This window comes from Mycobacterium sherrisii (genome assembly GCF_002102355.1).
Taxonomy (GTDB): Bacteria; Actinomycetota; Actinomycetes; order Mycobacteriales; family Mycobacteriaceae; genus Mycobacterium; species Mycobacterium sherrisii.
Genome location: NZ_LQPT01000002.1, coordinates 1 through 55,036 on the forward strand (window position 1 = coordinate 1; position 55,036 = coordinate 55,036).

The 55,036-nt window shown below is 66.5% G+C and carries 55 protein-coding genes and 1 pseudogene; 28 read left to right on the top strand and 28 right to left on the bottom strand.

Annotation, left to right across the window (positions count from 1 at the left end; translation table 11 throughout):
* Positions 1 to 41: 41 nt before the first annotated feature.
* Positions 42 to 206: a hypothetical protein gene (locus AWC25_RS27185; RefSeq protein WP_232327365.1), complete on the bottom strand. Its 165-nt coding sequence runs from the start codon at positions 204 to 206 to the stop codon at positions 42 to 44.
* Positions 207 to 608: 402 nt separating this feature from the next.
* Between AWC25_RS27185 and AWC25_RS00010 the strand changes: the two genes are divergently transcribed.
* Positions 609 to 2,261 (top strand): L-lactate permease, encoded by a 1,653-nt coding sequence (locus AWC25_RS00010; RefSeq protein ID WP_085166171.1) that lies wholly within the window; start codon positions 609 to 611, stop codon positions 2,259 to 2,261.
* Positions 2,262 to 2,263: 2 nt separating this feature from the next.
* Here the strand turns inward: AWC25_RS00010 and zwf are convergent, their stop codons facing one another.
* Both zwf and AWC25_RS00020 read right to left on the bottom strand, forming a co-directional pair.
* Positions 2,264 to 3,766, bottom strand: a complete 1,503-nt coding sequence (gene zwf, locus AWC25_RS00015) for a glucose-6-phosphate dehydrogenase (protein WP_069402883.1) — start codon at positions 3,764 to 3,766, stop codon at positions 2,264 to 2,266.
* Between the two features lie 54 nt (positions 3,767 to 3,820).
* Positions 3,821 to 4,621: an LLM class F420-dependent oxidoreductase gene (locus AWC25_RS00020; protein ID WP_069402882.1), complete on the bottom strand. Its 801-nt coding sequence runs from the start codon at positions 4,619 to 4,621 to the stop codon at positions 3,821 to 3,823.
* Between the two features lie 172 nt (positions 4,622 to 4,793).
* On the opposite strand from AWC25_RS00020, the gene AWC25_RS00025 reads away from it, so the two are divergent.
* Together AWC25_RS00025 and AWC25_RS00030 are read left to right on the top strand one after the other, a co-directional pair.
* Positions 4,794 to 5,438 (top strand): cutinase family protein, encoded by a 645-nt coding sequence (locus tag AWC25_RS00025; RefSeq protein ID WP_069402881.1) that lies wholly within the window; start codon positions 4,794 to 4,796, stop codon positions 5,436 to 5,438.
* Positions 5,439 to 5,459: 21 nt separating this feature from the next.
* On the top strand, positions 5,460 to 6,638 hold the full coding sequence (locus AWC25_RS00030; RefSeq protein ID WP_069402880.1) for a glycosyltransferase: 1,179 nt from the start codon (positions 5,460 to 5,462) through the stop codon (positions 6,636 to 6,638).
* On the opposite strand, the gene AWC25_RS00035 is transcribed toward AWC25_RS00030, so the two are convergent.
* Positions 6,635 to 7,549 (bottom strand): DMT family transporter, encoded by a 915-nt coding sequence (locus AWC25_RS00035; protein WP_169717094.1) that lies wholly within the window; start codon positions 7,547 to 7,549, stop codon positions 6,635 to 6,637. The genes AWC25_RS00030 and AWC25_RS00035 overlap by 4 nt on opposite strands.
* An 84-nt stretch (positions 7,550 to 7,633) precedes the next feature.
* On the opposite strand from AWC25_RS00035, the gene AWC25_RS00040 reads away from it, so the two are divergent.
* A complete protein-coding gene (locus AWC25_RS00040) occupies positions 7,634 to 8,182 on the top strand; it encodes a thioredoxin family protein (RefSeq protein ID WP_069402879.1) in 549 nt (182 codons plus the stop codon).
* A 123-nt stretch (positions 8,183 to 8,305) separates the two neighbouring features.
* Positions 8,306 to 9,040 (top strand): cutinase family protein, encoded by a 735-nt coding sequence (locus AWC25_RS00045; RefSeq protein WP_069402878.1) that lies wholly within the window; start codon positions 8,306 to 8,308, stop codon positions 9,038 to 9,040.
* A gap of 4 nt (positions 9,041 to 9,044) precedes the next feature.
* Here AWC25_RS00045 and AWC25_RS00050 read toward each other — a convergent pair whose 3' ends face one another.
* Positions 9,045 to 9,863 carry an MOSC domain-containing protein gene (locus tag AWC25_RS00050; RefSeq protein ID WP_069402877.1) on the bottom strand — a complete coding sequence of 273 codons (819 nt, stop codon included), beginning with the start codon at positions 9,861 to 9,863 and terminating at the stop codon, positions 9,045 to 9,047.
* Positions 9,853 to 10,248 carry a PPOX class F420-dependent oxidoreductase gene (locus AWC25_RS00055; RefSeq protein WP_069402876.1) on the bottom strand — a complete coding sequence of 132 codons (396 nt, stop codon included), beginning with the start codon at positions 10,246 to 10,248 and terminating at the stop codon, positions 9,853 to 9,855. Before AWC25_RS00055 ends, AWC25_RS00050 begins: the two co-directional genes overlap by 11 nt.
* Positions 10,249 to 10,297: 49 nt before the next feature.
* Between AWC25_RS00055 and AWC25_RS00060 the strand changes: the two genes are divergently transcribed.
* Both AWC25_RS00060 and AWC25_RS00065 read left to right on the top strand, forming a co-directional pair.
* Positions 10,298 to 11,341, top strand: a complete 1,044-nt coding sequence (locus tag AWC25_RS00060) for a class I SAM-dependent methyltransferase (RefSeq protein ID WP_069402875.1) — start codon at positions 10,298 to 10,300, stop codon at positions 11,339 to 11,341.
* Positions 11,342 to 11,368: 27 nt separating this feature from the next.
* A complete protein-coding gene (locus AWC25_RS00065) occupies positions 11,369 to 11,908 on the top strand; it encodes a cupin domain-containing protein (protein WP_069402874.1) in 540 nt (179 codons plus the stop codon).
* Positions 11,909 to 11,913: 5 nt separating this feature from the next.
* Here the strand turns inward: AWC25_RS00065 and AWC25_RS00070 are convergent, their stop codons facing one another.
* Both AWC25_RS00070 and AWC25_RS00075 read right to left on the bottom strand, forming a co-directional pair.
* Positions 11,914 to 13,425, bottom strand: a complete 1,512-nt coding sequence (locus tag AWC25_RS00070; RefSeq protein WP_085166172.1) for an FAD-dependent oxidoreductase — start codon at positions 13,423 to 13,425, stop codon at positions 11,914 to 11,916.
* 52 nt (positions 13,426 to 13,477) lie between these two features.
* Positions 13,478 to 14,239 (bottom strand): hypothetical protein, encoded by a 762-nt coding sequence (locus AWC25_RS00075; protein WP_085166173.1) that lies wholly within the window; start codon positions 14,237 to 14,239, stop codon positions 13,478 to 13,480.
* Positions 14,240 to 14,324: 85 nt separating this feature from the next.
* Here AWC25_RS00075 and AWC25_RS00080 point away from each other — a divergent pair, with 85 nt between their 5' ends.
* The 4 genes from AWC25_RS00080 (at position 14,325) to AWC25_RS00095 (ending at position 19,436) form a co-directional block, all read left to right on the top strand.
* Positions 14,325 to 15,584: a L,D-transpeptidase gene (locus AWC25_RS00080; RefSeq protein WP_069402871.1), complete on the top strand. Its 1,260-nt coding sequence runs from the start codon at positions 14,325 to 14,327 to the stop codon at positions 15,582 to 15,584.
* Positions 15,585 to 15,657: 73 nt separating this feature from the next.
* Positions 15,658 to 16,110 (top strand): Fur family transcriptional regulator, encoded by a 453-nt coding sequence (locus AWC25_RS00085; RefSeq protein WP_069402870.1) that lies wholly within the window; start codon positions 15,658 to 15,660, stop codon positions 16,108 to 16,110.
* Between the two features lie 36 nt (positions 16,111 to 16,146).
* Positions 16,147 to 18,387: a catalase/peroxidase HPI gene (gene katG / locus AWC25_RS00090; RefSeq protein WP_069402869.1), complete on the top strand. Its 2,241-nt coding sequence runs from the start codon at positions 16,147 to 16,149 to the stop codon at positions 18,385 to 18,387.
* 173 nt (positions 18,388 to 18,560) lie between these two features.
* Positions 18,561 to 19,436, top strand: coding sequence for an alpha/beta fold hydrolase (locus tag AWC25_RS00095; protein WP_085166174.1), 876 nt, complete (start codon positions 18,561 to 18,563; stop codon positions 19,434 to 19,436).
* Between the two features lie 6 nt (positions 19,437 to 19,442).
* On the opposite strand, the gene AWC25_RS00100 is transcribed toward AWC25_RS00095, so the two are convergent.
* Together AWC25_RS00100 and AWC25_RS00105 are read right to left on the bottom strand one after the other, a co-directional pair.
* Complete coding sequence (locus AWC25_RS00100; RefSeq protein WP_142278633.1) at positions 19,443 to 20,228, bottom strand: DUF1906 domain-containing protein; 786 nt, start codon at positions 20,226 to 20,228, stop codon at positions 19,443 to 19,445.
* Positions 20,229 to 20,277: 49 nt separating this feature from the next.
* Positions 20,278 to 21,831, bottom strand: coding sequence for a GMC family oxidoreductase (locus AWC25_RS00105; RefSeq protein WP_085166175.1), 1,554 nt, complete (start codon positions 21,829 to 21,831; stop codon positions 20,278 to 20,280).
* Positions 21,832 to 22,281: 450 nt separating this feature from the next.
* Here AWC25_RS00105 and manT point away from each other — a divergent pair, with 450 nt between their 5' ends.
* Genes manT through mmpH form a run of 3 tightly spaced genes read left to right on the top strand, consistent with a single transcriptional unit; the run spans position 22,282 to position 25,350 of the window.
* Positions 22,282 to 23,535, top strand: coding sequence for an MMP alpha-(1->4)-mannosyltransferase (gene manT, locus AWC25_RS00110; protein WP_069402545.1), 1,254 nt, complete (start codon positions 22,282 to 22,284; stop codon positions 23,533 to 23,535).
* Positions 23,529 to 24,287, top strand: coding sequence for a class I SAM-dependent methyltransferase (locus AWC25_RS00115; protein ID WP_085166176.1), 759 nt, complete (start codon positions 23,529 to 23,531; stop codon positions 24,285 to 24,287). Before manT ends, AWC25_RS00115 begins: the two co-directional genes overlap by 7 nt.
* On the top strand, positions 24,274 to 25,350 hold the full coding sequence (gene mmpH / locus AWC25_RS00120) for an MMP endo-(1,4)-3-O-methyl-alpha-D-mannosidase (protein ID WP_085166177.1): 1,077 nt from the start codon (positions 24,274 to 24,276) through the stop codon (positions 25,348 to 25,350). The genes AWC25_RS00115 and mmpH overlap by 14 nt, the downstream gene beginning before the upstream one ends.
* On the opposite strand, the gene AWC25_RS00125 is transcribed toward mmpH, so the two are convergent.
* The gene (locus tag AWC25_RS00125; protein WP_069402542.1) at positions 25,331 to 26,014 is read right to left on the bottom strand and encodes a class I SAM-dependent methyltransferase; all 684 of its coding nucleotides are present in this window, start codon (positions 26,012 to 26,014) and stop codon (positions 25,331 to 25,333) included. The genes mmpH and AWC25_RS00125 overlap by 20 nt on opposite strands.
* 178 nt (positions 26,015 to 26,192) lie before the next feature.
* Here AWC25_RS00125 and AWC25_RS00130 point away from each other — a divergent pair, with 178 nt between their 5' ends.
* The gene (locus tag AWC25_RS00130; RefSeq protein WP_084229535.1) at positions 26,193 to 26,831 is read left to right on the top strand and encodes a cutinase family protein; all 639 of its coding nucleotides are present in this window, start codon (positions 26,193 to 26,195) and stop codon (positions 26,829 to 26,831) included.
* Here the strand turns inward: AWC25_RS00130 and AWC25_RS27190 are convergent.
* From AWC25_RS27190 to AWC25_RS00150, 4 genes and pseudogenes are all read right to left on the bottom strand, one after another.
* Positions 26,828 to 26,995 (bottom strand): glycerophosphodiester phosphodiesterase family protein, encoded by a 168-nt coding sequence (locus AWC25_RS27190; protein ID WP_232327304.1) that lies wholly within the window; start codon positions 26,993 to 26,995, stop codon positions 26,828 to 26,830. The genes AWC25_RS00130 and AWC25_RS27190 overlap by 4 nt on opposite strands.
* Positions 26,996 to 27,060: 65 nt before the next feature.
* Positions 27,061 to 27,219: pseudogene (locus tag AWC25_RS27195) on the bottom strand (glycerophosphodiester phosphodiesterase family protein); the annotation flags it as partial.
* Positions 27,220 to 27,305: 86 nt separating this feature from the next.
* On the bottom strand, positions 27,306 to 27,533 hold the full coding sequence (locus tag AWC25_RS26745; protein WP_069402540.1) for a hypothetical protein: 228 nt from the start codon (positions 27,531 to 27,533) through the stop codon (positions 27,306 to 27,308).
* 2 nt (positions 27,534 to 27,535) lie between these two features.
* Positions 27,536 to 27,811: a hypothetical protein gene (locus tag AWC25_RS00150; RefSeq protein ID WP_085166178.1), complete on the bottom strand. Its 276-nt coding sequence runs from the start codon at positions 27,809 to 27,811 to the stop codon at positions 27,536 to 27,538.
* Between the two features lie 704 nt (positions 27,812 to 28,515).
* On the opposite strand from AWC25_RS00150, the gene AWC25_RS00160 reads away from it, so the two are divergent.
* The gene (locus AWC25_RS00160; RefSeq protein ID WP_085166179.1) at positions 28,516 to 29,316 is read left to right on the top strand and encodes a glycoside hydrolase family 16 protein; all 801 of its coding nucleotides are present in this window, start codon (positions 28,516 to 28,518) and stop codon (positions 29,314 to 29,316) included.
* Positions 29,317 to 29,320: 4 nt separating this feature from the next.
* Here AWC25_RS00160 and AWC25_RS00165 read toward each other — a convergent pair whose 3' ends face one another.
* Together AWC25_RS00165 and AWC25_RS00170 are read right to left on the bottom strand one after the other, a co-directional pair.
* Positions 29,321 to 30,181, bottom strand: coding sequence for a TIGR03560 family F420-dependent LLM class oxidoreductase (locus tag AWC25_RS00165; RefSeq protein ID WP_085166180.1), 861 nt, complete (start codon positions 30,179 to 30,181; stop codon positions 29,321 to 29,323).
* Between the two features lie 62 nt (positions 30,182 to 30,243).
* Positions 30,244 to 31,083 (bottom strand): class I SAM-dependent methyltransferase, encoded by an 840-nt coding sequence (locus AWC25_RS00170; RefSeq protein WP_085166181.1) that lies wholly within the window; start codon positions 31,081 to 31,083, stop codon positions 30,244 to 30,246.
* Positions 31,084 to 31,131: 48 nt separating this feature from the next.
* Between AWC25_RS00170 and AWC25_RS00175 the strand changes: the two genes are divergently transcribed.
* The 3 genes from AWC25_RS00175 to AWC25_RS00185 all read left to right on the top strand — a co-directional run bounded on the left by AWC25_RS00175 (position 31,132) and on the right by AWC25_RS00185 (position 34,139).
* On the top strand, positions 31,132 to 32,145 hold the full coding sequence (locus AWC25_RS00175) for an NADP-dependent oxidoreductase (RefSeq protein ID WP_069402535.1): 1,014 nt from the start codon (positions 31,132 to 31,134) through the stop codon (positions 32,143 to 32,145).
* 177 nt (positions 32,146 to 32,322) lie between these two features.
* Entirely contained in the window at positions 32,323 to 33,768 is a 1,446-nt protein-coding gene (locus AWC25_RS00180) for an amino acid permease (protein ID WP_069402534.1), read from the top strand.
* Between the two features lie 116 nt (positions 33,769 to 33,884).
* The gene (locus tag AWC25_RS00185; protein ID WP_069402533.1) at positions 33,885 to 34,139 is read left to right on the top strand and encodes a hypothetical protein; all 255 of its coding nucleotides are present in this window, start codon (positions 33,885 to 33,887) and stop codon (positions 34,137 to 34,139) included.
* A 78-nt stretch (positions 34,140 to 34,217) separates the two neighbouring features.
* Here AWC25_RS00185 and AWC25_RS00190 read toward each other — a convergent pair whose 3' ends face one another.
* Positions 34,218 to 35,672, bottom strand: a complete 1,455-nt coding sequence (locus AWC25_RS00190; protein WP_085166182.1) for an aldehyde dehydrogenase family protein — start codon at positions 35,670 to 35,672, stop codon at positions 34,218 to 34,220.
* A 235-nt stretch (positions 35,673 to 35,907) separates the two neighbouring features.
* Here AWC25_RS00190 and AWC25_RS00195 point away from each other — a divergent pair, with 235 nt between their 5' ends.
* Positions 35,908 to 37,215 carry a hydroxyacid-oxoacid transhydrogenase gene (locus AWC25_RS00195; RefSeq protein ID WP_069402531.1) on the top strand — a complete coding sequence of 436 codons (1,308 nt, stop codon included), beginning with the start codon at positions 35,908 to 35,910 and terminating at the stop codon, positions 37,213 to 37,215.
* Between the two features lie 16 nt (positions 37,216 to 37,231).
* On the opposite strand, the gene AWC25_RS00200 is transcribed toward AWC25_RS00195, so the two are convergent.
* From AWC25_RS00200 to AWC25_RS00210, 3 genes are all read right to left on the bottom strand, one after another.
* Entirely contained in the window at positions 37,232 to 38,134 is a 903-nt protein-coding gene (locus AWC25_RS00200) for an NAD-dependent epimerase/dehydratase family protein (RefSeq protein WP_069402530.1), read from the bottom strand.
* Between the two features lie 136 nt (positions 38,135 to 38,270).
* Complete coding sequence (locus AWC25_RS00205; protein ID WP_069402529.1) at positions 38,271 to 39,455, bottom strand: acyl-CoA dehydrogenase family protein; 1,185 nt, start codon at positions 39,453 to 39,455, stop codon at positions 38,271 to 38,273.
* 96 nt (positions 39,456 to 39,551) lie between these two features.
* Positions 39,552 to 40,004, bottom strand: a complete 453-nt coding sequence (locus AWC25_RS00210; RefSeq protein ID WP_069402528.1) for a winged helix-turn-helix transcriptional regulator — start codon at positions 40,002 to 40,004, stop codon at positions 39,552 to 39,554.
* Positions 40,005 to 40,092: 88 nt separating this feature from the next.
* On the opposite strand from AWC25_RS00210, the gene AWC25_RS00215 reads away from it, so the two are divergent.
* From AWC25_RS00215 to AWC25_RS00225, 3 genes are read left to right on the top strand one after another with little or no spacing between them, the layout of a single operon-like run.
* On the top strand, positions 40,093 to 41,007 hold the full coding sequence (locus tag AWC25_RS00215) for an alpha/beta fold hydrolase (protein WP_084229530.1): 915 nt from the start codon (positions 40,093 to 40,095) through the stop codon (positions 41,005 to 41,007).
* Complete coding sequence (locus AWC25_RS00220; RefSeq protein WP_069402547.1) at positions 40,983 to 41,363, top strand: NYN domain-containing protein; 381 nt, start codon at positions 40,983 to 40,985, stop codon at positions 41,361 to 41,363. Before AWC25_RS00215 ends, AWC25_RS00220 begins: the two co-directional genes overlap by 25 nt.
* A complete protein-coding gene (locus AWC25_RS00225; RefSeq protein ID WP_069402526.1) occupies positions 41,360 to 42,319 on the top strand; it encodes an NAD(P)H-dependent flavin oxidoreductase in 960 nt (319 codons plus the stop codon). Before AWC25_RS00220 ends, AWC25_RS00225 begins: the two co-directional genes overlap by 4 nt.
* On the opposite strand, the gene AWC25_RS00230 is transcribed toward AWC25_RS00225, so the two are convergent.
* Complete coding sequence (locus tag AWC25_RS00230) at positions 42,316 to 42,627, bottom strand: DUF4333 domain-containing protein (RefSeq protein WP_069402525.1); 312 nt, start codon at positions 42,625 to 42,627, stop codon at positions 42,316 to 42,318. The genes AWC25_RS00225 and AWC25_RS00230 overlap by 4 nt on opposite strands.
* A 281-nt stretch (positions 42,628 to 42,908) precedes the next feature.
* Between AWC25_RS00230 and AWC25_RS00235 the strand changes: the two genes are divergently transcribed.
* On the top strand, positions 42,909 to 44,558 hold the full coding sequence (locus tag AWC25_RS00235; RefSeq protein WP_069402524.1) for an AMP-binding protein: 1,650 nt from the start codon (positions 42,909 to 42,911) through the stop codon (positions 44,556 to 44,558).
* A 629-nt stretch (positions 44,559 to 45,187) separates the two neighbouring features.
* On the opposite strand, the gene tpx is transcribed toward AWC25_RS00235, so the two are convergent.
* A complete protein-coding gene (tpx, locus tag AWC25_RS00240) occupies positions 45,188 to 45,682 on the bottom strand; it encodes a thiol peroxidase (protein ID WP_069402523.1) in 495 nt (164 codons plus the stop codon).
* 111 nt (positions 45,683 to 45,793) lie between these two features.
* On the opposite strand from tpx, the gene AWC25_RS00245 reads away from it, so the two are divergent.
* Positions 45,794 to 46,744, top strand: a complete 951-nt coding sequence (locus AWC25_RS00245; protein ID WP_069402522.1) for a GlxA family transcriptional regulator — start codon at positions 45,794 to 45,796, stop codon at positions 46,742 to 46,744.
* Between the two features lie 30 nt (positions 46,745 to 46,774).
* Entirely contained in the window at positions 46,775 to 47,518 is a 744-nt protein-coding gene (locus AWC25_RS00250) for a DJ-1/PfpI family protein (protein ID WP_069402521.1), read from the top strand.
* Here the strand turns inward: AWC25_RS00250 and AWC25_RS00255 are convergent.
* Positions 47,515 to 47,994, bottom strand: coding sequence for a nuclear transport factor 2 family protein (locus tag AWC25_RS00255; protein ID WP_069402520.1), 480 nt, complete (start codon positions 47,992 to 47,994; stop codon positions 47,515 to 47,517). The two genes, AWC25_RS00250 and AWC25_RS00255, sit on opposite strands and share 4 nt — an antisense overlap.
* A gap of 58 nt (positions 47,995 to 48,052) precedes the next feature.
* Here AWC25_RS00255 and AWC25_RS00260 point away from each other — a divergent pair, with 58 nt between their 5' ends.
* On the top strand, positions 48,053 to 48,820 hold the full coding sequence (locus AWC25_RS00260; RefSeq protein WP_085166183.1) for an SDR family oxidoreductase: 768 nt from the start codon (positions 48,053 to 48,055) through the stop codon (positions 48,818 to 48,820).
* Here AWC25_RS00260 and AWC25_RS00265 read toward each other — a convergent pair.
* Genes AWC25_RS00265 through AWC25_RS00275 form a run of 3 tightly spaced genes read right to left on the bottom strand, consistent with a single transcriptional unit; the run spans position 48,769 to position 52,109 of the window.
* On the bottom strand, positions 48,769 to 49,575 hold the full coding sequence (locus AWC25_RS00265; RefSeq protein WP_069402518.1) for a YqjF family protein: 807 nt from the start codon (positions 49,573 to 49,575) through the stop codon (positions 48,769 to 48,771). The genes AWC25_RS00260 and AWC25_RS00265 overlap by 52 nt on opposite strands.
* Complete coding sequence (locus AWC25_RS00270; protein ID WP_069402517.1) at positions 49,572 to 50,228, bottom strand: hypothetical protein; 657 nt, start codon at positions 50,226 to 50,228, stop codon at positions 49,572 to 49,574. The genes AWC25_RS00265 and AWC25_RS00270 overlap by 4 nt, the downstream gene beginning before the upstream one ends.
* 39 nt (positions 50,229 to 50,267) lie before the next feature.
* Positions 50,268 to 52,109 (bottom strand): fatty acyl-AMP ligase, encoded by a 1,842-nt coding sequence (locus AWC25_RS00275; protein WP_085166184.1) that lies wholly within the window; start codon positions 52,107 to 52,109, stop codon positions 50,268 to 50,270.
* Between the two features lie 207 nt (positions 52,110 to 52,316).
* Here AWC25_RS00275 and AWC25_RS00280 point away from each other — a divergent pair, with 207 nt between their 5' ends.
* A complete protein-coding gene (locus AWC25_RS00280) occupies positions 52,317 to 53,732 on the top strand; it encodes a TIGR00366 family protein (protein ID WP_264033763.1) in 1,416 nt (471 codons plus the stop codon).
* 66 nt (positions 53,733 to 53,798) lie between these two features.
* Here the strand turns inward: AWC25_RS00280 and AWC25_RS00285 are convergent, their stop codons facing one another.
* Positions 53,799 to 54,887 (bottom strand): serine hydrolase domain-containing protein, encoded by a 1,089-nt coding sequence (locus AWC25_RS00285; protein ID WP_084229529.1) that lies wholly within the window; start codon positions 54,885 to 54,887, stop codon positions 53,799 to 53,801.
* Positions 54,888 to 55,036: the final 149 nt, after the last annotated feature.

Below are 55,036 nucleotides of genomic sequence, written 5' to 3' on the forward strand. Positions count from 1 at the left end.
CTTGTCGAGCCTTCCCGCCCACGTCGTGGGCCGCAAGACTCTCATATGCCGTGGATCAAACAATCGCGGTCAGGGCAATGCACTTCGTACAGCGCCACCACATGAAAGGTGCCCGGAAGCCCACCAAAGGAATTCACGTCCACACGCTCGACGATGACGGTGTCCCCGGTCGACACGACAGTGCGGATCTCGCTGCCCTCGATCATCCCGGTCGACAGGCCGTCGACAGGCCGTCGACGGGCCGTTGTGTTTCTCCAACTCCGCGCCCGCCGCCTCTCGGCCGACCACCACCGGTGAGAGCGGCACATGCAGTTGCCACACAAAGTGATCCGACATCAGTGCGGTCGCCGCGTCGATGTCGATGTGCTGCCCGTAGCAGGCGTGGATGAAGTCGAGCACGAGTTGCTCGTTTGCGTTTGTGGCCGCGTCACCTGGTGCCATCGTGGATCTTCCTTTGCTGATGGCCGGTCTGCCGGAAGCTGCTGGTGACCCTACACCGAGATAAATCGGCCGATTTAATCAATTCCAAAACTTTTTCCGACATTTGTGGTTGTCAGCACAGTGATCCGGCGCACAGCGGCGGTACTCCCTCTTTAAGGTTCCCCACTATGTATCGCCAGATTCTGGACCCAGTCGCGCACTCGCTGGGTTTGAGTTCCCTTGTGGCCGCCATACCTTTGGCGATGCTTTTCGTCCTGCTCGGCGTCGTACGGATGCGGGCCTGGGTGGCTTCGCTGATCTCGGTGGCGGTGGCGCTCGCCATCGCGATCGCGGTGTACGGCATGCCGACCGACCAGGCGCTGCTGGCCGCCAGCGAAGGCGCCGTCTTCGGCTTCTTCCCCATCCTCTGGATCGTCATCAACGCCATCTGGGTCTACCAAATGACCGTTCAGACAGGACATTTCGATGTGCTGCGGCGTAGTTTCGCCGGGATCAGCGACGACCACCGCATTCAGGCGATCATCATCGCGTTCTCCTTCGGCGCCTTGCTCGAAGCCCTCGCCGGCTTCGGCGCGCCGGTGGCGGTCACTTCGGTGATGCTGCTGGCGCTGGGCTTCAAGCCGTTGAAGGCGGCGGTGCTTGCCTTGGTCGCCAACACCGCCCCGGTGGCCTACGGTGCGATGGCGACACCGATCATCACGCTCGGCAAGGTGTCCGGAATGTCCAGCGATGCCCTCGGCGCGATGGTCGGGCGCCAGACGCCGATCCTGGCTATGTTCGTGCCCCTGGCTCTGGTGTTCATCGCCGACGGCCGTCGCGGACTTCGTGAGACCTGGCACGTGGCGCTGACGGCGGGAGTGGTTTTCGGCGTCGGCCAATACGCCACCTCGAACTTCCTGTCGGTGCCGCTCGCCGACGTGGTGGCTTCGCTGCTGTCGTCCGGTGCTGTGGTGCTATTGCTGCGGGTACGGCGTCCGCAGACCGCGCCGCGCGTCGCCGTCGTCGCCGGCGGTGCGTCCGACACCATGTCCCCCGAATTCGAGGCGAACCTGAACCAGTCCGACCTGAACAAATCCGACTCGCGTGGCGAAGTGTTCCGCGCATACTCGCCCTACGCGATTATCATCGCGGTCTTCGTTCTCTGCCAGATTCCCGTCGTGAAGAAGTTCCTGGACCACGCGACCTATTCGGTGCGCTGGCCGGGCCTGCACCTGCAAACCGCCAAGGGCGGCCCGTCGGGCCTGGCGAACTTCACCTTCAATCTGCTGAACACACCGGGAACTCAGATGCTGGCCGCGGGCCTCGTCGCGATGTTCGTGCTGCGCCTGTCGGTGGGCAGCGCGATCAAAGCATACGGCGCGACCCTGCATCAGCTCCGGTGGGCGATCCTCACCGTAATGGCGGTGCTGGCACTGGCTTTCGTGATGAACGCATCCGGGCAAACCATCACCCTGGGCACTTGGATGGCCGGCGCCGGAAGCGCTTTCGCTCTGTTCTCGCCCATCCTGGGCTGGATCGGTGTGGCAGTCACCGGGTCCGACACCTCGTCGAACTCATTGTTCGGCGCGCTGCAGGTGACGGCCGCCACCAAAGCAGGACTATCTCCGCTGCTGATGGTCGCCGGCAACAGCTCCGGCGGGGTGCTCGGCAAGATGATCTCCCCGCAGAACCTCGCCATCGCCGCCGCGGCGGTAAACCTCGACGGCAAGGAAGGCGACATCTTCCGCCGAGTAATGGCCTGGAGCGCGGTGTTCCTGCTGTTCATCTGTCTGCTGTCCGCGCTGCAGGCGTCGTCGATACTGTCCTGGATGGTCGGCTGACCCTACTCGTTGCGGGTCTCACGCCAGCCGCGTTCGAACGGCAACCGCCACGCGTTCGGTGCGATCAGTTGGTGAATAGCGTTGGGACCCCACGTTCCCACCGGGTACACCTTCGCCGGCGGCGGGTCGTCGAGCAGTTCTGCCGAACGCTCCCAAAGTGATTCAATGCCCTCGGCGGTGGTGAACAGCGTGTGGTCACCGCGCATGGCATCGAGGATGAGCCGCTCGTAGGCCTCCAGCGTGTCGGCGACGGTGTCGATCTCCTGGGAGGAGAACTGCATCGACAGCTTGTCCAGCTTCATCCCGGGGCCGGGCCGCTTGCCGTAGAACGACAGCGAAACCCTGGAATTGTCCGCAAGATCGAACGTCAGGTGATCGGGGCCTTGGGTTCCGACGCCCGAACCCGGCGGGAACATACTGCGCGGGGCCTCTTTGAACGCGATCGAGATGATGCGGATACCTTCGGCCATCTTCTTGCCGGTACGCAAGTAGATCGGAACCCCCGCCCAGCGCCAGTTGTCAATGCCGACTTTCAGGGCGATGAACGTCTCGGTGTCGGAATCCCTTGCCACACCTTCCTCTTCGCGATATCCGGCGTACTGGCCGCGCACCACGTCCGACGTCTTCACCGGAAGCATGGAGCGGAACACCTTGTTTTTCTCTTCGCTGATGGCATAGGGCTCCAGAGCCGTCGGTGGTTCCATCACCACGAACGCCATCACCTGAAACAGGTGGGTGACCACCATGTCCTTGTACGCGCCGGTGCTCTCGTAAAAGTTCGCCCGCTGATCCAGTCCCAGCTTCTCGGGGATGTCGATCTGGATGTGGTCGATGAAATTGCGATTCCAGATCGGCTCGAACAAACCGTTGGCGAAACGGAACGCCAGGATGTTCTGCGCCGCCTCCTTGCCCAAGAAATGGTCGATGCGAAAGATCTGGGATTCGTCGAACGTTTCGTGCAGGAAGTCGTTGAGCGCCACCGCGGTGTCCAAGTCGGTGCCGAACGGTTTCTCCATCACCACTCGGGACCGCTCGACGAGGTTCGCCTCGCGCAGCATCGTGATGACGGCGCGAGCCGCCTTCGGCGGGACCGACAAATAATGCAGGCGCCGCACTTTGGGTCCCAGAGCGTTCTCGGCTTCGGCGACCGCGGCGGCCAAGGCGTCGGGCCCGGCCCCCTGCGGGACGTAGCGCACGATCTTCGCGAAGTCAGCCCACTGCTCCGGGGTCAGCTTGTGGGTGCCGTAGGAGTCGATCGCCTTCTTCGCTATTTCCCGGAACTCGTCGTCGCTGAGCTCCTCCAGCGACGTCGCGACGATCTGAATGTCCGGCGCCAGTTCGGATTGATCCAGATACGCCAGACCGGAAATCAGTTTGCGTTTGGCCAGATCCCCCGTCGCGCCGAAGAGCACGATGACGTGCGGGTCGAGCGGATCGTAATCGTGGCGGCGCGGACGGGAGTCGGGCGCCGGATAAGAGATCGTCTGCGGTTTCTTTGCTGCCACTCCCGTGATACTTCCACTGTCATGGCGGCGGCGCAGCCCTGCGCGACGCTTCCATCATTGATCACGCCACGCGAGCATCGTCTTCAACTCGGCGAAGTCGTACCCGTTGACGTCGGGGTGAATTTCAGTGGTGAACAAGGTGACACCCTCGTCGACGAAGGTGTCCGCCGTCTTGGCGTCCGTCCATGCGATGGCGCGTTCGATGACGGCCTCGTCGCGCCCGGCCTCGGTGGCGAGGCGTTTGAGGAGCTCATTCTTGCGGCGGAACGCCTCGATGGGTTCGAAACTGTGCCAGATGTGAGCATGCCGCGCCGCGGCGGGGATGGTGCGACGCTCACCGCCGCCGCCGATGAGGATGGGGATCTGCCGCAGCGGCTTGGGCGTCAGATGTTCCAGCCGGTACTCGATGCGCTGCAGGCCCTCGTCGAACTGGTCCATCCGCGAGCGCACGGTGCCGTATTCGTAGCCGTAGGCGATGAAGTCCTGCGGGTACCACCCGGCGCCCAGGCCAAGGATCAATCGCCCGCCGCTGATGTGATCGACGGTGCGTGCCATGTCGGCGACAAGGTCGGGGTTGCGGTACGGCATACCGCTGACCAGCAGCCCGATCTCGGCTCGACTGGTGATCTCCCCCCACGACGCCAGCGCGGTCCAGGCCTCGAAGTTGTTGACCTCCGGCTGCTCGTCGTGAAGCTGGGGGACGCCGTCGACAAGATCGACGAAAGGTTTGTGGAAATGGTCGTAGCCAAAGATGGCGTCGGCGCCGAGCTCCTCGGCATGCACCACCGCCTGGCGCCACGTCCGGTAGTCCGGTGTCCCGCCCGCCCACAGCTGAACGCCTATCCGTACGGTCACACTTCCTGCCCCTTCGCCGCGTACCTACGGTCAAACTGACCGAACGTGTCCTTCCTTCCCATTACTCCCACCCGGTAGCAACTCTTTTTCATACCTGCCCACTCGGTGGCCGCGGCGCCCGGTATGGCAGCCGCCGCTGTGGCCGGCTGGGAAGGTATGTCAGCATTTGGGGATGAGTGCACGCAGAGTTGTCCGAATCGCCGGCGCCGCGGCAGCGCTGAGCTGGCCGCTGGCCGCCGCGCCGACGATCGCCCCGACCGCAGCGGCCGATCCCTGCTCCGACGTCGAGGTGGTCTTCGCTCGCGGTACCCATCAGGACCCGGGCCTGGGCAACATCGGTCAGGCGTTCACGGACTCGCTGACATCGCAGGTCGCCGGGAAGTCCGTCGGCGTGTACGCGGTCAACTATCCGGCCAACGACGACTACCACAACAGCGCGCCGAGCGGTGCCGACGACGCCAGCAGCCACGTCCAGGGCACCGTCGCCAACTGCCCCAACACGAAAATCGTGCTGGGCGGCTACTCCCAGGGCTCCACGGTGATCGATCTGGCCACTCAGGCGATGCCCGCCCCGGTCGCCGATCATGTCGCCGCGGTCGCCCTGTTCGGCGAGCCGACCAGCCAGTTCTCCAGCATGTTGTGGGGCGGGCAGCCACTACCCACGATCAACCCGATCTACAGCGCCAAGACCATCAGCCTGTGCGCGCCCGACGACCCGATCTGCTCCGGCGGCGGGAACATCATGGCGCACGTGTCCTACATCCAGTCCGGTATGACGGATCAGGCCGCGACGTTTGCGGCCAACCGCCTCCGTTAAGCCCCCGCTGCGGTCTCGCCGATGAAGTGCGTGTTGGTCGGTTACGGAAGCCGTGGAGATGTCGAACCGTTGGCGGCCGCCGGGCGTGAGTTGATGCGCCGCGGGCACGACGTGCAGATGGCCGTCGCGCCGAACATGATGGCTTTCGTCGAATCCGCCGGGCTTTCCGCGGTCGCCTACGGTCGCGATTCGCGGGAGCAAATGGCGTTTGCGGCCGACTTCGTCGGCAAGCCCCAGAACCCCGTCACCATGTGGTCGGATATCACCGAGCATCTCAACCAGGTCAAAGCGGAGAAGACGGCAGCGTTGACTCCGCTGGCCCAGGGAGCCGACCTGCTAGTGGCGGCCTTCAACGAGCAGGGGGTGGCCGCGAATGTCGCGGAGTACTACGACATTCCGCTCGGCGTGCTGCACTACTTCCCGTCACGCATCCTTGAGTCCGGCGCACTCGGTCCGCAGGTGACCAAACAGACCGATGACGCCCAGCGTCGCGCGCTCGGGTTGCCCGAGCTCCCGGCGGACCCGGCCCGCGCGGCGCTGGACATCCAGGCCTACGACGAACTGTGCTTGCCCGGGACCGCGGCCGATTGGCTGGAAGCCGATGCCCCGCAACGGTTCGTCGGCGCACTGACCCTCGGGCTGCCCAGCGCGGCTGACGACGAGGTCAGGGCATGGATTTCCGCCGGCACGGCACCGATCTACTTCGGTTTCGGCAGCACGCCGCTGGGCTCCCCCACGGAGACCGTGGCGGTGATCGCCGAGGCCTGCGCGCGGGTCGGCGAGCGTGCGCTGATTTGCATGGGCCCCAACGACCTTCCGGAAACGGCGGACGCCCACGTCAAGATCGTCGCGGAAGTGAACCACGCGGCGATCTTCCCGCTGTGCCGCGCCGTGGTCCACCACGGCGGCGCCGGCGCGACGGCCGCGGGCCTGCGGGCCGGGATTCCCACCCTGGTGCTGTGGTTCTGGCTCGATCAACCGCTTTGGGCATCCGGGGTCAGGCAGCTCAAGGCCGGCCTGGGGCGGGGATTCATGGAAAGCACCCTGGACTCCGTGGTCGCCGACCTGCGCGCCGTCCTGGCCCCGGAGTGCGCCGAGCGGGCGCGTGAGGTTGCCGCGATGATGACGACACCCGGCGAAAGTACTGCGCGCACTGCCGATCTCCTCGAGGAGATCGCGGTCGAACGCGTCACCCCCTAGGTGCGGATCACGTCGTTTTCGTTAGCAGGTTGAGCGCCAACGACTTTGGCGGTCACACCGCCCGGCGCCTGATCGCGTGCCAGCGCGACGGTGGACGACACCATCGCCACGACGGCGACCAGCAGACCCAGCGCCGCCGACCCCTGCACGGCGAGGTGCTCGCCGAGCACGACGACCCCAAGCAGCACCGCGACCACCGGCTCGCCCACCAGCATGATCGGAAGCGAAGCTTGCAAGGCGCCGGCGTGGAAAGCGGAACTCTGCACCATGGTCACCGCGATTGCCAGAATGACCAGCAGGTACGGAGCGGGCACGGTCATCAGGGCGTGCCAGCCGCCGACGGTGTAGCGGTGCGCGCAGATCTTGGTCAACACGGCGATCATGCCGAGCAACACGGCCACCGTGACCGCCAGCAGCATGGCGCGAGTGCGGCCCGAGGTACGCCGCGCCGCGACGAGGCAGGCGATCGCCAGCGGCGCGGTGAGCGCCAGCGCCAAGCTCCACGACGGTATCGGCGGACGATTGTGGCCCTCGCTGGGATGCCCGACGAGCACGAACGCCGCCAATGCGACGGTCAACACGACCGCCCAGCTCCACTCCGCCCGGGTGATGCGCTGATGACAGAGCCGCGCGCTCATAGGCAGGGCGAACAGCAATGAGGAAACCAGCAGCGGTTGGACCAGCAACAGCGAACCATTTGCCAACGCCACGGCCTGGAACACGTATCCGGCGATGGCGGCGAGAATCCCCGCCCACCACAACGGTTGTCGTATGACGGTGGTGACCACCGTCGCGGCGGCGTCCCCGGTCGGCCGGACATCCTGCGCCGCGCGCTGCCGGACGACGATGCCGACGGCCGCCCAGAATGCGGCGAGCAGGCCGGAGATGATCGCGACGGCGTGTGAAATCACCCCACCATATTTCGGGCTGATCCGCGGGATTGCAAAGCGGCCATGCCGGTCGGGTCGGGGCCAGCGCCCACTAGTGTGTCCGGCATGGCTATCGAGTCGACGATGCTTGCCCTGGGCACGCCCGCGCCCGCGTTCACCCTGCCCAACCCCGCAACCGGTGCGACCGTCAGTCTCGGCGACCTCACCGGGCCGGCGTTGGTCGTGACCTTCATCTGCAACCACTGCCCGTACGTGCAGCATGTCGCGGCCGGATTGGCAGCCCTGGGCCGGGACCTCGCCGATCAAGGCGTCGCCATGGTGGGGATCTCCAGCAACGACGTCGTCAACTACCCGCAGGACGGGCCCGATCAAATGGTCGTCGAGGCTCGCCGCCACGGCTGGACGTTTCCCTATCTCTACGACGAGACGCAGGATGTCGCCCGCGCGTATTCCGCAGCCTGCACGCCGGACACCTTCGTGTTCGACGGCCAGCGCCGCCTGGTCTACCGCGGTCAGCTCGACGACTCCCGCCCCAAGAACGACCGGCCGGTGACGGGTGCCGACGTGCGGGCGGCGGTCGACGCCGTGCTTGCCGGGCGACCGGTCAATCCTGACCAGCGTCCCTCGATAGGCTGCGGCATCAAATGGCGCTGAACCGATGAATTCGGCTGTGGCTGAACATATTTGACGTCCCGCCGGTATGGTGGCCGGTTGCGGCCAAACTCATGTCGAATATGCCCCGTTTGACGGCGCATTGCGACGGGCACATATCTGGACATGATTGCCGGTCACATCGTGCGTTTTGTGGGCCCCGCGACCGCCGTAACCGCGTTCTTGGGTGCCTCGGTCCTCCTGTCCCCCGTGCCGTGGGCGTCGGCGGAACCATGTCCGGACGTTCAGGTGGTCTTTGCCCGCGGTACCGGTGAACCGGAGGGCGTCGGGGCCACCGGCCAAGCGTTCATTGACAACCTGCGTGGTCGCCAGCCCGGCAAGTCGGTCGACGTGTATGCGGTCAACTATCCGGCGAGCAACGAGTGGAACACCGGGCTCGACGGTATCCGGGATGCCGGCGCCCACGTCGTGTCCATGGCGGGCAGCTGCCCCAGGACCAAGATGGTGCTTGGCGGGTTTTCTCAGGGCGCGGCGGTGATGGGTTTCGTGACCTCCGCGCAGGTGCCCGACGGCGTCGATCCGGCCACCGTGCCCAAGCCGCTGGCCCCCGAGGTTGCCGACCACGTCGCCGCGGTGGTGCTGTTCGGTACGCCGAACGTGCGGGCCATGAATTTCCTGGGCGAACCCCCGGTGGTGATCGGCCCGACCTACCAGGCGAAGACCATCAAGGTCTGCGCCACCGACGACCCGGTGTGCTCGGACGGCATGAACTTCGCCGCGCACAACACCTACGCCGATAACGGCGCCATGATCGACAAGGGTGCCGCGTTCGCCGCCAGCCGTCTGGACGGGAGCCCGACCGCGCCGGCGTCGGTGGTTCACTCGATCGAGGGGCGCTAGGGCACTAAGCCCGTACCGTGACGGGGTCCCCGACGTGGATGGTGCCCGCCGTCGTCGTTTTGAAGTAGATGCCCGCACAGGCCGCCACCCCACAACTGCCGGCTTCCAACCGGTTCTCGGCGGCGGGGGTGCGCAGCGCCTGCGGGGCGCGGGGCAGCTGCCCGTGCTCCAGCGTCGGCACCACGCAGCGCGGAGTCGGCTCCAGCCCGCGCAGCCGCACCGTGCCCACGACCAATTCGGCGCCGACCCAATCGTTTTCGATGTAGGGCGGCTGATCGGCGGGCGTCTGGATCACGAGGTTCGGTCGATATCGCAGCGCCTCGACGCCGATGTGGTCCAGCGTCGCCGTGGTGATCGCGTGCAGCGGTGCGTCATCGGTGAACGAGTCGCCCGGTGTGCCCAGGCCGATCTCCAGGATCCGCCCGCCGACGTCGGCGTCTAAGCCCAGTTCGAGCAGCTGCTCGGGGTCCGGACGCTCGACCGTCGCCCCCGCCGGTCGCTTGCTGACCAGCCGGACCGCGCGCCCCAGCAGTTGCGACAGCAAGTCGTTGGCCCGCGGATCGTCGGCGGCGACTTCGGTGCCGTCGGGCAGGTTGATGTTGACCCGCCCGGCGTTCGCGTTGGCCGTACAGGTCAACAGCCCACGCCAGAGCCTGGCCTGTTTGGCGCTGGCCACGTGCTCGGTCGCGGTGTCAACGAGCGCCAGACGGCGGTCTCCTTCGGCGCCGTGTTCGTCGACGAACAAGCTGTCGACGGCCTCCCCGAGCATCGATTTCACCGGATAACGGCGCAAACTGTGGACCCGCACCCTGTCATCTTCCATCAGGTGACAGCGCGATGTGTAGGACGCAGCGCGGTTTACGGCCGCGGGCGGAGATGGCTTCGATCAGCATGACCACCCGAAACTGCCAGCCGTACTTCTTTTTGACCAAAGCCTCCACCCGCGCCACTTCTTCCGCATCGGTGCGGACCTCGGCGGTTCCCTCGAAGACCGGTTGACCCGTGGGAACCTTTCCGGTCCGGCCGCACGCCGTCAGGGTGACGCGCGGGTCGCGGCGCACCCGCTTGACCTTCCACGAGTCGGACGGTGTCCATGCCGCCAGCGCCGTGCCGTCGCGGACGATCCACATCGGGCCGGCGACGGGATCCCCGTTGCGCTTGAACGTCGTCAGCGAGACGAACTTCTCCTCACCCAATGGCGCGGTCATGGTCTGCCCTCATCGTGCGGTCGGTGGCCGGGTCGTGTACAAGAGTCTGATGGAAAACCGGGCCGGCGGGTCCTTCGACCCGGCGACATTGCACGCGGCGATGGTCCGCCGGTTGTATCGGCGATCGATGACCGACGGGCAGATCTACCTGCCGGCCGTGCCGAGCATGCTCGACGACTACGTCTCGATGTGCGAAAACCTCTTTGCCAGCCTGGGCATCCGGCACACCGCCGAAGAAACCGCACAGCTGCGCAAGGTGCTGCAACACGAATTGGCAAAAGCCTTCAACGCCTCGTCGCGGTCCAACATCGTGATCCAGTTCAGCTCGCCGTTCGGCACCACACTGAACTACCGCATCAAACCGCAGTGGGCGACAATCGCCGCCGATTACGACAACTGGGTGGCGACCCGCGAGGGCCCGCTGTTCGGGACCGAACCCGATGCGCGGGTCTGGGCGCTCGCCACCGACGCGACCGATCCGGCGACTTTTCGGGTGCTCGACGTCGGGGCGGGCACGGGACGAAACGCGCTTGCCCTGGCCCGGCGTGGCCATCCGGTCGACGCCGTCGAGCTGTCCGAAAAGTTTGCCGACATCATGCGCGCGGCCGCCCAACGGGAAGCCTTGAGTGTCAACGTCATCCAAAAGGACGTCTTTGTCGCCATGGAAGGGGTCGGCGGCGACTACCAACTGGTCGTCTTCTCCGAAGTGGTGCCCGATTTTCGCACGACGCAGGAACTGCGCGGCATGTTCGAACTCGCCGGACAATGCCTGGCTCCGGGCGGACACCTGGTGTTCAACGCCTTTCTGCCCCACGAGGGCTACACCCCCGACGACGCCGCGCGCGAACTCGGGCAGCAATGCAACACCGCGATCTTCACCCGCGCAGAGGTCACGCAGGCCGCCGCGGAGTTCCCGCTCGAACTCGTCGCCGACGATTCGGCCTACGACTACGAGAAAACGCACCTGCCCGACGGCGCCTGGCCGCCCACCGCGTGGTTCGACGGATGGGCCAGCGGCCTGGACGTGTTCGACGTCGAGCGTGAGGATTCCCCTATCGAGTTGCGCTGGCTCGTCTACCGCAAGGAGGATTGAGGCAGGCGACGATTGGGGAGGCGTCTCGTGAGCGGCGTGGAATCGAACCGGCGATCCTTACTGATGGCGGCACCGCTGTTGCTGGCGGCGATCGCCGCGGGTGACAAACCGGGCGAGATTGGGTTATCGCCGCCGCCTCGAACGGGCCCGGATCCCGGCCAGACCTTTGTTCAGCCGTTCGACCAAATCGCCTTTCGGCCCTGGGGCAATCTGCCGCCGCACAGCGGCGAAATGGCCATGTTGTACGGGGATTTCAACAAACCCGGCCCATATCTGGTCCTGATGAAATGGAACCCGGGGTGGTTCAGCGCTCCCCACACCTATGCGACCGATCGGATTCAAGTCGTGGTATTCGGCACCTGGTTCGTCAATAGCGGCAACGACTTTCAGCCCCAGGATGCGATGCCCGTGGGCCCCGGTGGATTCGTGAAGCGGGCCGCGCGCACCCCCCACTACGACGGTGTTCCGGCAAACCAACCCGACCCGGCGGTGATCGCCGTGTTCGGGGTCGGCCCGGTCGACCAAAAACTGGTCGACCCCTCGCAGCCATCCTGGCGCCAGGTATAGATTCCTCAGCGCGACGCCGTCAGGTCGCGCGTTGCCGGTCCCTCGAGCAAGGTGCCGTCCGGGGCGAAGCGCGACCCGTGCAGCGGGCACTCCCACGCCTTGTCGGCGTCGTTCCAGTTAACGATGCCGCCCAGATGCGGACACACCGGAGAGACTCGGTGCTCGGTGCCGTTGACACGGCTCCGGGCCTGCAGATGCCACGGTGGTCCACTGACGATGCCGCCCTCGTCAGGGCCGGGGCTGCGCCGCCCGATGCGAGACACCGGAGTGATCCAGCCTTTCGCCAGATCGAATCCCACCTCGAGGTTCGCCTGCATCGCCGTCAGCAACCCGGTCAGTTCGTGCGGGCTCCAGCTGTCGAACGCCCGCGACCAATCCATCCGGCCGCCCAGGATGCGGCTGGACAGCGCCAGCGCCGCCGCGGCACCGTTGGTCATCCCCCACTTGTTGAAACCAGTTGCCACGAAGATGGTTTCGCTGTTCGGAAGGATGGGCCCGACATATGGAAGATGGTCGATCGGGGTGTAATCCTGGGCGGACCAGAAATGCGTCTGCGTTGCGCCCGGGAAGTGTTTGGTGGTCCACGACGCAAGCTCCTGCAGGGCCTTGCTCGGGCTTTTCTTGCGGCCCACCGTGTGTCCGGCGCCGCCGACAATCAACACCTCCCCGTCGCGGACCGGGGCGTACCGCACCGATCGGGTCGGCGAGTCCGTGGAGATCATCATGGGTCGGGTGATTTTTCCGGGCACCTTGAATGCCAAGCAGTAGGACCGGCTCGGCTTCAGCCGCGCGAAATAGCCGCCGCGGTCCAGAACCGGGATACCGGTAGCCAGGACCAGCTTTTCGGCCTGTAATTCGATGTCGCGTTGGGCCGCGTCGTTGACGTGCACCGCGAGCTTGCCGCCGCGACTGGACACCCGGCGCACCCGGGTGCGCTCGACGAGTCGGCCACCACGCTCGAGCAGCTCGGCGGCCAGCGAGTCCACAAACTCCATCGGATCGAACTGCGCCTGTTCGGGCAGCCGCACCCCGCCGTGATAGGGGAAGGGTACGTCGGCGTCGTCGGCCCACTCCACCGGCAATCCGACGGCCTGGCAGGCCTTCAATTCCAGCCGCGCGGACGGCACACCCTTGGCGGACTGCGCGTAGGTGTATGCGTCTTCGCGCTGGACCGCGATGCCGTGGGACTGGCAATGCTTGATGATCCAGTCCTGGCCTTCGCGGTTGCCCTCCACGTAGGCGCGCGCCAGGTCTCTGCCGTGCCGCGGCAGCGCCTTTGACAGGTGCGTGCCCTGCAGCAGGCTGATCTTGGCGGTGGTGTTTCCGGTGGCGCAGGCGCCGACGCTGCGGGCCTCCACCACCAGCACGTCCTTGCCGGCGCGGGCCAGTAGGACCGCCGTCATCAGTCCCGTGATGCCGGCGCCCACCACGATGAACTCGGCGGAGCGGGGCCCGTCGCCGAGTGGGCTCGCGGTCCACGCTGGTTTCGTTCGGTCGGCCAACCACAGAGAAGTCATGGCTGGGCTGATACCCGGCGCCGCCAGCCGGAAACGCGGCCGATCCCCGCTGTTAGGTCCGCTCGAGGCGCGCTTTCGCGTTCTGCAACGCCTCCGCGGCCTCGCGACTGACCTGCTGCGCCTTGTCGTAGTGCTGTTGCGCCCGGTCCAACTCACGCTCAGCCTTGCGCAGGTCCGCCAGCAGCCGGTCACGGCGCAGCCGGGCCGCATCGCATTCGTCCTGCCGGCGGGCGAGCATGTCGTCGGCTTCGGCCTTATCGGCCTCGGCCGCGGCGACCGCGGCGGTGAGCTTTGCCGACCGCGGATCGGCTGTCGGCGCCCGCGTCGGTACTGGCGCGGGGGCGCCTTCGGACGCGCCGAACCCGGAGTACCGTTCGGGACGATCCAACCGGCCCAGCCGGTCTCGGGCGCCGGGGTCGGCGATCGCCGCCTGCAACGTGCTGGTGACGTCCTCGCGCACGGCGGCCGATGCCTTGACGCCGGCGGCGTCCGCGCCGGCAAGGGCGGCCCGGGTCAGTTCGTCGATCAGTCGATGTTGCTCGCCGGACAGTTCGCGGATCTGGTGGCCGTCCATCGCGGCGTGGGCGGCGCGCAGCCGGTCACCGAGGTCGGCGAGGCGCTGCTTGACGTCCGTGCGGGAGAGCGCGAGCTGATTGACCACCCAGGCCGCCGTCGTCGGTTTGCGGGCCGCGGCAATCCGTTTGGCGGTCGCCGCATCGCCCCGCTTCTTGGCCGCGGCGGCCAATTTCGTGCGCTGAGCCGTGAAAGCGGCCGGCTGCACCGAATACAGCGTGTCCAGTTTGTCCTCGGCCATGACGCCATGGTTTCAGAAGCCCCGGCCCGGGCTACTCGACGCCCGACAAGTAACGCGGAGAGCGCGAAGGATCCACCGACTCACGATGACATCGACGAAAGTCCCCGGACTCCTGGCACGGCTTCGCCGCCCGCACCGGTTGCTGCTCTGCGTGTTCGTGACCATGGCACTGTGCGCCGCCATCCAGCTGGCCACGACGCCCTGCCGGCACTGTTCGACCTCGCCGAAAAGCAGTGCATCACCAAGCATCTCGTTTATCCCCGGGATCAACGCACGCGACGTAGACCCGGTCTCACCGGTCGAAGTGAAGGCCGATAACGGAACACTTACCGACGTTCGGATGGTCAACGAGGCCGGCAAGGTCATCGAGGGGGTCATGACACCGGACAACACGGTGTGGAAGCCGACCGCACCGCTGGGCTACGGCCGCACCTACACCCTGAACGCCAGCGGCCGCGGAGCGGACGGCGGTGCGCTCAACCAGGTGTCGTCGTTCTCCACGTTGCAGCCGTCGAACCAGACCAAGGTGTCGTTCACCACGACCTCGCAAGCCGCGCTGCGGGACGGCGGCACCTACGGCGTCGGGACGGTGATTGTCGCGCATTTCGACGAGAAGATCTCCGACCGTGCCGCCGCCGAACGGCAGCTGAAGGTGACCACCAACCCGGCCGTCGACGGCTCCTGGTTCTGGGTCGACGGGCAGAATGCCCACTGGCGCCCGCAGCACTACTACGCCCCCGGCACCACCGTCACGGCCGAGTCCAAGATCTACGGAATTGCCCTGGGCGACGGCTTATTCGGGCAGGACGACACCCGGGTGTCTTTTCGCATCGGCGACGCGCACGTGTCGATCGCCGACGACGCCACCAAGATGGTGACGGTCTTCGACAACGGGGCCCCGGTACGCACCATGCCGACCTCGATGGGCATGGGCGGCACCGAGACCGTTGGTGCGCAGACCATCTCGTTGTGGACCCCGTCGGGGGTCTACACGGTGCTCGACAAGGGCAACCCCGTCGTGATGGACTCGTCGACCTTCGGGCTGCCCAAGAACTCTCGGCTCGGCTATCGGGAAACCATCAACTACGCGACCCGAATCAGCATCGACGGCATCTACCTGCATCAGCTGGACGCCACGGTATGGGCCCAGGGCCATACCGACACCTCGCACGGATGCTTGAATCTCAACGGCGACAACGCCAAATGGTTCTACGACTTCTCGGTGCCCGGTGACGTCGTGGAGATTCGCAACAGCGGCGGGCCACCGCTGCAGCTCGCCCAGAACGGTGACTGGACGCTCAACTGGGATCAGTGGCGCCGCGGCAGCGCGCTGAAGCCGGCCTAGCGATGCGCAATTTTTACGGGATGTTGTACCGAGAAACTCTTGACCGATTCCAAATAAGTGCAATATTGGCCTTGTGTCGTCAACGTCGGACTACGCGGAGCGGTTGCGGTTGGCCGACCTGCGTGTGACCCGGCCCAGGATTGCCGTTCTGCAGGCAGTCCACGCTCACCCGCATGCCGACACCGAGACCATTTTTTCCTCCGTGCGGGTCGCGCTACCCGATGTCTCCCGGCAGGCGGTCTACGACGTCCTCAATGCGCTGACGGCCGTCGGCCTGGTTCGGCGAATCCAGCCGTCCGGCTTGGTCGCGCGCTACGAATCCCGGGTCGGCGACAACCACCACCACGTCGTGTGCAGGTCATGCGGCGTCATCGCCGACGTCGACTGCGCGGTCGGTGATGCGCCGTGTCTGACCCCGTCCGACGACAACAACGTGCTCGACGGCTACGTGCTCGACGAAGCCGAAGTCATCTACTGGGGCCTGTGCCCTGACTGTTCCACCGCGGATCCTGATCACAGCCCGTGATCGCAGCCCGATTACCCACCACTGGAAAGGAACGCTGTGTCATCCGATATCTCCCAGAGCCGCCCACCCCACGAGAATGACAAGACGGCAAGCACCAGCGAAAGTGAAAACCCGGCAATCCCTTCACCAAAGCCGAAATCGCATGCGCCGCTGACCAACCGGGACTGGTGGCCTGACCAGATCGATATCTCGACGTTGCACCCGAACAACCCTCAGGCCAGCCCGTTCGGTGAGGACTTCAACTACGCCGAGGAGTTCGCCAAGCTTGACGTCGAGGCGCTCAAGCGCGACCTGTTCTCGTTGATGACCACCTCGCAGGACTGGTGGCCGGCTGACTACGGCCACTACGGCGGCTTGTTCATCCGGATGAGCTGGCACGCCGCGGGCACTTACCGCATCTTCGACGGCCGCGGCGGCGGCGGGCAGGGCCTGCAGCGCTTCGCCCCGCTCAACAGCTGGCCGGACAACGCGAGCCTGGACAAGGCCCGCCGGCTGCTGTGGCCGATCAAAAAGAAGTACGGCAACAAGATCTCCTGGGCCGACTTGCTCGTCTTCGCGGGCAACTGCGCGCTGGAGTCCATGGGATTCAAGACATTTGGCTTCGGCTTCGGCCGCGAAGACGTCTGGGCGCCAGAGGAGATCCTGTGGGGCGAGGAGGACACCTGGCTGGGCACCGACAAGCGCTACTCGGGTAGCCGCGACCTCGCCCAGCCTTACGGTGCGACCACCATGGGCCTGATCTACGTCAACCCCGAAGGTCCCGAGGGCAAGCCGGACCCCGTCGCCGCCGCGATCGACATCCGCGAGACGTTCGGCCGGATGGCGATGAACGACGAGGAGACGGCCGCCCTGATCGTTGGCGGGCACAGCTTCGGCAAGACGCACGGCGCCGGTGATGCCGACCTGGTGGGTCCCGAGCCGGAAGGCGCCCCGATCGAGCAGCAGGGGTTGGGCTGGAAGAGCTCCTACGGCACTGGCAAGGGCAAGGACGCGATCACCAGCGGCCTCGAAGTGGTCTGGACGCCCACCCCGACCACGTGGGACAACAGCTTCCTCGAGACCCTGTACGGCTACGAGTGGGAATTGACCAAGAGCCCGGCCGGCGCCTGGCAGTTCACGGCGAAGGACGGCGCCGGCGCCGGGACCATCCCGGACCCGTTCGGCGGGCCGGGCCGCGCCCCGACCATGCTGGTCACCGACATCGCGTTGCGCGAGTCGCCGATCTACCGGGACATCACGCGGCGCTGGCTGGACCACCCCGAAGAGCTGGAAGACGCCTTCGCCAAGGCCTGGTACAAACTGCTGCATCGCGACATGGGGCCCATCACCCGCTACCTCGGGCCGTGGGCGGCCGAACCGCAGCTGTGGCAGGACCCCGTCCCGCCCGTGGACCACGAGTTGGTCGACGACAACGACGTGGCAGATCTGAAGATGAGGGTGCTCGAGTCGGGCCTGTCGGTACCACAGTTGGTGAAGACGGCATGGTCGGCGGCCTCCAGCTACCGGCGCACCGACAAGCGCGGAGGGGCGAACGGGGCGCGGTTGCGTCTCGAGCCGCAGCGCAGCTGGGAGGTCAACGAGCCGTCCGAGCTGGACAAGGTGTTGCCGGTGCTGGAGAAGATCCAGCAGGACTTCAACGTCTCGGCCGCCGGGGGTAAGAAGATCTCGCTGGCTGACCTGATCGTGCTGGCCGGCTCGGCGGCGGTGGAGAAGGCGGCCAAGGACGCTGGCTACGAGATCTCGGTGCACTTCGCGCCGGGACGCACCGATGCCTCCCAGCAGGACACCGATGTGGAGTCGTTCGCGGTGCTCGAACCGCGCGCCGACGGGTTCCGCAACTACATCCGCCCCGGCGAAAAGGCGCCGCTCGAGCAGTTGCTGCACGAGCGTGCCTACCTGCTGGGGGTGTCGGGCCCGGAGCTGACCGTGCTCGTCGGCGGGCTGCGCGCCCTCGGCGCCAACCACGGCGGCACCAAGCACGGGGTGTTCACCGACAAGCCGGGCGCGTTGACCAACGACTTCTTCGCCAACCTGCTGGACATGGGCACGGAATGGAAGCCGTCGGAGACCCAGGAGAACGTCTACGAGGGCCACGACCGGGCCACCGGGGCCGTCAAGTGGACCGCGACCGCCAACGACCTGGTGTTCGGATCGAACTCGGTACTGCGGGCACTGGCCGAGGTCTACGCGCAAGACGACAGCGCGGGCAAGTTCGTCGAGGACTTCGTCGCGGCGTGGGTCAAGGTCATGAACGCCGATCGGTTCGACCTGGCGTAAGCGACCTGGGCTGACAGCACACGGCACTCCGCGGGCGGTCCGGCTCGCGGAGTGCCGTGGTGTTTGCGCCCGCATGAGGTTGGGCACACTATTACCCGCTAGTAACCTACGAGACCGTAGGTTTGCGTACGCTGGTGACGCGTCCCTCGACTGAAGCTGGGTAAACGGTTGACATGAGCGACTTGAAATACCTCGAACTGCACGGCGACCGGATCGCTTACCGGGAAGCCGGCCAGGGCCAGGTCTTGTTGTTGATTCACGGCATGGCGGGCAGCTCGGCCACCTGGCGGGCCATCATCCCGCAGCTTGCCAAGAAGTACCGGGTGATCGCTCCCGATCTGCTGGGGCACGGCGAGTCCGCCAAGCCGCGGGGCGACTACTCGCTCGGCGCATTCGCGGTCTTCCTGCGCGACCTGCTCGACGAGCTCGGCGTCGCCAGTGCGACCGTGGTTGGCCAGTCGCTGGGCGGCGGTATCGCGATGCAATTCACCCACCAGCACCGCGACTACTGCGAGCGGCTCCCGCTTATCGGCAGCGGCGGTCTTGGCCCGGAACTCAGTCCGGTGTTGCGGCTGCTGTCGGCCCCCGGCGCCGAGCTGGTGTTGCCCGTCATCGCACCGCGACCGGTGCTCAACCTCGGCAACAAGCTGGGCGCCTGGCTGACGTCGGCGGGTATCCAGGCGCCGCGCGCCGGTGAAATGTGGCAGGCCTACTGCTCGCTGTCCGACGCGCGAACCCGGCAGGCGTTTCTGCGCACGCTGCGCTCGGTCGTCGACTACCGCGGCCAGGCCGTCAGCGCCCTGAACAAGCTACACGTCGCGGCCGGGCTGCCCAGCATCCTGATCTGGGGCGATCAGGACCGGATCATCCCGGTCGCCCACGCCTACGCCGCCCATGACGCGCTGGAGGGCAGTCGTCTCGAGGTACTCAAGGGCGTCGGGCACTTCCCCCACGCGGAAGCGCCGATGGCGGTCGCGGAAATCCTGCAGGACTTCATCTCCTCGACGACACCCCAGCAGACCGGAAACTCGGTGTCAGCGCGCGTCTAGCGCAGTTCAGCGGTTGAGATCCCACTGCCCATAGTCGTCGGCGAGCACCTCGTCGACGTCGACGTTGATGCCGCCCAACAGCGGGCCGGGGTTGGACGGGCTGTTGACGATCTCTTGGTACAGCACCGCCCTGGACTCGCGCCGGCCCTGTGACCACGACCTCGTCTGCCACGCCCAGCGGTGCCCCGCGCTTGTGGAGTTGCCGATAACGCCGTCCCGGATCGCCCATCCGCAGGCGTTGTAATGACCGTAGATGCCGGTGCGTGCGATGCCCAGCACCGAGTTGATGCCCCGAAACCATTCGACGGCAAGGGAATTCCACGTATCGAGATCGATGTCGTCGTCGACGCTGAAGAAGATCGGTGCCGAGCTGGGTCCCCCGGCGGCGTTGTGCAGCTGCAACGCCGTCTGCGCGTCGGCCACCCCGCCGTCGTGGCCGCGGGTGAGGTCCGACGGTGTGGCCGGCCACCCGGGTTTGCCGTATTGGAAATTGCTGACGATCTGCAGGCCCGCCGCGCGCAACGCATCCGCGTACTCGCGAGTGATGGGCTTCGCCTCGAAATGCGCTCCCGGCCGCTCCGCCGAGACGTAATTGATCACCCCCGCATACCCGGCCGACTTGATCTCCTCGGGCGCGATCCGCTTCTCCGCGAAGTCGATCAACCTGATGTTGGCGGCCGAGGCCTGGCGGGCGCCGACGGGCAGCGCTGCCACGCCCAGCAGTGCGGGTGACAGGGCGTACTTGAGTAGGTCGCGACGTGAAACAGATCGCGGCACAGCCGAATCGGGCACGGCGCGATGGTAACGGATCGGTCGTGCGGGCCGTCGCGGATTGGCAAGCTCAGAGGCGGTGCTCGGCGATGATGAACTGCGCGGCACGCTCCCCGATCACCACGCAGGGCGCCATGGTGTTGGCGCTGGTGATGCGCGGCATGATCGACGCGTCGGCCACGCGCAGATTCTCGACACCATAGACCTTGAGCTGTCCATCGACGACCGACATCGCGTCGCGCCCCATCTTCGCCGTTCCGGACGGGTGCCAGTACGTGGTCACCGCATCGCGCAGATAGGTTTCCAGCTCGTCGCCTGTTAGGTCGCCGGGCATGACCTCCCGGGTCACGAACGGTCGAAGTTCGGGAGCATTGCCGATTTGACGCAGGGTCTCGATGCAGGCGATGCCCGTCTTGACATCGTGCGGATCCGACAGGGCGTTCGCCTCGATCTGAATGGGGTCTGCGGGATTGGGGCCGGTCAAGCGCAGCTGGCCACGGCTTCGGGGATGGGTTGGCGCGCCGAACAAGATCCAGCCGTTTTGCGGCAGGCCGTATTTCGCGACGTTCTCCGGGGTGGACTTGGTGAATACTCCTAAACAGGCGAACAAGTCCGGCCCGTCGGCGTCGCTCAAACCGGAATCCCAGAACAGCGTTGCCTCCACCTGACCGGTGGTCCGCAGGTCTTCCGGAAATTCCCAGACGCAGTCGAACCCATGGTGGTCTTGCAGGTTGCGGCCGACGCCGGGCAGATGTTCGCGGACCGCGATGCCGTGCTGGCGAAGGTCGTCGGAATCCCCGAAACCGGACTGCATCAACATCTTCGGGGTGTGTATCGCGCCCAGGGACAACACCACTTCGACGCTGGCCGCGGCGTGCACCACCGCGCCATCGACGACAAAGTCGACACCGGTGACCCGATTGCCCTCGAAGGTCAATCGCGTGACCAGCGCATGCGGGACGACGGTCAGGTTCGGGCGGCCCAAATACGGCGCGGTGTACGTACGGAAGACCGACAGGCGTTGCCCGTGGCGCGCGCGCAGGTCGGTCATCGCCGCGCCACGAAGATTTTCCATCAGCCGACCGTTGGGGCTCTGATACGTCGGAATGCCTTGCTTGCGGGCGACATTCACCGTCGCCGCGGTCAGCGGGTGCGGATCGGGCGCCGGTTGCATGAACACCGGGCCTCCCCTGCCGCGATAATCGTGTTCGCCCACACCGCCCCAATCCTCGAGCCGCCGGTACAGCCCTGCGACGGACTCGTAGCTCCACGCCGGTTCACCGGATTCGGCCGCGAAAAGGTCCCAATCGCTGCGGTGTCCCCGCGCCCAGACCATCGCGTTGATGCCGGATCCGCCGCCGAGCACCTTGCCCATCGACACGGCGATCGAGCGCCCGTGCAGTTTCGGGTCGGGTTCCGCGACGAAACCCCAGTCCCGGTCGCTTCCCAGGTTGAGCGGCCATTGGCTCCGATCCGTCACGGCGGCGACGTCGTCGCTTCCCCCGGCCTCTAGGAGCAACACCGTTACATCGGGTTTCTCCGCCAACCGCCGAGCGATGACCGAACCGGACGACCCGGACCCGCACACGATGACGTCGTATCGCTCCCGCAGTTTTGCATCCATTGCTTCTCCTCCAGGCAGCTGAGTATGGCTCGCTATACTCAACTACGATTCGGGGGACGAAACGGTTCGACACCCGGGTGCGTAAGCGGCGTTCACCAGGAGCCGCGAATCGGAAGTTCAGCGTCAGGCAAGGTCGGCAGCCGGTCTGAGAACTCCCTCCAGCAAACATCCCACCATTCGCCCGACGCCGCCGCCGGTGCATTGGACCACAACAAGATCCGCCGATGCGGCCCGACCGCTCGGCCGCGCACAGTTATCTCGCCGACCGGTTCGGCGGCCGCTACGGGCAAAACCTATGATTGGAGGGCGTCGAAGGCGCGTTGCGTCGATTAGCTGATCGAACTATAGTCTGGACACATGTCCAGTTTGCTGTCACGGAGTTCGGGAGCCCGTTGATCGCAATGGATTCGGCGCCCTCCGCGTTCCTTGACCAGCAAAGAAGAGTTGAGTATGCGAATTGCCTTGCTGTCCTACCGTAGTAAGACCCATTGCGGCGGGCAGGGCGTCTACATACGACATCTCAGCCACGGTCTGGTGGAACTCGGTCACGAGGTCGAGGTGTTTTCCGGGCAGCCCTACCCGGAGCTACTCGATCCGCGGGTGCGCTTGACCGAGGTGCCCAGCCTCGACATGTACCGCGAGCCGGACCCGTTCCGGATCCCCCGGCCCAGCGAAATCCGCGACACCATCGACCTGCGGGAACTGCTGACGGTGTGGACCGCCGGCTTCCCCGAGCCGCGGACATTCACGCTGCGTGTCGCGCGGCTGTTGGCCGACCGGGCCGGCGATTTCGACGTCGTCCACGACAACCAAAGTCTGGGCACCGGATTGCTGACCGTCGCCGCCACCGGGATGCCCGTGGTTGCCACGGTGCACCACCCGATCACGCGTGATCGGGTGCTCGACGTCGCCGCCGCGAAATGGTGGCGAAAACCGTTGGTGCGACGGTGGTATGGCTTCCTGGACATGCAGCAGCAGGTGGCCCGTCAAATTCCGGACCTGTTGACGGTGTCGTCGTCGTCGGCCGCCGACATCATCTCCGACTTCTCCGTCTCGCCGGATCAACTGCACGTGGTGCCGCTGGGCGTCAATACCGAACTGTTCAAACCGGGTTCGGGGCCCCGGCAACCCGGCCGCGTGATCGCGATCGCCAGTGCCGATACCCCGTTGAAAGGCGTCAGCACTCTGCTGCACGCCGTCGCCAAAACGCGGATGAACCGCGACGTCGAGCTGCGACTGGTCGCCAAGGTGGAGCCCAACGGTCCCACCCACAAACTCATCGCCGAACTGGGAATCTCCGACATCGTGCACGTCACCAGCGGGCTGTCCGATGCCGAGCTGGCCGCGTTGTTCGCCTCGGCGGAGGTGGCCTGCATTCCCTCGCTTTACGAAGGGTTTTCGCTGCCGGCGGTGGAAGCGATGTCCAGCGGCACCCCGATCGTGGCAAGCCGGGTCGGTGCGCTACCCGAAGTGCTGGGCACCGACGGCGCGTGCGCCGAGCTGGTGCCCCCCGCCGACGTCGACGCGCTGACCCGGGCCCTCGGCGAACTGCTCGACTCACCGGAGAAGCGCCGCAGCCTGGGGAAGGCGGGTCGGGCGCGTGCGGTCGACGTGTTCAGCTGGGAGGCGGTGGCCGCGCAGACGGTACGGGTCTACGAGCGGGCAATCGCACGAAAGGCCGCCGAGAGCGACCGGCAATGCTGACAGTCGATTTCGATCGGCTCGCCATCGGGCCGGGCACCAAGGTCATCGACGTCGGCTGCGGAGCAGGCAGGCACGCGTACGAGGCATACCGGCGCGGTGCCGACGTCATCGCGTTCGACCGCGACGAAGCGGAACTGCGATCGGTGGACACCGTGTTGCAGGCAATGGCCGAAAACGGTGAGGTCCCCGCGGCCGCCTCGGCAAAGACCGTCGTCGGCGATGCGTTGCGGCTGCCGTATGCCGACGAGACATTCGACTGCGTCATCGCGTCGGAAATCCTCGAACACGTCACCCAGGACGACGCCGCGATCGCGGAGCTGATCCGGGTCCTCAGGGGCGGCGGCACCCTGGTGGTCACGGTGCCGCGCTGGCTCCCCGAACAAGTGTGCTGGCTGCTTTCGGACGAATACCACGCCAACCCCGGCGGGCACATCCGCATCTACCGGGCCAGCGAACTGCGGGACAAGATCGCGCGCACCGGCTTGCAGCTGGCGCATGCCCACCATGCGCACGCGTTGCATTCGCCATTTTGGTGGTTGAAATGTGCTGTCGGCGTGGACAATACCGACCATCCGGGGGTGGCCGCCTATCACAAGGTACTGGTGTGGGACCTGATGCGGCGCCCGAAGCTCACCCGGATCGCCGAGTCGGTGCTTAATCCGGTGGTCGGCAAGAGCGTCGCCATGTACTTCACCAAGCCGTCGACGGCATCGGCCGAGGCAACGCAGGGGTATTCCGTTGCGTCGATCTAACGCGCCGGCAGTTGCGGGTGTCCTCAGTCCGGAGCAGTGTCGCCAGACAGCCCTGTCCATCGCCGCCGCCCAAGAATCCTCGGGTGCCCTGCCCTGGTTCGAGGGTGGTCACACCGACCCCTGGGATCACGTCGAATCGGCCATGGCGCTCACCGCCGCGGGATTGCTCGAGCCCGCCCGCGCTGCCTTCGACTGGAGTCGGCGGACCCAGCGGGCCGACGGGTCCTGGCCGCTGCAGCTGCGTTCCGGAAAGATCGAAGACGCCAACAGCGACAGCAACTTCTGCGCGTACATCGCGACCGGGGTGTGGCATTACGCGCTGGTCACCGGCGATCACTCGTTTGCTGAGTCGATGTGGCCGGTCGTGCGCAAAGCGATCGACTTCGTCATCGACCTCCAAGTCGGATATGGCGAAATCTGTTGGGCCCGAAGCGAATCCGGGCCCGTGCCGGAAGCCTTGCGCACCGGGTGTGCCAGCGTGTACCACAGCATTCGGTGCGCCCTGGCGCTTGCGGCGCTGGTGGACGATCCGCAGCCGGAGTGGGAACTCGCGTTGGGGCGCCTGGGCCATGCGCTCGTCGCGCATCCCGAAGCGTTCACCGAAAAAGACCGCTATTCCATGGATTGGTACTACCCCATCCTCGGCAGTGCGCTGCGCGGCCCGGCGGCCGCCGCGCGCATCAAACAACGCTGGAACGACTTCGTCGTCAACGGTCTCGGCATTCGGTGCGTGGACGACCGGCCGTGGGTCACCGGTGCGGAGACCTGTGAGCTGGTCATGGCGCTCGAGGCGATGGGTCAACGGTCCGCCGCGCGAGCGCAGTTCGCGGCGATGCAGCACCTGCGCGAGGGCGACGGATCCTATTGGACCGGTTTGGTGTTCGCCGACGGTAAACGCTGGCCCGAAGAGCGCACCACGTGGACGGGCGCGGCGGTGATTCTGGCCGCCGACGCGCTGTCGGACACCACCGGCGGTGCGGGCATTTTTCGCGGCGAGCAGCTCCCGATTGGTTTGCAGAACGACTTCGACTGCGAGTGCGTCGTTACCAGGCCGGGCCGCTGACCTCGATCGGCTCGCCCACCTGACCGGCGGTGCGCTCGAGCACCCGCAGCGACCCCGTCGCGGAGATCTCCTGGAACTGACCGGATTCCAGGGCCCGGCAATAGATGTGGAACGGCGGTCGGCCACCGTCGGCGGGATCGGGAAAGACGTCGTGGATGACGAGGGCTCCGCCGACAGTCACCCATCTCGCCCATCCGTTGAAGTCTTCGGTGGCCGCGGTCTCGGAGTGGCCACCGTCGATGAACAAGAACTGCAGCGGCGTCCGCCAGCCCCGCGCCACCAGCGGCGACTTGCCCACGATCGCCACCACGTGGTCGTCCAGCCCGGCGGCGTCAAGCGTGCGACGAAACGTCGGCAGCGTGTCGAACAGCCCAGTCACCTCGTCGACCAACGAGGCGTCGTGATACTCCCAGCCGGCCTGGTGTTCCTCGGAGCCGTGGTGATGGTCGACGGTGTAGAGCACGGCCCCGGTCTGTTGCGCCGCCGCGCCGAGCAGCACGGTGGATTTGCCGCAGTAGGTACCGATCTCGACGCCGACCCCGCCGGCGAGGTACCGCTGCGCCGCGTCGTAGAGCGCGCGGCCCTCGCCGTCGGGCATGAACCCCGTTACCCGTTCGGCCAGCGCAAACAGGCGCTCGGATGCGCTCTTGTCGGTGTGACTCATCAGCTGAACCTATCGTCCGGTGCGACCGCCCCGGCACCGTGGTTGAGCTTTGCCGCAATGAGTTCGTCCGACCGGCCCGCAGGGCCAGCGGCCCCGGGCAGGTTCGGCTTAACATCGTCTGGTGCGCGTTCTACTCGTGTGTAAGTCGGTGGGTGCGGGTCTGGCGGCGATCCTGGTCATGGGCACCCTGATGGTGATTCCCGCGGTCCTACCGTACGGAACGCCGGGCGCGGTACCGGCCGCGGCCGCAAGCTGTCCCCAGGTCCAGGTCATCTTTGCCCGCGGCCGAAACGAGTCGCCGGGACCGGGTGTCCTGGGCAACGCTTTCATCAGTAGTTTGCGGTCCAAGGTCGCCAACAAGACGTTCAGCTCCTACGCCGTGCGGTACCCGGCGGACACCGAGGTGGACGTCGGCGCCAACGACATGAGCCACCACATCCAGGACATGGCCAACAGCTGCCCGGACACCCGGTTAGTGCTGGGCGGGTACTCGCTCGGCGCCGCGGTCACCGACGTCGTGCTGGCGGCCCCGATCGGCGCGTTCGGGTTCGACAGCCCGCTGCCGCCGGGCATGGATCAACACATCGCCGCCGTCGCCTTGTTCGGCAACGGCAGCCAATGGGTGGGTCCCATCACCAACTTCAACCCGACCTATAACGACCGGACCATCGAGTTGTGCCACGGTGCCGATCCCGTGTGCAACCCGGCCGACCCGAACACGTGGAAGCAGAACTGGCCGCAACACCTTGCCAGCGCCTACATCGACGCCGGCATGGCCAACCAGGCCGCCGACTTCGCGGCGAGCAAACTCGGTTAACGCGGCGCGCACTCGTTGTGGGCGATCAACACGTCGCGGAGCAGGTCGGCGCCATCGGCGATGATTCCGTCGACGCCGAGATCGAGCCGCGTGTGCATCGCCACCGGGTCGTCGACGGTCCATGGGTGCACCTGACGCCCGCAGGCGTGGACCGTGCGGACCACGGCCGTCGTTCGTCCGGCATCGGAACCGCCTCCCCCGCACCGAGATCCGCCCCGCGCACGTCGCGCCAGGCGAGCCGGTCGATTGGGCCGGACGGCCCGGCCTGGAGCGGAAGGTGACGGTCGTGCAGGATCGTGGCGACCCGGCCGCGGGTTGCCCGCACGTCCGTTTCCAGGTAGCGAAATCCGAGCTTTACCGCCGCCCGAAACGCACCCCTGCTGTGCATCGGAAATCTGAATGCGGTGAGATTGCGCCCGCGGCCCCGCAGAACTTCCACGGTGGCGTCCGGGACGCGCACTCATGGGTCCGGATTCAGGCTTCGTAGGTGACGTCGTACCAGTGCCGGGCGCCGTCGACGCGCCCGGTGTCGATCGCGTTGACGATCCGGACGTCGTCGACATCGATCTCATGCGCCTCGATGTAGCGCTTCAGCTCGTGAAAGAGCGCGCCGCGGGGTTGAGCCGGGTTCGCCGCGGCTTGTGTCCGATGTGGTTGCCGTGCCCCGACGATGATGCCGACGTATTCCTCGATGTGCAGCATTGTTATCGCCCTGTCCCGTAGTCCGATTCGCCGCGTTCGCCTGCCGTCGTGCTCTCCGCGTGCGGTCGATGTTGTCCCAGCACCGGCACCACAGCCACAACCACAGCCACAACCACGAAAATTCCTTGAATCATCCCGCCGACCATCGGGGTGTGCCCGGCTGCGGTCATCGCCCGCCAGCGGTGACCGATACCGTGCACGCTGAACAAGGCGGCAAAAATGATCATTGCCGCGATCATTGTGCGCTGCGCGGGCAGCGGCGCCGAGTTGTGAGGCATGGACCCCTCCCAACCTGGACTACTACGGATGGTAGTAGTTGGGACGCCGAATGTAAATGCTCGATTCCATGCAGCGGAATTGCACTAGCGACCTGTCACAGCAAATGCGGGCCGGGGCCGGCCGAAGCGGCCTGGGGCGAGCGCCGATTTGATACAGCGATCTGGGATGTTCGGCAATTTTCTGCAGCGTCAGTTATCAACCGGTGATGCGCGCCGACGCCGGCCCCGCGTCGACAAATACTAGGCGGGGGTATCCCCGGACGAATAAACCTTGAAAGGGCGGCTACCAGCAGCGAGGGCCCGATCGGGCAGGACGGCGGCGGGGCTTTTCCGGGCGGACGGGTGCCGGCGCATCGATTCGCTGCGCTCGCGTTCACGGCGTTGCGCGGCAATCCACGCGGGATGGGATTGGAGGAAAATCACCGTGGCCCCTGATGTGTTCGCCATGACTGTCAACTCCTCTCAGAGCCCAACTCAGCCGCAAAGCTACCAGCGCGTTATATGTTCGTGTCCAGGATGCCCAGCCCATCCTGAGACCAAACCAGGCGTAAACATGAGAATTGGCCGTGAATTTCCCGCCAAATCTCGGGCCAGGACTGTGCCGCCGGGTGTTTCGGTGTACCGCGGTCAAATGCTAACGACGCGCACCGACAAGAATTTCCGTTTCGACCCGCCGCGACCGGGGCTGCTATCGTCGCTTGCTTATGCCAGACATGGACCGTCGCCGGATGCTGCTGACGACAGGGATCGGCGTGCTGGCGACCGCGCTGCCCATCCCGCAGGCCCGGAGTGCCCCCAGCGGCCAGGCTGGAAGCTACATCTTCGCCGATGAGTTCGACGGCCCGGCCGGTTCGGCGCCGGACCCGTCGAAGTGGGCGGTGGCCAAGGCCCGCGAGACCATAAAGGACCCGACGTATTGGGAGTTGCCCGAGCACATCGGGCAATACCGCGACGACCGCCGCAACGTGTTCGTCGACGGCAACTCCAACCTGGTGCTGCGGGCCGCCAAGGATGGCCCCACCTACTTCAGCGGCAAGATCCAAAGCCTGTGGCGCGGCGGCGTCGGCCATACCTGGGAGGCGCGGATCAAGCTGAACTGCCTGACCGCAGGGGCTTGGCCGGCCTATTGGCTCGGCAACGACGATCAGGGCGAAATCGACGTCATGGAGTGGTACGGCAACGGCAACTGGCCGTCGGCAACCACCGTGCACGCCAAGGCCAATGGTGGCGAGTGGAAAACCCACAACATCGCCGTCGACAGCGGCTGGCACACCTGGCGCTGCCAGTGGGACCAGGCCGGCATCAGGTTCTGGAAGGACTATTCCGACGGTGCCCAGCCCTACTTCGACGTGCCGGCCAGTTCGCTCCCCGACTGGCCGTTCAACGCACCGGGCTACACGGTGTACCCCGTGTTCAACCTCGCGGTCGCCGGCTCCGGCGGAGGCGATCCCGGGCCGGGCAGCTATCCGGCGGACATGCTGGTCGACTGGATAAGGGTCTGGTAGTTCGTCAGCCCGGATCCGGTCTCCGGCAACCGGTCGGCGCCGAATGCAGCGCGAGGCAGCGCTGCAGCATTGCCTCCGTCGGCGGCTGGCGGAATGTGAGCACCATGCGCTGGCAGCCGAGTCGCTCGAAGGCGGGCAGCAAAGCCAACTGCTCCTCTACTTGGCCGGGTTCGGCCGGGCGCAACGACACCTGCGCCGAACGCAACACTTCGTCGGGCGCCCGTCCGGTCTCGGCGCACGCCTCGTCGAGCCTGGTGTTCGCCGCGCCCCAGGCTTCGGGACCGCCGGTGACGGGCATGTTCCAGACGTCGGCGTGGCGGGCGATGACGCGCATCATCTTGGGCTCGCTGCCGCCGACGGCGATGGGCGGATGCGGACGCTGCACGGGTTTGGGTGCGCACAGCGCATCCTCGAGGGTGAAAAAGCGTCCGCGGAATGTGACCGAGTCCTGCGTCCAGAGTTTACGAATCACGGTCAGCGCCTCATCGACCATCGCGACGCGGGTGCCCGGTCCGGGGAAAGCGATCCCGTAGCCACGATGCTCGGGCTCGCGCCAGCCGGCACCGATGCCGAAGTTGAGGCGCCCGCCGGATATGTGGTCCACGGTGACCGCCATATTGGCCAGCACGGCCGGGTTACGAAAGGTCACGCTGGACACCAGGCATCCGATCCGCGCGCGCGTGGTGACGGCGGCCAACGCGGCCAGGGCCGTCCAGCCCTCGAAGGTCGGATCGGTGTCGTCCGTCGGCCCGTAAAAGTGGTCGTAGTCCCAGATTTCGTCGAAACCGAGGCCATCCGCGGTGCGCCACAACCGGTCGAGCTCGGCGTAGGAAAATCCCAAATCGAACTTCACCGAGATGCGCATGCGACAATCCTAGGTTCGCCGGCATCGGGTCGAGACCTGGCAAGAGCAGGCCGAAATCGGGCTCAGTGGGTCAGCAGCGCCACGGCGCTCGTGGGTTTTTTGCCCGGGTTGCGCAGATCCGGTCGCGGGCCCCAGGTAAGCGGGCGCATCCACAGCGGCAGGCGGCGAAAGCGGCGCGCGGCGGCGAGCAACGATTCGGCTTCGAGGGTGCGCCAGCCGAGGTCCTCGAAGAACGCCAGCCCGTTGTCGGGTGCGAATTTGAACGGGGCACTTTCGGCAATCCCGGCGACGTTCTTGTTGATCCGTTCCCGCAGGCCGGGAAATGCGAAATCGAGCATCCACCAAGCGACTTCGGGACGTTTGATCGCCGTCGCGAGCGCGGCGATATCGCGGTCGTCGAGGTACATCGACAGGCCTTCGGTCAACACGAAGGCCTTTGCCGCACCGGCTAGCGCCTCGTCGAAGAAGGCGTCGCGGGCGCCCGGATCGGCCAGGTCGACGGCGACGCGGGTCAACCGGCAGCGCGGGGTCTGGTCGGCCAGCAGCTCCGTCTTCTCCGCGAGCAGTTTGGGCAGATCGGCCTCGACCCAGCTGAGGTCGGCGGGGAGAGCCAAGCGGTAGGGCCGGGTGTCCAGGCCGGCCGCCAAGTTCAGCACGCGGTCGCAGCCGTGCGCGATCGCGTCGGCGAGGGCATCGTCGATGAGCTTGGTGCGCGCCACCAGCCACCAACCGCTGCGGTCGACCCAGCGGATTCCGGCGGCGATCGCGCGGCCGCGTTCGCCGGCGAGGCGTTCGGCGAGTGGGTCGTGGAACAGGGCGTCGGGGCGCGCCGACTCGGTGGCGCGATGCAATGCCGTCCACCGAGCGGTATCAGAGACGTGAGTGATGGTGTGGTCGGCCATAGGTGGGGTTATAGCACCGGCGCTATTTGCCGGAGGTAGCGTTCGCTCATGCCCGATCGAAATCGTCGCTTCCTGTTGCGGGAGCGTCCCAGCGGCCGCATCGGCCCCAACACCTTCGAGCTCAGCGAGGAAGCGGTCCCGGAGATCAAGGACGGTGAGGCGCTCGTCCGGGTCGACTGGATTTCGCTCGATCCGACCAACCGAACCTGGATCAACGACACCCCGACGTACCTGCCGCCGGTGGGGATCGGCGAGGTGATGCGGGCCGCTGGGCTCGGTGAGGTCGTCGCGTCGAAGAACCCCAACTACCCGGTCGGTCAGATCGTGCAGGGGCTGGTGGGCTGGCAGGACTACGTGGTCGCCTCGGACGCGGCGCCGTTGTTCGCCGTCGACGTCGCCGAGGGCGTCTCTCCCAGCGTGTACCTGGGGGCGCTCGGGATGACCGGCCTGACCGCCTGGATCGGGATCCGGGATATCGGCAAGCCGCGGCCGGGTGAGACCGTGGTCGTCTCGGCCGCCGCGGGTGCGGTCGGATCGGTCGCCGGGCAGCTCGCCAAGGCCGACGGCGCGCGCGTCGTCGGCATCGCCGGCGGACCGGACAAATGCCGGCTGCTGACCGAGGAACTCGGCTTCGACGTCGCGGTCGACTATCGCGCCGACGACTGGTCCAAACAACTCCGCGCGGCGGCACCCGACGGCATCGACGTCGACTTCGAGAACGTCGGCGGCGTCATCATGGACGCGGTTTTCGCACGGCTCAACATCGGTGCGCGCGTCGCTTTGTGCGGCTTGATTTCCGGCTACAACGAGGCCGACCCGCCGCCCGGGCCGCGCGCCTTCGGCAATCTGTTGATCCAGCGGGCCACCGTGCAGGGGTTCATCGTGCTGGATCATTTGAGCCGCTCGGCCGAAGCGGCCGGCGAGATCGCCGCGCTGATCACCGCGGGCAAGCTCACGCCGCTGGAGACCGTCGTCGAGGGCTTCGAACAACTGCCGACCGCGATCAACATGCTGTTCGACGGCAAGAACGTCGGCAAGCTCGTCGTGAAGACGTCCGCCTAGCGCACCTTTCGACGCCTCACGTGCACTCAGCGCGATCCGGGGCGACGTCGCAGCCAGTACGCCGTCGGCGCGGGAGGCGGATGTGCGTCCGTTGACAATCGGAGTGGTCGGTCCCGGAGTGCGACTATGAGTACCTGCTCGATTGCCGCGATTCGAAAACCCGCGAGGACGTGACGCATGAGCCAGGTTGGCGCCGAGACCCGTTCGGCGGTCCCGCACCTGCATCGCGGCCTGGCCAACCGGCACATTCAGCTGATCGCGATCGGCGGCGCCATCGGAACCGGCCTGTTCATGGGCGCTGGCCGAACCATCGCCCGTGCCGGTCCGTCGGTCGTGCTGGTCTACGGGATCATCGGCTTCTTCTTGTTCTTCGTGCTCCGCGCGATGGGCGAGCTGCTGTTGTCGAACCTCAACTACAAATCGTTCGTCGACTTCGCCGCCGACCTGCTGGGGCCCGCGGCAGGTTTTTTCGTCGGCTGGTCGTACTGGTTCGCCTGGATCGCCACCGGTATCGCCGAGCTGGTGGCGATCGCGGGCTATCTGCAGTTCTGGTGGCCAGATCTGCCGGCCTGGCTGCCGGCGCTGACCGCGTGCGCGGCGATCCTGCTGTTCAACCTGTTCAGCGTGCGCAACTTCGGTGAGATCGAATTCTGGTTTGCCCTGATCAAGGTCGTCGCGATCATCTGCTTAATCTTCGTCGGAATCTTTTTGGTGGTGACGGATTTCGTTTCGCCGCAAGGAGATCGCGCATCAGTCGAGAACCTCTGGGACGACGGCGGTGTGTTCGCCACGGGCTTCATGGGCATGGTCGGCGGCTTCCAGATCGCGTTCTTCGCCTTCGTCGGCGTTGAACTCGTCGGTGCCGCCGCGGCCGAGACGGCCAACCCGCGCCGCACCCTGCCGCGTGCGATCAACGCCGTGCCGTTGCGGGTCGCGATCTTCTACATCGGCGCGCTGCTGACGGTCCTGATGGTCGTGCCCTGGCGGCGGTTCGCCGGCGACGAGTCGCCGTTCGTGCTGATGTTCTCTCTGGCCGGTGTGGCCGGCGCGGCGTCGATCGTGAACTTCGTCGTGACCACGGCTGCCGCCTCGTCAGCCAATTCCGGTATGTACTCCACCGGTCGCATGCTGTACGGGCTGGCCGACGAGGGCAGCGCGCCCGGGCTTTTCCGTCGGCTCAACCGCGGTGGGGTGCCGGCGCCCGCGCTGTTCGTGACCGCCGCCCTGTTTCTCACCGTGATCCCGCTGCTGCGCGTCGGCGGGTCGGTCATGGGGGCTTTTACGCTCGTCACGACCGTCGCGTCGCTGCTGTTCATGTTCGTTTGGACGATGATCGTGCTGAGCTACCTCGTCTACCGCCGCCGCCATCCCGCCCGCCATGCGGAGTCGAACTTCAAGATGCCCGGCGGCACCCCAATGTGCTGGGGTGTCCTGGCGTTCTTCGCATTCGTGCTGTGGACCCTGTGCACCGAAGACGACACGGCAACCGCGTTGGCGTGGTTTCCCGTGTGGTTCGTGGTGCTCGCGGCCGGTTGGCTGGTCGTTCGTCGCCGTCCCAGCCACGCCGATCGATACCGCCAATTCCAAGCCGCGGTGAATCACCCGGGCGATAACGCCGGCTGATCGGCGCACCGTCCCTGGAGCGCGGACGTTGTTGGGATCGGTAGCCGATCCGCGCGTCTGTACTTGTCGCAACGACGCCGCCACGGAGGTGGCGCCCCAGGAAAGGAAGACAGCAAATGAACATCGTGCCGGCCGGACTCCAGGAGCAGATCAACCGTGTCGACCGTCAGCGCAGCCTGTACATCGGGATCAGCACCGGCCTGGTTGCGGTATGGAGCTTTTACCGGGTGATCTGGATGCTGTACATCGGAATGACGTTCGGCTGGTTCTTCGGCGCGATGGCATTCCAGTTGGTGCTGTGGGGTGTGATCGGCACGGCCGCCGCGGTGGCCTCCATCGGCTTCCTCACCCGCTACCACAAGGGATCTTGACGTCTCTGCCGGCTCTCGAAGAACTACCGGAAGTCCCGGACCCGGTTGGGGTCCGGGACTTTCCGATTCCGTCAGCAGTCAGAGCTGAGCCCACACCGACTTCGTCTTCAGATAGATCTCGAGTCCCTCTTTACCGAACTCGTGGCCCCAGCCGGATTGTTTGTATCCGCCGAACGGCACATCGTGATCGAAGACCAGTTGGCAGTTCACCTGCACGCTGCCGGCCTGCAGGCTCCGCATGATGCGGTGCGCGCGGCCAAGGTTTTCCGTCCACGCGGTGGCCGCCAGGCCGTAGCTGGTGTCATCGGCCAGGGCCACGGCTTCGTCTTCGTCGTCGAACGGCAGGACGGTGACCACCGGGCCGAAGATCTCCTGCTGGTACAGCCGCATGCCGGTGTCGACGTTGGTCAGCACCGTGGGGTGGACGAAGTAGCCCTTGCAGTCCAGGCGGTAACCGCCGGTGACGATGTCGACGCCGTCATTTTTGCCCTCGTCGATGAACCCCATGACGCGGTTCAGCTGCTTTTGGCTGATCAGCGGCCCGCTGACGCAGCCCTCCTCGGTGGGGGCGCCCAGCTTGAACGAATTCGCCATCGCCGCAATGCCTTCCACGACCCGGTCATAAACGGCGCGCTGGGCGAAGATCCGCGACCCGCACACGCAACCCTGGCCGGAATGCACGAAGATGCCCAGCGACGCCATCATGATGGCGTTGTCCAGGTTCGCGTCGTCGAAGATCAACACCGGCGACTTGCCGCCGAGTTCGAGCGTGACCTTTTTCAGGTTGCCGGCCGATGCCCGCACGATCTCCTTGCCCACCTCCGTCGAACCGGTGAACGCCACCTTCTCGACGTCGCGGTGCGCGGTGATCGCCGCGCCCGCGGTGTGGCCATAGCCGGTCAGCAGGTTGACCACGCCCTCGGGCACCCCCGCTTCGTGAATGAGCCGGTCCAACAACACCGCCGACAGCGGTGTCTCCTCGGCGGGCTTGACGAGCAGGCTGGCGCCGGCGGCCAAAGCCGGTGCCAGCTTCGCGCTGGCGTTGAAGATGGGGCCGTTCCACGGGAAGATCAGGCCCACCACGCTGTACGGCTCCTTGAGCGTGTACGCGTGCATATTGACATAGGTGTCGGTCGCGATGCCGTCGGTTTTGACGTCGTAGGCGGTGCCGTTGATTTTCGAACACCAACCGGCGTAATAGCGGAAGAACTCCGAGCAGGTCGACATCTGCAATTGCGCCTGCAGCAACGGCATGCCGGTGTTAAGCGAGTCGAGTTGGGCGAATTCCTCGGCGTGCTCGTCAATCAAATCGCCGATCCGCCACAGGATTTTGGCGCGCTCGCGGCCCGGCAGCTGCGACCAAACGCCCGATTCGAAGGCAGCCTTGGCCCGGGCCGCCGCTTCGTCGACCGCCTCTTGGCCGCAGTCGGTGAATTCGGTGATCTGTTCTTCGGTGGCGGGGTTGATGATCGGAATGACCTCGCCCGAGCCGGGGCGCTTACTGAGCTCGTCCAGTACTGCCTGCAGCGACATCTATTCCTTCTCCGATCAACTCTGATCCGAGCGCGGCGCTCCCGTGCCCATAAATGCTGAGCACCTGCTTAGCATTTGGAATGTCGCGCGGTCAAGGTGTCGCGATCGCGCGCGTCCCGGCAACCCGCTGTGCCAGTGGGGCCGGGTCGCCGCAGCAACTCTCGAATGCCCCACTGGCCGACGGGTTTTCGGTCGCGGAGTTTGTCAGATGACGAACGGGGGCTTTGATAGGGGCATGGTGTGTTGTGAATTCCCGGCCGCGGCGGCCGGCTGTGACGGAGCCTTCACCGTCGACTCGTCCCGGATCACGTTCGGTCGCGGCTGTCTCGCCGAATTGGGCGAGCGTGCCGCCGCCCTGGGCCTGCGCCGGGTCGCTTTGTTCTCCGATGCGCAGGTGGCGACACTCCCGATTTTCGCCACGGCCCGCGACTCGCTGCTGGCGGCCGGCATCGACGTGGTCACCTACACCGAGGTGCGCGTCGAGCCGACAGACGACTCCTTCGCCGCAGCGTCCCGCTTCGCCCGCGACGCCAACCCGGACGGCTATGTCTCCCTGGGCGGCGGCTCGGTGATCGACACCTGTAAGGCCGCCAATCTCTACGCCACCCATCCGGCGGATTTCCTCACCTACGTCAACGCGCCGATCGGCGACGGCAAACCGGTACCCGGACCGCTCAAGCCGCACATCGCGTGCCCTACGACGGCCGGCACCGGCAGCGAGGTGACCGGCATCGCGATCTTCGATCTGCTTTCGCTGACGGTCAAGACGGGCATCGCGTCGCCCGCACTGCGTCCCACCGAAGCGCTCGTCGACCCCGATTGCACCGCCACGCTACCCGGCGGGGTGGTGGCCGCCGCCGGGCTGGACGTGCTCTCGCACGCGCTCGAGTCCTACACCGCCCGCCCGTACGTACATCGGCCCGCTCCCCCGCGGCCCAGCCTGCGGCCGATGAGCCAGGGCGCCAACCCATGGAGCGACCTGGGCTGCCGCGAGGCGCTGCGAGTGCTGGGCCAGAACCTGGAGTCGGCCGTGCGCGACGGGACCGACGACGCTGCGCGCGAACAGATGATGTGGGCCGCGACGCTTGCGGGAATCGCCTTCGGCAACGCCGGTGTGCACGCGCCGCACGGCATGGCCTATGCCGTCGCGGGCCTGGTCCGGGACTTTCACCCCGCGGGATATCCGGCCGGCGAGTCGCTGGTGCCGCACGGCATGTCGGTCATCGTCAACGCGCCCGCAGTGTTTCGGTTCACCGCCTCGGCCAGCCCGCAGCGACACACCGAGGCAGCCCGGCTGCTCGGCGCCGATACCCGCGACGCCGGTCCCGACGACGCGGGCGAAGTGCTTGCGGGCGAACTCATCCGCATCATCCGCGCGGTCGGCATGCCCAACGGCCTGAGCGGCGTGGGTTACACCGACGACGACATCGGGGCTCTGACCGAGGGTGCGTTTCCGCAGCAGCGGCTGCTGCAGAATGCCCCGCGCCAGATGGACAAGCCGGTGCTGGCGGAGCTGTTCGGCCACGCCATGCGGTATTGGTGACCCGCTACCTCACCCGCTAGGCCGTGACCAGCTCGGGGTGGAACTTGGCCGCCATGCGCCGCATGCCGTCGCGCCAGTCGACCTTGGCCGCCCCGACCAGCTCGCGCATTCGGCTCGCATCGGTAGGGTTGCCGCGCAACGCGTTTGAGGTCTCCTCGAATACCGGCTCCTTGCCCACCAGCGACCCGAGGTAGCTGCACCACTCCTGCAAGCTGACGGCCTGCTCGCCGCACCAGTTGAGGGTGGTGGCCGGGACCGACGCGACCTCGAACAGCTTCGGGATGGTGGCGATGAGGTCGTCCTCGTGGATCGGCGAGTACTGGGCCGGGCCGCCGGGCGGGACGGGAATTGGGATGCCGGCCAGCATCATCTCCATGTGATAGAACGGCCACCCGCCGTTGTCGCCATACGGCACGTTGAGCCGGGCGATCGTGGTCGGCACGCCCAGGGCGCGTGCCATGGTCCGGGCGACGACCTCGCCGGCGATCTTGGAGATGGAGTAGGTGGGGAACAACGGTTTGTGGTTGTCCCCCAGCGCGGCGGACTCGGTCCGGACCTCATCGCCGGGCGGGTCGTAGACGGCTCCGGAGGAGCAGTGCAGGAATGCCTTGGCGTCACGGCAGTGGGCCATCAGTAGTCCGACGGATTCGGCGTTGGCCGCCAGATCCGTGTCCCAGTTGCCGCTCTTGGCCACCGCAAGGTTGAGGACGTACTCGAAGTCCGTTGGTAGACCGGCGAAGTCGCCGGCGGCCAAATCAACCGCCGCGCAACGCACGCCTGCCTTTTCGAGGTCCTCCCGGACGGCGGGATTGGTGAATCGGGCGATCCCCCAGACCTCGTTGTCGGCGGCCAGCGCCTTGGCGATCGGGGTGGCAACTTGTCCGGTGGGCCCGGTGATCAGGATCTTGGTGCCGCGCATGCGCTGATGGTAGGCGACGGGTGCGCGCCGTCGATAGGGGCACGGATTGATGCTCGCGGCCGAGCGCCGAGCGCCGAGCGGCTCCTGACCTACCTGAGCTCAAATCCCCGAACCGGGTTGCGCCGGCATCTTCGGTTTACAACCCGGGCTGATCCTCGATGATGCCCAGCCAGATCTGCGCGGCGTCCATTGCCACTTTTTCGCTGATGAAAGCGTGTTGGGTTCCGGTGTACATGTCACGAAAGGCACGTTCGAGGCGGGTGCCCTCGCGGATCGAGCTGGTGCCCGCGACCAGATGCGCCCACTCCGCGCAACGGCGGGCCGTGTCGGTGGCATACACGGCGGCCACCCGCATGTCCGCGCGTAGGGCCGGGGTGAGCTCGTCGCCCGCCGCCACGGCGGCCTCGGCCACGGTGAAAGCATCGAGCACCAGCAGACGCGCGGCGCGCCACTCCGCACGGTGGTGCGCCAGCCCCTTCTGGAAGGTGGGACGGCGCGCCAACGATGCCATGTCGCTCATCCGGAACTTGGTGGCCGCCAACTCTTGCACGTCGTCGAGCATGCTCTTGGCTACTCCCAGCGCCCAGGAGGCATGACCGGCCGCGGTGACCGGCATCAGCCCCATCCGGGTGGCCGGTGAGGTCCCGCGGTGCGGCCGCCGAGCGAACAGTTCGAACGTGCGGCAATGCGGGACGAACACGTCGGCGACGCTGTAGTCGTAGGAGCCGGTTCCCTTGAGCCCCTGCACATGCCATCCGTCGTTGAAGCTGACCTGCTCGCGCGGCAACACCGCCACGTGCATCTGGGGCAGGCCCTCGCCGATCCAGCGCATCTCGCCGTTGTCCAGCGGCAGGAACCCGGCGGCAACGTACTCCGAGTGCCCGATGCCGGAACCGAAACTCCACGATCCGCTCAACTGATAGCCGCCCTCGACGGCTATCCCCTGTCCGTTGGGAAAGAACTGCCCGCCCATGGTCACACGGTTGTCGTGCGCGCTGAACACCTCGGCGAAGCCCTCGTCGGGCAGATAGGCCGCCGCGGCGAATGAAGACGGCAGGTTAGCGATGCCCACCCAACCGAAGGAGCCATCCTGCCAAGCCATTTCGATCCACGTCTCGATCATCTCGGTGAACGATGGCTCGACACCGCCGGCCACCACCGGATTGAACGCGGACATCAGTCCGCTGGCCCACATCTGATCGACGAGCGGAGCGGACAGCGTGCGGATTCGCTCGGATTCCGCGGCCTGCTCCTGGACGAGGTCCCGCATCCCGCGGGCCAGCGCGACAACGCGGTCGTCGGTCTCGGCTAAAGGCGTCATTGGCGCTCTCCTCGTCGAACGTGCCCCCGGTGACCATACCAATCGCGCAAAGTGTCTAGTCCCCGAAACCGGCGGATCGCCGACGGATGTTGCCGTTCAGCCGGGCGGCATGCCGGGTCCGGGAGCCGGCGCGACGTCGCGCGCGGTGACGGGATCGCCGCATGCGTCACAGGTGAGGGTGACGTGTGCTTCGCCGGTGCAGTCGCGGTGGTGGAAGTGCATGGGCGGGCCGTCGGGGGCCATGTAGCGATCGCCCCAGTCGCGCAGCGCCATCAGGATTGGATAGACGTCCTGGCCCTTCTGGGTGAGCCGGTATTCCTCGTAAGTGCCGTCGGCGGACGGCTTCTTGACCAGGATCTCGTGGTCGACCAGCCGGTCGAGCCGGTCCTGCAATCGGCTGCGGGAGATGCCGAGAGCGGACTGGAAGGCATTGAAGCGCCGGACGCCGTTGAACGCCGTTTTGAGCACCAGCAAAGTCCACCGATCCCCGAGCACCACCAACGGCCGAGTGATGGAACAGGGGAAATCGGCCAGGTCCTCGTAGCGCACGAAACCGATCGTACCTCGATGGTTTCAAAACGAGACCACTGCTGCTAACGTTTGGTCTCGAAATGAGACTCGGCGGATCGGAGGGCGGGTGACAAGTCCACTCGAGCGATGGCGCCGTGGCGGTGAGATCGTGCGGCTGACGGTGCGCGGTACGCCCCGGCGGGTGTTCGTGCGTCGGGTAGGTCAAGGTCCGACCCTGCTGCTGTTGCACGGCTTCCCCGCATCGTCGTTCGAATGGGCGGCCATCGAGCCCGAGTTGGCCCGCCAGCACCGGGTGATCAGTTTTGACTTCCTCGGATACGGGGCCAGCGCCAAACCGCCCGGCCACCGCTACAGCGTGTTCGAACAGGCCGACCTGGCCGAGGCGATCATCGCGGCGTATGCGCCATCGAAGCCCACGGTGATCGACTATGGCGCCATCGTCGCCACCGAACTGCTCGCCCGTCAGCCCGAATCTGGTGCGGCCCTGAGTCGCTGCATCTTCCTCAATGCGGGCCTGTTCGCCGATCGGTACCGGCCGCGCATCGCCCAGCGCGCGAGTTTGGTTCCCGTGCTGGGTGCCCTGCTGGCCCGGGTCTTCACCGAGAAGCTGTTCTTCCGGACTTGGGACGCAGTGTTTTCCACCGAACATCCGCTGGACCGCGAACTCGCCGCCTTGCACTACCGCGCCCTGCGGGAAAACGACCCGGGCCGCGACATCCAGCGAAAGCTGTTGCGCTACATCCCCGAACGGGCCGCCAACGGGGGCGCGCTTCGAAGGCGCGCTGCTCGGCACCGCCGTACCCCTCACATTCTTGTGGGGCATGCGAGACCCGGTGTCGGGCGCCGCGATCGCGGCGGAACTGCGCAACCGCATACCCGCGGTCGATCTGGTCGCATACCACGACGTCGGGCACTGCCCACACATCGAGGCCCCGGATCGTGTCGTCGCCGATATCCTGCGACGAAGCCCGAACTAGCCACGCATACTGTGGCATGGTGCGGTGGATGGTCGACGCGATGAACGTCATCGGCAGTCGTCCGGACGGATGGTGGAAAGATCGCGAGGCCGCCATGGCCGCTTTGGTGGCCTCGGTGCAGACCTGGGCTGCAGGACAAGGAGACACGGTGACGCTGGTGTTCGAGCGGCCGCCCAAGGTTGCGATCAGCTCGGCGAAGGTCGAGATCGCATACGCGCCCCGCGCGGCCGCGAACTCCGCCGACGACGAGATCGTCCGGCGGCTGCAGGCCGACACGCTCCCAGAGGAGGTCCGCGTCGTGACATCGGATCGCGCTTTGGCCGATCGAGTGCGGCGCCTGGGTGCATCGGTGTTCGCGGCCGAGCGCTTCCGCGACCTTGTCGATCCGCGGGACAAATGACCGCCGCCGACGGCGCGCCCGCCATCAACCGGGTGTGCGCACTCGCCCACATCGACATCCCGATCATCCAGGCGCCGATGACCTACATCGCCGGCGCCCAGCTCGCCGCCGCGGTGTCGAACGCGGGTGCCCTGGGGATCATCGAGACGACGTCGGATCAGGGCCGCGCCGACGTGCAACGCGTGCGCAGCCTCACCAGCGGTGCGGTGGGCGCCAACATTGCGCTGCTGTTCAATCGCGACCCGGCGGTCGTAGATCTCCTCGTCGCCAACGGAATTCGGTTCGTGACCACCTCGGCCGGCAGTCCGACATTGTTCACCGAGCGGTTGCACGATGCTGGCATCACCGTGTTCCACGTGGTGGGCACCCTGGCCGCGGCGAAGAAGGCCGTCGACGCCGGCGTGGACGGTCTGGTGGTCGAGGGCGTCGAGGGCGGCGGCTTCAAGAACCGGTACGGGGCGTCGACCATGGTGCTGCTGCCCTTGGTCGCTGCCCACGTCGACGTCCCGATCGTGGCCGCGGGCGGCATCTGCGACGCGCGATCCATGGCGGCGGCTTTCGTGCTGGGCGCCGAGGCAGTGCAGATGGGGACACGGCTGCTGGCGTCGGCGGATTCCCCCGTGCACGGCAACCTCAAGGAGGCGGTCGTGCGCGCCGACGAGACCGGGACGGTGCTGCTGCCCCTCGACGGCAACCGGATGATGCGTGTCATTCGTACCGCGGCCGCCGAAAAGCTCGACGCCGCAGCATCTTCCGCGGATGGCGGCGCTGCGCTACAACGCGTTCAGCAGCTTTACTTCGACGGCGACATGGACGCCAGCGTCGCCAACACCGGTCAGGTCGCCGGTCGTATCGACGACCTGCCACCGGCCGCCGAGATCATCAAGCAGACCTGGGCGGGGTGTCGTGAAGTGCTGGCTGCGACGGCGAACCGGCTGCGGCCGGGGCCGGCCTAGCTCGGATGGGTGTTGACGTCGAAATCGACCTCGGCGCCACTGACCCGGGTGATCTTCATGTTCGCGGTGTACTCCTTGCCCTCCGGCCCGGTGAAGTGACAGTCGAACTGCACGCCAACCTTGGCCTCGACCCCGGCGGGGCAGTGCACGTCGTTGGGATGGAAGCCGGTTTGCTTCGAGACGACGTCGACCACCGATTGTGCTGCGCCGTCGGGTTTGACGGTCGTCTTGCTGCCGCAGCCGACCGCGAGGGCACCCAACAGGCCAACAGTCAGGGCCGCCGTGGCGGTCTGGGCGATACGCCTCATTGCGCGGATACTCCTTTTAGCGGTGCCCGCAGCGAATGCGACGGGAAACGATTAGGCCAACACGATTTGGTCCGATGCTAGAGATCAGCGGGCATGAGACACCTGGTGCGGCAAACAAATGCATGCCTTGTTGAGCTAGCGGAAGCCTGGGTGTACTTTCCCGTCGCCGCCCCGCGATGCTGCGGGGTTCACCGGCGGCCGCTCACGTTGATGCCCACCTGAAACCGCGCTAGAGCGGCGGATGCCGGAGTTACATTGATGACGTTGACCGCAGGAAAAAGATGACCACCCCGACCGGAGACTTCATCGACGAAGCACACGCGTCCTACGATGCGGGCCCCGTCGACACTCCCCTGCTCGACAGGACGATCGGTGCGGACCTGGAACGCACCGCCCTGCGCTACCCCACCGTCGAGGCGCTCGTCGACGTCGCCGGGGACCGGCGGTGGACCTACGCCGAACTCAACGCCGACGTTGACCGCCTGGCCCGCGCGCTGCTGGCCGTCGGGGTACGACGCGGGGACCGGGTCGGAATCTGGTCGCCCAACTGCCCGGAATGGACCATGCTGCAGTACGCCACCGCCAAGGTTGGGGCGATCCTGGTCACAGTCAACCCGACATACCGCACTCACGAGTTATCGCACGTGCTCGCGGATTCCGGGGTCCGACTGCTGGTGTCGGCGACAGCGTTCAAGACATCCGACTACCGACGGATGGTCAGTCAGGTACGTTCGGAGATCCCCGGGTTGGCCGACGTCGTGTACCTGGGCACCGACGACTGGACACGATTATGCGAACGCGCCGACGAGGTGGCCGACGCCGAATTGCGTTGCCGGATGGCGTCGTTGGACCGCTGCGATCCGGTCAACATCCAATACACCTCGGGCACCACCGGTTCCCCCAAAGGGGCCACGCTGTCGCATCGCAACGTCCTCAACAACGGTTACTTCGCCACCGAATGCATCGGATTGCGGAGCGGAGATCGCCTCTGCATCCCGGTCCCGTTCTACCACTGCTTTGGCTTGGTGATGGGCAATCTAGGCTGCACCACCCACGGTGCCACCATGGTGATTCCGGCTCCCGGATTTGACCCCGCCGCGACGCTGGAGGCAATCGAAAAGGAGCGCTGCACCGCGCTTTACGGCGTGCCGACGATGTTCATCGCGATGCTGGGTCATCCCGCTCTCGGTGGGTGCGACGTGTCGTCGCTGCGCACCGGGATCATGGCGGGAGCCACCTGTCCGGAGGAGCTGATGAGCCGCTGCATCGATGAGCTCCACCTGTCCGAGTTGTCGATCGCCTATGGCATGACGGAGACCTCTCCGGTGTCGTGCCAAACCCGAATTGATGACGACCTTGCGCATCGAACCACCACGGTGGGGCGGGCTCACCCCCATGTCGAGATCAAAGTCATCGACCCACACGGAGGCGAAGTCGTCACCCGCGGACAACCGGGCGAACTGTGCACGCGCGGCTACTCGGTGATGCTCGGTTACTGGCACGATGAGCAGAAGACCCGCGCGGCAATCGATCCCGACGGCTGGATGCACACCGGCGACCTCGCGGTGATGCACGACGATGGATATTGCGCGATCGTCGGGCGTATCAAGGATGTCATCATCCGGGGTGGCGAAAATCTGTATCCGCGTGAGATCGAAGATTTCTTGCACACCCACCCCGACGTCGAGGCCGTGCAGGTCGTCGGGGTGCCCGACGCCAAGTACGGCGAAGAGGTCTGCGCCTGGATCAGGATGCGGCCGGGTCGCCGACCCCTGGACCGCGAATCCGTGCGCGAGTTTTGCACGGGAAAGCTTGCGCACCAGAAGATTCCTCGGTACGTCCACATCGTCGACGAGTTCCCGATGACGGTCACGGGGAAGGTGCGTAAGGGCGAGATGCGTGATGAAATGGTCCGGTTGTTGGGGCTGTGACCCGGGGTTCAACCCAGCACTTTCAGCGCCCGCTGTCGTGCTCCCCGGCAATCTCGGGTTGACGCGAATCCACGGCCCGCGCGTTGCGCGCAACGTCAGCGACGATCGTCTTCGCGGTCTCCCCCGGGGTCGATGTTGGTGTTGCGGGCAGCTGTTTTCCCGGGACGGGCGCTACTGCTGGGTGATGGGCCGGTGTTCCCGGTGGTGCTGTCGGATGGTGGCCCGGCGTCCTCAGGGTCGGGACGGCGTGACAGACCACCGTCGCCGGCGTCGATCATCGACGGTGGTCCGTTGTCGTCCTTCTCGCCGAGGCTGTGCGGTGACAGGCCTTCTGATCGCTGAGATGGTCGGCCGGCAAGGCCGGTAGCTGCGCCCGACCAATCTGGTCGAGGAGACCCTTGGGACCGCTTTCGATGTGGTCGGCCGGGGACAGTGAGAAGTTGTTGGCGGGGTCGCGACGATGGAACATGCCGGGATCGTGCGCAATTTTGCGCGGGGAACCTCGGACACCGCAAGGTTCCCCGCTGCGTCCGCATCGTCGACGGATTCCCGGTGACGGTCACCGGGAAGGTGCGCAACGTCGAGATGCGAGATGAAACGTGCGGCTGCTGGGCTCTTTGACCCGCAGATCAGCCCAGCGCGGCCAGTGCCGCGTCGTAGTCGGGTTCCTCGGCGATCTCGGGCACCAGCTGCGTGTAGGCAATGTTGCCGTCGGCGCCGATCACCACGACCGCCCGACCCAAGAGCCCGGCCATCGGTCCGTCCGCGATCGTAATGCCGTAGTCCTCGCCGAAACTGTCGCGGAATGCCGAGGCGGTGGTGACGTTCTCGATACCCTCTGCGCCGCAGAACCTCTTCTGCGCGAACGGCAGATCCTTGGACACGCACACGACGGACGCGCCACTTGCGGCGGCACGCTCATTGAACTTCCGCACGCTCGTCGCGCACACCGGAGTGTCGACAGACGGAAAGATGTTGAGCAACACCGACTTTCCATTGAACTGGTCGCTGGCGACCGGGGCGAGGTCGACGCCGGTCAGGTTAAAGGCCGGGGCTTTGGAACCGACGGCGGGAAGCTCGCCGACGGTGTTGATCGCATTTCCACGCAGGGTTATCTGTGCCATGCATACAGTCTGCCAAGCCCGCCGGCACGCCCTCGGGCCAGGTCCTGCATGTCCTAATTCGTGGGGTACTAGGCCTAGACGACACGACCGGTTCGGGCCAACACTGAGTCCATGGTTCGCAAGGTCGTCCTGGTCGGCTTCCCCGGCGTGCAAGCCCTGGACTTGATCGGGCCCCATGACGTGTTCACCGGCGCATCGCTGCTGACCGGCGGCGGTTACGACGTCGTAGTTGCGTCGGCCGGGGGCCGGCCGATCGGTGCCGGGACGGGCCTGACATTGGTCGGGGCGCCGCTGCCGGACCCGGACGGGGACATCGACACCGTCGTGCTCCCCGGTGGCGCCGGCGTCGATGCCGCCCGACACGACGCCAACCTCATCGGCTGGATCAAGGCCGTCGCGGGCAGCGCCCGCCGCGTCGTCACCGTCTGCACCGGTGCCTTTCTGGCAGCCGAGGCCGGGCTGCTGGACGGCTGCCGCGTCACCACACACTGGGCCTTTGCGGATCGGCTGGCCAGCGAGTTCCCGGGTGTCGAGGTCGATCCGGAACCGATCTTCGTGCGGAGCTCCGACGGGTTCTGGACGGCCGCCGGCGTCGCCGCGGGCATCGACCTCGCCCTTTCCCTGGTCGAGGACGACCACGGCACGGAAATCGCGCAGACGGTCGCCCGCTGGATGGTGCTGTACCTGCGCCGACCCGGGGGGCAGACCCAATTCGCCGCGCCGGTGTGGATTCCGCGCGCCAAGCGCCCCTGCATTCGCGACGTCCAGGAAGCCATCGAGGCCCAGCCGGGGGCCCCGCACAGCATCGGCGAACTGGCGCGTCTGGCGGCGATGAGTCCGCGGCATTTCACCAGGGTGTTCACCGAGGAGGTCGGTGAGGCGCCCGGCCACTATGTCGAGCGCGTCCGCACCGAAGCGGCGCGCCGCCAGCTGGAAGAGACCGACGATACCGTCGTTGCGATCGCGGCCCGCTGCGGATTCGGCACCGCAGAAACCATGCGGCGCAACTTCATTCGCCGGGTGGGGGTTTCACCGGACCAGTACCGAAAGACGTTCGCTTGATCCTGGGCCCGACCGGAAAGGACCGCACCGATGACACATATCGCTATCGTGACCTACCCCGGATTCACCGCACTGGACATGATCGGCCCATACGAGGTGCTGCGCAACCTGCCCGACGCCGAGGTGCGATTCGTCTGGCATGAAACGGGCCCGATTACCGCGGACTCCGGTGTACTGGTCGTCGGCGCCACCCACACCCTGGCCGAAACGCCCGCGCCCGACATCGTTCTGGTGCCCGGCGGGCCCTCAACGTCGGTGCACGCGCGCGACGAGGCGCTGCTCGACTGGTTGCGCGCGGTGCACCGGACCGCGCGCTGGACGACGTCGGTGTGCTCGGGATCGGTGATATTGGCCGCGGCCGGTCTGCTCGACGGCCGGCGTGCGACGTCGCATTGGCTGGCGTTGCCGTTGCTCAAGGGATTCGGGGTCACCGCGGTCGGCGACGAGCGGGTGGTGCGTCAGGATGACGTGATCACCTGCGCGGGCGTGTCCGCGGGCCTCGACCTCGCGTTGTGGTTGGCCGGCCAGGTGGCCGGTGAGGGGCGTGCCAAGGCGATCCAGCTCGCGCTCGAATACGACCCGCAACCCCCGTTCGACTCTGGTCACCTGTCGAAGGCCTCGGCGACCACGAAAGCGACTGCCACCGCGCTGATTTCGCGCGACAGCGCCAAGCCGGCCAATATCAAAGCGACCGCGATGCTTGCCTGGGACCGAGCCCTGACGGCGGTTCGGGCCCGCCGGCGCAAGCGACAGCCCGACCTGTCGTCGGCTTAGGTCGGGTTGGGCTGCAGGAACTCCGTCGACGCGAACTGCCCGCCGGCCTGCATCCAGGCCGCGACCACCCCCGGCGCGTCACGGTGGGGGTTGTAGATGTCCTCCTCGCTGGAGAACAGGCCGTCGCCGGCGTAGACCAGCCGAGTCCAATTCGGAAACCAGAACGGCGCCCCGTCGGGATCGGTCGGGTGATCGAGCAGATTCTTGATCATCATCACGACGGCGTCGTTGTCCTCGTCGTAAGCGATCCAATCGCTGGGAAATCGCATGTGCGGGAACGGCGCCATGACGGCAACGATCCAGTCCCGCACCGCCTCGCGCCCGTGAAAGACCCCGTAGTGGTGTTCGGTGTAGACAACGTCCTCGGTGAACAGATCCGCAAAAGGCGCCCAGTCGCCGGAGGCGCTGCACCCTTCCGCCACAGTTGTGTAGTGCGCTACGGCTTGCTCGATTTCGGCCCTGCTGAACTTGCCCATAGCGGACAGACTAGAACGTGTTCCGGTTTTGCGGGGCCCGTCGGACGAGGGAGATCGAATGAGCGTGTTGGACTTGTTTGACCTGACCGGAAAGACGGCTCTGATCACGGGGGCGTCCCGCGGCATCGGCAAAAAGGTGGCCGAGGCGTACCTGCAGGCGGGCGCGCGGGTGGCCATCACGTCGCGGCATCCCGACACGCTGGAAGCAGTTGCGGGCGAACTGGTTTCGACGGGCGGGCCGATTCTGCCGGTCGGCTGCGACGTCACTCAGCCGGATCAGGTCACCCGCATGGTGGACCGGGTGACCGCGGAACTGGGCGGCATCGACATCGCGGTCTGCAACGCCGGCATCATCAACCTCACCCCGTTGCTGGACATGTCGCCCGACGAATTCCAGACCATCCAGGACACGAACGTCACCGGCGTTTTCCTCACCGCGCAGGCAGCGGCACGAGCCATGGTCGCCCAGGGCCGTGGCGGCTCCATCATCACCACCGCCTCGATGTCCGGCCACATCATCAACATCCCGCAACCGGCCGGCCACTACTGCACGTCCAAGGCCGCGGTGATTCACCTGACCAAGGCCATGGCCGTCGAATTCGCCCCGCATAACATCCGGGTCAACAGCATCAGCCCGGGCTACATTCTCACCGAGCTCGTCGAACCGATGGCGGAGTACCACCGGCTGTGGGAGCCAAAGATTCCGCTCGGCCGCATCGGCCGCCCGGACGAGCTCACCGGTCTCTACCTTTATCTGGCCAGCGCCGCGTCCAGCTACATGACCGGTTCCGACCTCGTCATCGACGGCGGGTACACCTGCCCGTGAACCGGACGTGGACGCCCGAAAAGCGTTCGTACCCCTGGGGAGAACAACGCGCGCAAGGGCTCGCCGGCGGGCCGCACGCCGGCGGCGGTCACCAGCTCGTCGCGCACTTCGACGATCTGCGCCGCGCGCAGCGGCCACGGTCCATGCTCATTGGGCACCCACCACGTCCGGCCGGCGTTGCGGGTGTGTGCACCCCAGCGGGCGGTCAACCAGACCTCCATCGGTGTCGGCTGCACGGGCTCACCCACCACGACGGTCAACCGGCTGCACAGCCCGCGACGCGGCCAGCGGCGCACGCTGTCATACGTGATGCGAGCGCCGTCGCGAATGATGCGCATCTTCGCCCAGGTATAGGGGACGCCCAGACCGGCCCGGGTGACGGGCACCACCGCCAGACGGGCGGTTTCCAGCGACCGGAAGACGACGCCGTGCCGCCCGGCGGCGTCGACAGAGTAGAGCCGCACGTTGGTCTCGAGGAACCGGCCGAAGTACGGAAGCGGCAGTACCGTGCCGACTCTGGTGCGGGTCGCCGCAAACGGGACCAGCCCCACATATGTCAGGCCGGAACCGAACACATCGGGACGCGTCCCCGGCGGCAACAGGTGCGCGACGTCGTCGGGTCGCACCGGCCAGTGCACGAACGTCAGGTCGCTCCAGCACTGATCGACGGCGACCGGACCCTGCAGCGGCGGCGGAGTGGCCAGGAACCCGACCGGCATCCCACCGGGCGGGGTCGGCTCGCCCAGCACGGTCATCCCTCGATTTCACCGGCGATGCCGCGCTCGATGCCGGCGTGCGTGGCGGCGGGCAACACGATCAGACCATCGAGTTCCTTACGGGCGGCGTCGTAGGCAGTCTGGCGTTCCCGCGGGGCGGCGCCGGCGTCCGACGCCATCCGTAATAGGTTCTGGGCGCGGGCAATTCGCTGCTGCTCGTCCCGGGAAAAGTCGCTTCGGCGCCGACGCAGCGCCTCGGCCTCGGCTACGTTGAACGCGGTGACGTAGTCCTCCACCGCGGCTTGGTATTTCGCGGCGCTCTCGCGGTCGTCGAGCAGGTCTTCGGCTTGGATGGGTCGCAACAGGTCAGCGCGGAGCTTGGCCTTGTGAAATGCCACGGTGAGCGGGTCGCGTAGATCCGTCATCAGCGGGAAGTCCAGCAGCTTGGCGAAATCGAGTTCGTAGTCCAGCCAGCGGGTGTCGGTGCGGGCGTGCTCGTCCAGGACCCGGCGCAGTGAGCGCCATTGGGCGGCCTCGTTGGCGGCACCGGGGCGGGGCGGCGGGACGGCCCGGGGTGGCGGTGGCCCGGCGCGCCGCTTGCCGGCCCTGAACGCGCGCACGGCGCCGACGGCCAAGCCCACCAGCGGCAGCAGCAGAATCAGGAACTCCGCCAGCCGAATGAGCAAACCCATACGGCCAGGATGCCATCCGGTGTCGTCGCGCCGGGTGGTTCAGCGTGACCCGAACGCACCGCTGAGGTATTGATCCCGGCAGGCCAACCGGGCCAGCTTGCCACTGGTGGTGCGCGGAATCGCGCCCGCCGGCAATAAGCGCACATCCGCGACGGTCAGGCCGTGCCGCCGCGCGACCGCCGTCGTGATCGCCTCGATGGCGGGCTGCGGATCGTCGCGACTGGTGCCGGCGGCGCGTTCGGCCACGATCACCAGCTTGCGGTTTCCGGTGTCCGTTGCCGGCACCGCAAATACCGTCACGTAGCCGCGCCGCACCATCGGGGACGCCTCCGTGGCCGTGGCCTCGATGTGCTGCGGATAGTGGCTACGACCGTCGATGACCACCAGGTCCGCGATCCGTCCGGTGATGTAGAGCTGGCCGTCGAGAAACACCCCCAGGTCACCGGTCCGCAGCCACGAGCCGGCGGCCGCCGCACCTCCGGCGCGGCTGTCCTGGGCCAGCGGCGAGCGCAGCCGGGCGTGGAAAGTGCGCTGGGTTTCCTGCGGACGCCCCCAATATCCGCGCCCCACGTTGGCGCCCTGCAGCCACACCTCACCGATCACGCCGTCGGGCAGCTCGGCTGCCGCATCGGGGTCGACGATCACGGCGCGTAGGCTGCGCGCGACGTGGCCGCACGAGACCAGGGCAACCGCGTCCGGCGCATCCGCCGCCACCCGCACCGCACGCCCCGCGCCCAGCTGTTCACGGTCAAGGTAGACCGCGGTCGCCTCCTCGCTCGGCGCGATGGTCGCGATCATCAGGGTCGCCTCCGCGATGCCGTACGACGGCTTGAACGCGGTGCGGGGCAGACCGTAGGGCGCGAAGGCCTTGTTAAACGCCGCGATCGCCTCCATGCTGACCGGCTCGGAGCCGATGATCAGCACGACGTTTTTCAGGTCGATGTCCTCACCCGCCGCGGGAATACCGCGTTGCGCGGCCCACTCGTAGGCGAAGTTGGGTGCGGCGGTAACCACGTTGCCCTCGCGCGACGCCGCCGAGAGCGCCTGAATCCAGCGCTGCGGCCGGCGCACGAATGCCGTAGGCGACATCAGCGTGGAATGACCGCCGTACACCGCGGGGAAGCCGATCATCGACAGCCCCATGTCGTGGTAGAGCGGTAACCAGCTGACGCCGTGGGTGTTTCGGTTCAATAGGTCGATCGACAGGATCATCTGTGTCAGATTGGTGCCGACCGCCCGGTGCGTGATCTCCACGCCGACCGGTGGGCGCGTCGATCCCGAGGTGTACTGCAGATGTGAAACCCGGTCGATGCCCAACTCCACCGGGGCGAACGACTCCCCCGCCGAATCCGGTATCTGGTCGATGGCGACCACACGTGGTTGGGGCAGGCGCGCGGTATTGGTCAAGAAGCCGGCCACCGCGTCCTGCGCCGCCGCCGTCGTCAGCACCACGGTCGGTTTCGAGTCGCGCAGCGCCGTCTCCAACCGCTCGGCGTGCCCGGGAAGTTCCGGCGCGAACAGTGGCACCGCGATGGCTCCCGCCTTGACGGCGCCGTAGAAACCGGCCACGTAGTCGATGCCCTGCGGCGCCAGGATCGCCACCCGATCGCCGTCGCCGGCGAACTGCTGCACGCGCGCGGCGATGGCCGCCAGCCGCACCCCGAACTGCGACCACGTGACTTCGTGGACCTGTCCTTCAACGCGGGCGTAGTCCAGGTATCGATACGCCACACCGTCGCCCACGTTGTCGACGTTGCGCTGGATCAGCGAGATTAACGTGGTTCCCGGCGGCAGCGCGATGTTACCGTCGACGTCCAGGCAATCTTCTATTCTGAGCAGGCCTTTCGGAGCCACGGAGTCCGGTGAGGAACCGTCTGCCATACCGGCCAGTCTAGGTGTGCGCCGCTGCCGCCTGGTGGCTCCAGCCGTCTCGGCGGCGTGCCCCGCGGTCGCGGGCTCGTGGCTGGCAATAACGGTTGTCTTTAGTTACTCGTCCATTCCCGGACATATTTCAGCAATCCACTTACGGTTACCTGAGCGATTCCATTGTTCGGCGTGAATACAACACGCGGATGCGGTAAGGCGGCCATGACGACGATCACCAAGGACGACGAACGTGTCGCGCATCGCGGCATCATGCAGCGCCTCACCATGCTCTGCGTCCGCTACGTCGAACGCTTGATGCCGGATCCCTATCTGTTCGCCATCATCCTGACTCTGCTGGTGGTCGCACTCGTCGCGATCTTCGTCCGCGGCGCGACGCCGACCGGTGCGCTCAAGGCCTGGTACGGCGGGGTGTGGGGATCGCAGAACATCTTCACCTTCGCGTTCCAGATGGTGCTGATCCTGGTCACCGGTTACACGTTGGCCGAGGCGCCGCCGGTGAAACGGGCCATCGTTCGCCTCGCCGGCAAGCCGAAGAACCAGGTGCAGGGGGCGCTGCTGTGCTTCGGGGTCAGCACTGTGCTGTCGTTGCTGAACTGGGGACTCGGTTTGGTGGCCGGCGCCCTGGTCGCGCGCCAGGTCGCAAAGCGGCTCACCGGTGTGCATTTCGGCTACCTGATCGCCACCGGATTCATGGGCTACCTGATCTGGACGCAGGGTGTTTCGTCATCGATCGCGCTGGCCAACACCGATACGACCAGCCCCATCAACGTGATCCACAAAATGACCGGAATGCTCGTCCCGCTGCAGATGACGATCTTCCAGCCATACAGCTGGGGCGCCGTCATCGTCGTGGTCGTGCTGGTCGCCATCGCAATCTGGCGGATGGCGCCGGATGAAAGTCTCGAGCCCGACGCCGCGGTATTCGAGGAGGAACCCACGCCCCAGACTCCGCAAGGACGCTCGCGGACGTTCGCCGAGCGGCTGGAGAACCTGCGAATCCTCAATGTGCTCGTATTCGCAGCCGGCATAACGTATTTCGTGCTGAGCGGCTTTGCGCTGAACATCGCGTCGATGATCATGTTGTTCACGGTCAGCAGCGCGCTGCTGCACGGCACGCCGATACGCTTCATTCGCGCCTTTTCCGGTGCGGCGAAGGTGTCGGGCCCGTTGCTGCTGCAGTACCCCCTGTACGGCGGGATCGCCGGCCTGCTCGGGTATCTGCCGCCCGGGTCGGGACGAGCGCTGCAGACGGTGCTCGCCGAGGCCCTGGTCCGCGGGGCCGATCAATACACGCTGCCGTTCCTGACGTTCATCGGGTCGGCCATCATCTCACTGTTCGTCCCGTCCGGTGGGGGGCACTGGGCGGTGCAAGGGCCGATCGCGGTGGGCTCGGCGCTGGCCATCGGTCAACACGGACCCGCATACCTCGGGCTGATCTCGATGTCGGTCGCGGTCGGCGAGGGCGTCGCGAACATGATTCAGCCGTTCTGGTTGTTGCCGGTGCTGGCGATAGCGAAGCTGAACGTGCGTCAGGTGATGGGATTTACGGTGGTGGCGTTCCTGATCGGTCTCGTGGTGTTCGGCGGGGCGGTCCTCATCGCCCCGCATACGTTGTAAGGCCATCGCCCCGGCGATCGTTGCTGCGCTGATCCCGAAAGCTTTGCCGTTCAACAGCATTGATGACTACTGCCAGAGCTTGGCTATCGAGTCGGCCAGGGCCTCGGGCGCCTGATCATCGCTGTTGCAACTGACGGCGACCGACTTGAGCCGGTCTTTGCTGATGCGCAATGCCGTGAGGAATCCACCCGAGGCACCGTCGTGGTCGAGGGTGCCGTCGGCCTTGATGTAGATTCCGGCGCCGTAGTGCACGGGCACCCCGGGTCCGATCTCGACCGCCCCGGCCACCTGCGCCTCGAGCACCTTGGGCCCGCCCACCCGGCCGGTCCGGTAATTGTCCGCCCATTTCACCAGCTGGCTGGGTGTGGCTTGGATCGCGCCGTCGCCGACCTGTTCGCACGCCATGGTGACCGCCCGGTAGCCATCGTTGCCCCCGGTATAGGAGACGGCCTTGTGCGGCAGCCGCCCGACCGGGTCCATCACCATCCCGAGACCCAGTGGGCCGAAGATCTCGGAGTTGAGGTACTGCGGCAGCGGCTCCCCCGACACCCGGTGGACGATCTCGCCGAGCAGCAAATAATTCGAATCGGAATACCCGAATTGGCTTCCGGGCGGAAAGCTCAGCTGCGGCACCGCCGCGAGCGTCTGCAAAGCTTGCTCCTCGTTGGTGCGGTCACTGGGTTGGAAGCCTTGCCTGACCAAGAGTCCCTCGTACTCGGGGATGCCGCTGGTTTGGTGGATCAGCTCGGTGATGGTCACCGTCGCGGCCCACTTGGGTAGCTCGGGCAGGTGGTGCGCCAGCGGGTCGTCCAGCGCCAGGTCGCCCCCGCTGGCGAGCAACAGGATCGCGGTGGCGGTGAACTGCTTGGACACCGACCCGATGTCGAACAGCGTGTCGGTGGTGATCTTGTCGCCGACGGCTACGTCGGCGACGCCGCGCACCCCGGCCCACACGACGCTGCCTTCGATACCTACGGCCGCCGAGCAGCCGGGTGCCGCGGCGTTGACCGCGTTGTCGAGCACGCGCTGACTATCGGCCTTGGCCGCGGGATTGGTGGTCGTCGTGACGACGGAGCCGCCGGTGGGGTTCACCTTCGGCGCCGGTGCACCGACCGGCTTGGCGCAGCCACCGACCGTCAGCGCGACCGCACACATTGCCACGAGGGCTCGCCGGCGTCCGTGGAGTCGTAGCACCGCTGACATGCCCTTCCCGAGATCGGCAGGCAAGTTTGAAAATGCCTGTCTAGCAGAGTATTTGATCACGAACCAGAAAATCGCAGCCGGCGCGGGTCCCGGGACCGTCC

Bases quoted from the DNA above. Each gene is read 5' to 3' on its own strand.
- AWC25_RS27185 (WP_232327365.1), bottom strand. From the start codon at position 206: ATGATCGAGGGCAGCGAGATCCGCACTGTCGTGTCGACCGGGGACACC.
- AWC25_RS00010 (WP_085166171.1), top strand. From the start codon at position 609: ATGTATCGCCAGATTCTGGACCCAGTCGCGCACTCGCTGGGTTTGAGT.
- AWC25_RS00025 (WP_069402881.1), top strand. From the start codon at position 4,794: ATGAGTGCACGCAGAGTTGTCCGAATCGCCGGCGCCGCGGCAGCGCTG.
- AWC25_RS00030 (WP_069402880.1), top strand. From the start codon at position 5,460: ATGAAGTGCGTGTTGGTCGGTTACGGAAGCCGTGGAGATGTCGAACCG.
- AWC25_RS00040 (WP_069402879.1), top strand. From the start codon at position 7,634: ATGGCTATCGAGTCGACGATGCTTGCCCTGGGCACGCCCGCGCCCGCG.
- AWC25_RS00045 (WP_069402878.1), top strand. From the start codon at position 8,306: ATGATTGCCGGTCACATCGTGCGTTTTGTGGGCCCCGCGACCGCCGTA.
- AWC25_RS00050 (WP_069402877.1), bottom strand. From the start codon at position 9,863: ATGGAAGATGACAGGGTGCGGGTCCACAGTTTGCGCCGTTATCCGGTG.
- AWC25_RS00055 (WP_069402876.1), bottom strand. From the start codon at position 10,248: ATGACCGCGCCATTGGGTGAGGAGAAGTTCGTCTCGCTGACGACGTTC.
- AWC25_RS00060 (WP_069402875.1), top strand. From the start codon at position 10,298: ATGGAAAACCGGGCCGGCGGGTCCTTCGACCCGGCGACATTGCACGCG.
- AWC25_RS00070 (WP_085166172.1), bottom strand. From the start codon at position 13,425: ATGACTTCTCTGTGGTTGGCCGACCGAACGAAACCAGCGTGGACCGCG.
- AWC25_RS00075 (WP_085166173.1), bottom strand. From the start codon at position 14,239: ATGGCCGAGGACAAACTGGACACGCTGTATTCGGTGCAGCCGGCCGCT.
- AWC25_RS00080 (WP_069402871.1), top strand. From the start codon at position 14,325: ATGACATCGACGAAAGTCCCCGGACTCCTGGCACGGCTTCGCCGCCCG.
- AWC25_RS00095 (WP_085166174.1), top strand. From the start codon at position 18,561: ATGAGCGACTTGAAATACCTCGAACTGCACGGCGACCGGATCGCTTAC.
- AWC25_RS00105 (WP_085166175.1), bottom strand. From the start codon at position 21,831: ATGGATGCAAAACTGCGGGAGCGATACGACGTCATCGTGTGCGGGTCC.
- manT (WP_069402545.1), top strand. From the start codon at position 22,282: ATGCGAATTGCCTTGCTGTCCTACCGTAGTAAGACCCATTGCGGCGGG.
- AWC25_RS00115 (WP_085166176.1), top strand. From the start codon at position 23,529: ATGCTGACAGTCGATTTCGATCGGCTCGCCATCGGGCCGGGCACCAAG.
- AWC25_RS00125 (WP_069402542.1), bottom strand. From the start codon at position 26,014: ATGAGTCACACCGACAAGAGCGCATCCGAGCGCCTGTTTGCGCTGGCC.
- AWC25_RS00130 (WP_084229535.1), top strand. From the start codon at position 26,193: ATGGGCACCCTGATGGTGATTCCCGCGGTCCTACCGTACGGAACGCCG.
- AWC25_RS26745 (WP_069402540.1), bottom strand. From the start codon at position 27,533: ATGCTGCACATCGAGGAATACGTCGGCATCATCGTCGGGGCACGGCAA.
- AWC25_RS00150 (WP_085166178.1), bottom strand. From the start codon at position 27,811: ATGCCTCACAACTCGGCGCCGCTGCCCGCGCAGCGCACAATGATCGCG.
- AWC25_RS00160 (WP_085166179.1), top strand. From the start codon at position 28,516: ATGCCAGACATGGACCGTCGCCGGATGCTGCTGACGACAGGGATCGGC.
- AWC25_RS00165 (WP_085166180.1), bottom strand. From the start codon at position 30,181: ATGCGCATCTCGGTGAAGTTCGATTTGGGATTTTCCTACGCCGAGCTC.
- AWC25_RS00170 (WP_085166181.1), bottom strand. From the start codon at position 31,083: ATGGCCGACCACACCATCACTCACGTCTCTGATACCGCTCGGTGGACG.
- AWC25_RS00175 (WP_069402535.1), top strand. From the start codon at position 31,132: ATGCCCGATCGAAATCGTCGCTTCCTGTTGCGGGAGCGTCCCAGCGGC.
- AWC25_RS00180 (WP_069402534.1), top strand. From the start codon at position 32,323: ATGAGCCAGGTTGGCGCCGAGACCCGTTCGGCGGTCCCGCACCTGCAT.
- AWC25_RS00185 (WP_069402533.1), top strand. From the start codon at position 33,885: ATGAACATCGTGCCGGCCGGACTCCAGGAGCAGATCAACCGTGTCGAC.
- AWC25_RS00190 (WP_085166182.1), bottom strand. From the start codon at position 35,672: ATGTCGCTGCAGGCAGTACTGGACGAGCTCAGTAAGCGCCCCGGCTCG.
- AWC25_RS00195 (WP_069402531.1), top strand. From the start codon at position 35,908: ATGGTGTGTTGTGAATTCCCGGCCGCGGCGGCCGGCTGTGACGGAGCC.
- AWC25_RS00200 (WP_069402530.1), bottom strand. From the start codon at position 38,134: ATGCGCGGCACCAAGATCCTGATCACCGGGCCCACCGGACAAGTTGCC.
- AWC25_RS00205 (WP_069402529.1), bottom strand. From the start codon at position 39,455: ATGACGCCTTTAGCCGAGACCGACGACCGCGTTGTCGCGCTGGCCCGC.
- AWC25_RS00225 (WP_069402526.1), top strand. From the start codon at position 41,360: ATGACCGCCGCCGACGGCGCGCCCGCCATCAACCGGGTGTGCGCACTC.
- AWC25_RS00230 (WP_069402525.1), bottom strand. From the start codon at position 42,627: ATGAGGCGTATCGCCCAGACCGCCACGGCGGCCCTGACTGTTGGCCTG.
- AWC25_RS00235 (WP_069402524.1), top strand. From the start codon at position 42,909: ATGACCACCCCGACCGGAGACTTCATCGACGAAGCACACGCGTCCTAC.
- tpx (WP_069402523.1), bottom strand. From the start codon at position 45,682: ATGGCACAGATAACCCTGCGTGGAAATGCGATCAACACCGTCGGCGAG.
- AWC25_RS00245 (WP_069402522.1), top strand. From the start codon at position 45,794: ATGGTTCGCAAGGTCGTCCTGGTCGGCTTCCCCGGCGTGCAAGCCCTG.
- AWC25_RS00250 (WP_069402521.1), top strand. From the start codon at position 46,775: ATGACACATATCGCTATCGTGACCTACCCCGGATTCACCGCACTGGAC.
- AWC25_RS00255 (WP_069402520.1), bottom strand. From the start codon at position 47,994: ATGGGCAAGTTCAGCAGGGCCGAAATCGAGCAAGCCGTAGCGCACTAC.
- AWC25_RS00260 (WP_085166183.1), top strand. From the start codon at position 48,053: ATGAGCGTGTTGGACTTGTTTGACCTGACCGGAAAGACGGCTCTGATC.
- AWC25_RS00265 (WP_069402518.1), bottom strand. From the start codon at position 49,575: ATGACCGTGCTGGGCGAGCCGACCCCGCCCGGTGGGATGCCGGTCGGG.
- AWC25_RS00270 (WP_069402517.1), bottom strand. From the start codon at position 50,228: ATGGGTTTGCTCATTCGGCTGGCGGAGTTCCTGATTCTGCTGCTGCCG.
- AWC25_RS00275 (WP_085166184.1), bottom strand. From the start codon at position 52,109: ATGGCAGACGGTTCCTCACCGGACTCCGTGGCTCCGAAAGGCCTGCTC.
- AWC25_RS00280 (WP_264033763.1), top strand. From the start codon at position 52,317: ATGACGACGATCACCAAGGACGACGAACGTGTCGCGCATCGCGGCATC.
- AWC25_RS00285 (WP_084229529.1), bottom strand. From the start codon at position 54,887: ATGTGTGCGGTCGCGCTGACGGTCGGTGGCTGCGCCAAGCCGGTCGGT.